The sequence below is a fragment of the Anaeromyxobacter terrae genome (assembly GCF_022690685.1).
Lineage (GTDB): Bacteria > Myxococcota > Myxococcia > Myxococcales > Anaeromyxobacteraceae > Anaeromyxobacter > Anaeromyxobacter terrae.
On the sequence record NZ_JALCYY010000029.1, the window covers coordinates 1 to 56,771 of the forward strand.

47 protein-coding genes and 1 pseudogene (1 of these 48 running past the window's edge) are annotated in these 56,771 nt (G+C 73.4%); 24 read left to right on the forward strand and 24 right to left on the reverse strand.

Going from position 1 to position 56,771, the window contains the following annotated elements:
- The 9 genes and pseudogenes from MNY62_RS14055 to accD all read right to left on the reverse strand — a co-directional run.
- Positions 1–379: pseudogene (locus tag MNY62_RS14055) on the reverse strand (hypothetical protein); the annotation flags it as partial.
- Positions 380–450: 71 nt separating this feature from the next.
- Positions 451–1,746 (reverse strand): adenylosuccinate synthase, encoded by a 1,296-nt coding sequence (locus MNY62_RS14060; protein WP_242344807.1) that lies wholly within the window; start codon positions 1,744–1,746, stop codon positions 451–453.
- 92 nt (positions 1,747–1,838) lie between these two features.
- Entirely contained in the window at positions 1,839–2,867 is a 1,029-nt protein-coding gene (hisZ, locus tag MNY62_RS14065) for an ATP phosphoribosyltransferase regulatory subunit (protein WP_242344808.1), read from the reverse strand.
- Positions 2,868–3,112: 245 nt separating this feature from the next.
- Complete coding sequence (serA, locus tag MNY62_RS14070; RefSeq protein WP_242344809.1) at positions 3,113–4,699, reverse strand: phosphoglycerate dehydrogenase; 1,587 nt, start codon at positions 4,697–4,699, stop codon at positions 3,113–3,115.
- Between the two features lie 215 nt (positions 4,700–4,914).
- Positions 4,915–5,556, reverse strand: a complete 642-nt coding sequence (locus MNY62_RS14075; RefSeq protein ID WP_242344810.1) for a TetR/AcrR family transcriptional regulator — start codon at positions 5,554–5,556, stop codon at positions 4,915–4,917.
- 75 nt (positions 5,557–5,631) lie between these two features.
- Entirely contained in the window at positions 5,632–8,115 is a 2,484-nt protein-coding gene (locus MNY62_RS14080; protein WP_242344811.1) for an LPS-assembly protein LptD, read from the reverse strand.
- Positions 8,116–8,156: 41 nt separating this feature from the next.
- Positions 8,157–9,638, reverse strand: coding sequence for an AMIN domain-containing protein (locus tag MNY62_RS14085; protein ID WP_242344812.1), 1,482 nt, complete (start codon positions 9,636–9,638; stop codon positions 8,157–8,159).
- 91 nt (positions 9,639–9,729) lie between these two features.
- The gene (locus MNY62_RS14090) at positions 9,730–10,941 is read right to left on the reverse strand and encodes a bifunctional folylpolyglutamate synthase/dihydrofolate synthase (RefSeq protein ID WP_242344813.1); all 1,212 of its coding nucleotides are present in this window, start codon (positions 10,939–10,941) and stop codon (positions 9,730–9,732) included.
- 61 nt (positions 10,942–11,002) lie between these two features.
- On the reverse strand, positions 11,003–11,860 hold the full coding sequence (gene accD, locus MNY62_RS14095) for an acetyl-CoA carboxylase, carboxyltransferase subunit beta (RefSeq protein ID WP_242344814.1): 858 nt from the start codon (positions 11,858–11,860) through the stop codon (positions 11,003–11,005).
- Between the two features lie 340 nt (positions 11,861–12,200).
- On the opposite strand from accD, the gene purM reads away from it, so the two are divergent.
- From purM to MNY62_RS14120, 5 genes are all read left to right on the forward strand, one after another.
- Positions 12,201–13,235 (forward strand): phosphoribosylformylglycinamidine cyclo-ligase, encoded by a 1,035-nt coding sequence (purM, locus tag MNY62_RS14100; RefSeq protein ID WP_242344815.1) that lies wholly within the window; start codon positions 12,201–12,203, stop codon positions 13,233–13,235.
- Positions 13,232–13,924: a phosphoribosylglycinamide formyltransferase gene (purN, locus tag MNY62_RS14105; RefSeq protein WP_242344816.1), complete on the forward strand. Its 693-nt coding sequence runs from the start codon at positions 13,232–13,234 to the stop codon at positions 13,922–13,924. The genes purM and purN overlap by 4 nt, the downstream gene beginning before the upstream one ends.
- Positions 13,925–14,013: 89 nt before the next feature.
- A complete protein-coding gene (locus tag MNY62_RS14110; RefSeq protein WP_242344817.1) occupies positions 14,014–15,567 on the forward strand; it encodes a phytoene desaturase family protein in 1,554 nt (517 codons plus the stop codon).
- A 129-nt stretch (positions 15,568–15,696) separates the two neighbouring features.
- Positions 15,697–15,918, forward strand: coding sequence for a 50S ribosomal protein L28 (gene rpmB / locus MNY62_RS14115; RefSeq protein WP_242344818.1), 222 nt, complete (start codon positions 15,697–15,699; stop codon positions 15,916–15,918).
- Positions 15,919–16,092: 174 nt separating this feature from the next.
- Positions 16,093–17,391 carry a DUF6178 family protein gene (locus MNY62_RS14120; RefSeq protein ID WP_242344819.1) on the forward strand — a complete coding sequence of 433 codons (1,299 nt, stop codon included), beginning with the start codon at positions 16,093–16,095 and terminating at the stop codon, positions 17,389–17,391.
- Positions 17,392–17,481: 90 nt separating this feature from the next.
- On the opposite strand, the gene add is transcribed toward MNY62_RS14120, so the two are convergent.
- The 3 genes from add to MNY62_RS14135 all read right to left on the reverse strand — a co-directional run bounded on the left by add (position 17,482) and on the right by MNY62_RS14135 (position 19,274).
- Positions 17,482–18,483, reverse strand: coding sequence for an adenosine deaminase (add, locus tag MNY62_RS14125; protein ID WP_242344820.1), 1,002 nt, complete (start codon positions 18,481–18,483; stop codon positions 17,482–17,484).
- Between the two features lie 12 nt (positions 18,484–18,495).
- Entirely contained in the window at positions 18,496–18,972 is a 477-nt protein-coding gene (locus tag MNY62_RS14130; protein ID WP_242344821.1) for a hypothetical protein, read from the reverse strand.
- Between the two features lie 74 nt (positions 18,973–19,046).
- Complete coding sequence (locus MNY62_RS14135; protein WP_242344822.1) at positions 19,047–19,274, reverse strand: hypothetical protein; 228 nt, start codon at positions 19,272–19,274, stop codon at positions 19,047–19,049.
- 129 nt (positions 19,275–19,403) lie between these two features.
- Here MNY62_RS14135 and folD point away from each other — a divergent pair, with 129 nt between their 5' ends.
- The 6 genes from folD (at position 19,404) to gcvPB (ending at position 26,063) form a co-directional block, all read left to right on the forward strand.
- Positions 19,404–20,249: a bifunctional methylenetetrahydrofolate dehydrogenase/methenyltetrahydrofolate cyclohydrolase FolD gene (folD, locus tag MNY62_RS14140; protein ID WP_242344823.1), complete on the forward strand. Its 846-nt coding sequence runs from the start codon at positions 19,404–19,406 to the stop codon at positions 20,247–20,249.
- The gene (locus MNY62_RS14145) at positions 20,246–21,376 is read left to right on the forward strand and encodes a metallophosphoesterase (protein WP_242344824.1); all 1,131 of its coding nucleotides are present in this window, start codon (positions 20,246–20,248) and stop codon (positions 21,374–21,376) included. Before folD ends, MNY62_RS14145 begins: the two co-directional genes overlap by 4 nt.
- Before the next feature lie 205 nt (positions 21,377–21,581).
- Positions 21,582–22,664: a glycine cleavage system aminomethyltransferase GcvT gene (gene gcvT / locus MNY62_RS14150; protein WP_242344825.1), complete on the forward strand. Its 1,083-nt coding sequence runs from the start codon at positions 21,582–21,584 to the stop codon at positions 22,662–22,664.
- Positions 22,665–22,681: 17 nt separating this feature from the next.
- Positions 22,682–23,068: a glycine cleavage system protein GcvH gene (gcvH, locus tag MNY62_RS14155; RefSeq protein ID WP_242344826.1), complete on the forward strand. Its 387-nt coding sequence runs from the start codon at positions 22,682–22,684 to the stop codon at positions 23,066–23,068.
- Between the two features lie 83 nt (positions 23,069–23,151).
- A complete protein-coding gene (gene gcvPA / locus MNY62_RS14160; protein WP_242344827.1) occupies positions 23,152–24,489 on the forward strand; it encodes an aminomethyl-transferring glycine dehydrogenase subunit GcvPA in 1,338 nt (445 codons plus the stop codon).
- Between the two features lie 2 nt (positions 24,490–24,491).
- Positions 24,492–26,063 (forward strand): aminomethyl-transferring glycine dehydrogenase subunit GcvPB, encoded by a 1,572-nt coding sequence (gcvPB, locus tag MNY62_RS14165; protein WP_242344828.1) that lies wholly within the window; start codon positions 24,492–24,494, stop codon positions 26,061–26,063.
- 55 nt (positions 26,064–26,118) lie between these two features.
- Here the strand turns inward: gcvPB and MNY62_RS14170 are convergent, their stop codons facing one another.
- The 3 genes from MNY62_RS14170 to MNY62_RS14180 form a co-directional block, all read right to left on the reverse strand.
- Positions 26,119–26,601, reverse strand: a complete 483-nt coding sequence (locus MNY62_RS14170) for a methylglyoxal synthase (protein WP_242344829.1) — start codon at positions 26,599–26,601, stop codon at positions 26,119–26,121.
- 83 nt (positions 26,602–26,684) lie between these two features.
- The gene (locus MNY62_RS14175; RefSeq protein WP_242344830.1) at positions 26,685–27,680 is read right to left on the reverse strand and encodes a TonB family protein; all 996 of its coding nucleotides are present in this window, start codon (positions 27,678–27,680) and stop codon (positions 26,685–26,687) included.
- Between the two features lie 270 nt (positions 27,681–27,950).
- Entirely contained in the window at positions 27,951–29,168 is a 1,218-nt protein-coding gene (locus MNY62_RS14180; protein ID WP_242344831.1) for an energy transducer TonB family protein, read from the reverse strand.
- A gap of 183 nt (positions 29,169–29,351) precedes the next feature.
- Between MNY62_RS14180 and MNY62_RS14185 the strand changes: the two genes are divergently transcribed.
- Positions 29,352–31,196, forward strand: coding sequence for a transglycosylase domain-containing protein (locus tag MNY62_RS14185; RefSeq protein WP_242344832.1), 1,845 nt, complete (start codon positions 29,352–29,354; stop codon positions 31,194–31,196).
- A gap of 73 nt (positions 31,197–31,269) precedes the next feature.
- On the opposite strand, the gene MNY62_RS14190 is transcribed toward MNY62_RS14185, so the two are convergent.
- The 5 genes from MNY62_RS14190 to MNY62_RS14210 all read right to left on the reverse strand — a co-directional run bounded on the left by MNY62_RS14190 (position 31,270) and on the right by MNY62_RS14210 (position 34,477).
- A complete protein-coding gene (locus MNY62_RS14190; RefSeq protein ID WP_242344833.1) occupies positions 31,270–32,403 on the reverse strand; it encodes a heparan-alpha-glucosaminide N-acetyltransferase domain-containing protein in 1,134 nt (377 codons plus the stop codon).
- A gap of 30 nt (positions 32,404–32,433) precedes the next feature.
- A complete protein-coding gene (infA, locus tag MNY62_RS14195) occupies positions 32,434–32,655 on the reverse strand; it encodes a translation initiation factor IF-1 (RefSeq protein ID WP_012097326.1) in 222 nt (73 codons plus the stop codon).
- 93 nt (positions 32,656–32,748) lie between these two features.
- Positions 32,749–32,949, reverse strand: coding sequence for a cold-shock protein (locus tag MNY62_RS14200; RefSeq protein WP_242344834.1), 201 nt, complete (start codon positions 32,947–32,949; stop codon positions 32,749–32,751).
- Between the two features lie 176 nt (positions 32,950–33,125).
- The gene (locus MNY62_RS14205; RefSeq protein ID WP_242344835.1) at positions 33,126–33,545 is read right to left on the reverse strand and encodes a hypothetical protein; all 420 of its coding nucleotides are present in this window, start codon (positions 33,543–33,545) and stop codon (positions 33,126–33,128) included.
- A gap of 11 nt (positions 33,546–33,556) precedes the next feature.
- Positions 33,557–34,477, reverse strand: coding sequence for a hypothetical protein (locus MNY62_RS14210; RefSeq protein ID WP_242344836.1), 921 nt, complete (start codon positions 34,475–34,477; stop codon positions 33,557–33,559).
- Between the two features lie 189 nt (positions 34,478–34,666).
- Here MNY62_RS14210 and ruvX point away from each other — a divergent pair, with 189 nt between their 5' ends.
- From ruvX to MNY62_RS14240, 6 genes are all read left to right on the forward strand, one after another.
- Positions 34,667–35,080 (forward strand): Holliday junction resolvase RuvX, encoded by a 414-nt coding sequence (gene ruvX / locus MNY62_RS14215; protein WP_242344837.1) that lies wholly within the window; start codon positions 34,667–34,669, stop codon positions 35,078–35,080.
- Positions 35,077–36,114, forward strand: a complete 1,038-nt coding sequence (gene mltG, locus MNY62_RS14220) for an endolytic transglycosylase MltG (protein ID WP_242344838.1) — start codon at positions 35,077–35,079, stop codon at positions 36,112–36,114. The genes ruvX and mltG overlap by 4 nt, the downstream gene beginning before the upstream one ends.
- A gap of 132 nt (positions 36,115–36,246) precedes the next feature.
- A complete protein-coding gene (locus tag MNY62_RS14225) occupies positions 36,247–38,319 on the forward strand; it encodes a PrkA family serine protein kinase (protein ID WP_242344839.1) in 2,073 nt (690 codons plus the stop codon).
- A gap of 48 nt (positions 38,320–38,367) precedes the next feature.
- Positions 38,368–39,474 carry a DUF444 family protein gene (locus MNY62_RS14230; protein WP_242344840.1) on the forward strand — a complete coding sequence of 369 codons (1,107 nt, stop codon included), beginning with the start codon at positions 38,368–38,370 and terminating at the stop codon, positions 39,472–39,474.
- Between the two features lie 8 nt (positions 39,475–39,482).
- The gene (locus tag MNY62_RS14235) at positions 39,483–40,973 is read left to right on the forward strand and encodes a SpoVR family protein (RefSeq protein ID WP_242344841.1); all 1,491 of its coding nucleotides are present in this window, start codon (positions 39,483–39,485) and stop codon (positions 40,971–40,973) included.
- 134 nt (positions 40,974–41,107) lie between these two features.
- Entirely contained in the window at positions 41,108–42,400 is a 1,293-nt protein-coding gene (locus MNY62_RS14240; protein WP_242344842.1) for a peptidoglycan DD-metalloendopeptidase family protein, read from the forward strand.
- Positions 42,401–42,589: 189 nt separating this feature from the next.
- Here the strand turns inward: MNY62_RS14240 and MNY62_RS14245 are convergent, their stop codons facing one another.
- Positions 42,590–45,058 carry a PAS domain S-box protein gene (locus MNY62_RS14245; RefSeq protein WP_242344843.1) on the reverse strand — a complete coding sequence of 823 codons (2,469 nt, stop codon included), beginning with the start codon at positions 45,056–45,058 and terminating at the stop codon, positions 42,590–42,592.
- Positions 45,059–45,254: 196 nt separating this feature from the next.
- Complete coding sequence (locus MNY62_RS14250) at positions 45,255–47,255, reverse strand: DEAD/DEAH box helicase (protein WP_242344844.1); 2,001 nt, start codon at positions 47,253–47,255, stop codon at positions 45,255–45,257.
- 230 nt (positions 47,256–47,485) lie between these two features.
- On the opposite strand from MNY62_RS14250, the gene MNY62_RS14255 reads away from it, so the two are divergent.
- A complete protein-coding gene (locus MNY62_RS14255; RefSeq protein ID WP_242344845.1) occupies positions 47,486–48,454 on the forward strand; it encodes a sigma-70 family RNA polymerase sigma factor in 969 nt (322 codons plus the stop codon).
- Between the two features lie 7 nt (positions 48,455–48,461).
- Here the strand turns inward: MNY62_RS14255 and MNY62_RS14260 are convergent, their stop codons facing one another.
- On the reverse strand, positions 48,462–49,124 hold the full coding sequence (locus MNY62_RS14260; RefSeq protein ID WP_242344846.1) for a hypothetical protein: 663 nt from the start codon (positions 49,122–49,124) through the stop codon (positions 48,462–48,464).
- A 104-nt stretch (positions 49,125–49,228) separates the two neighbouring features.
- Between MNY62_RS14260 and MNY62_RS14265 the strand changes: the two genes are divergently transcribed.
- The 3 genes from MNY62_RS14265 (at position 49,229) to MNY62_RS14275 (ending at position 53,079) form a co-directional block, all read left to right on the forward strand.
- Entirely contained in the window at positions 49,229–49,996 is a 768-nt protein-coding gene (locus MNY62_RS14265) for a DUF4159 domain-containing protein (protein WP_242344847.1), read from the forward strand.
- Position 49,997: 1 nt separating this feature from the next.
- Positions 49,998–52,277, forward strand: coding sequence for a glutamine amidotransferase (locus MNY62_RS14270; protein WP_242344848.1), 2,280 nt, complete (start codon positions 49,998–50,000; stop codon positions 52,275–52,277).
- A gap of 316 nt (positions 52,278–52,593) precedes the next feature.
- Entirely contained in the window at positions 52,594–53,079 is a 486-nt protein-coding gene (locus tag MNY62_RS14275; RefSeq protein WP_242344849.1) for an FKBP-type peptidyl-prolyl cis-trans isomerase, read from the forward strand.
- 81 nt (positions 53,080–53,160) lie between these two features.
- Here MNY62_RS14275 and MNY62_RS14280 read toward each other — a convergent pair whose 3' ends face one another.
- Positions 53,161–55,065, reverse strand: a complete 1,905-nt coding sequence (locus tag MNY62_RS14280) for a PEGA domain-containing protein (RefSeq protein ID WP_242344850.1) — start codon at positions 55,063–55,065, stop codon at positions 53,161–53,163.
- A gap of 125 nt (positions 55,066–55,190) precedes the next feature.
- Here MNY62_RS14280 and MNY62_RS14285 point away from each other — a divergent pair, with 125 nt between their 5' ends.
- The gene (locus MNY62_RS14285; protein WP_242344870.1) at positions 55,191–56,099 is read left to right on the forward strand and encodes an HAD family hydrolase; all 909 of its coding nucleotides are present in this window, start codon (positions 55,191–55,193) and stop codon (positions 56,097–56,099) included.
- Positions 56,096–56,771 carry the 5' portion of an SDR family NAD(P)-dependent oxidoreductase gene (locus tag MNY62_RS14290; protein ID WP_242344851.1) on the forward strand. Its footprint extends 113 nt past the window's final position, so 676 of the gene's 789 nt are visible here — the first part of the coding sequence; its start codon is at positions 56,096–56,098; the stop codon falls past the right edge of the window. The genes MNY62_RS14285 and MNY62_RS14290 overlap by 4 nt, the downstream gene beginning before the upstream one ends.

Consider the following 56,771-nt stretch of genomic DNA (forward strand, 5'->3'; position numbering starts at 1 on the left):
CGGTCGCGGTCGGGGTCGGGGTCGCGGGCGGGGTCGCGGTCGCGGTCGCGGTCGCGGTCGGGGTCGGGGTCGGGGTCGGGGTCGCGGGCGGGGTCGCGGTCGGGGTCGCGGTCGAGGTCGCGGTCGGGGTCGCGGGCGCGGTCGGGGTCGCGGGCGCGGTCGGGGTCGCGGGCGCGGTCGGGGTCGCGGGCGCGGTCGGGGCCGCAGTCGGAGTCGCGACCGTCACCGCACGCGCCGGTGCCGTCGAAGGCGCGGGCGCGGGGTTCGCCCTTCCGCTCTGTGCGGCTGGCCGCGGAGCGCTCGCGGGCGTCGCCTCGGGCGCCGTCTGCGCGAGCGCGGGGATGGCCTGGAGCAGTGCGGCGAGGGCGAGAGCGCGCATGGCGCGCATGATACGCCCGAGGCCGCGCCGCGGCGAAGGCGGCGCACGACGCGGCTCTCGCACTTTTCCGCCTACGCGCGGAACGGGTTCACGAGCAGGATCGTCTGCCCGCGGTCGGCGCCCACGGAGAGGCCGACCACCGGCACGCCGACCAGCTCTTCCACGCGCTTCACGTACGTGCGCGCGCGGGGCGGCAGATCGTCCCAGCTGCGCAGGTGGTCGAGCTTCTCGCTCCAGCCCGGCAGCTCCTCGTAGATCGCCTCGGCGCGCTCGAGCAGCTCCGGATCCGACGGCATCTCGTCGAGCACCTTGCCGTCGACGCGGTAGCCGACGGCGATCTTCACCGTGTCGAACCCGGTGAGCACGTCGAGCTTCGTCATCGCGATGCCGTGCAGCCCATTCACGCGGGCGGCATAGCGCAGGGCGAGGACGTCGAGCCAGCCGGTGCGGCGGGGACGGCCGGTGGTCGCGCCGAACTCGCCGCCGATCTTGCGCAGCCGCTCGCCGGTCTCGTCCTTCAGCTCGCTCGGGTAAGGGCCGCCGCCGACGCGCGTCGAGTACGCCTTGGAGATCCCGAGGACGTAGTCGACCGCGGTCGGGCCGAGACCGCACCCCACCACCGCGTTCCCCGCGACGGTGTTCGAGCTCGTGACGAACGGGTACGTCCCGTGGTCGACGTCGAGCATCGTCCCCTGGGCGCCCTCGAACAGGAGCTGCTTGCCGTTCTGCAGCGCGCGGTGCAGCCAGAGGGACACGTCCGCGGCGTAGCGCGCGACCCGGCGGCCGAGCTCCGCGTAGCGGGCGACGATCGCCGCCTCGTCGAGATCGGGCGTCGCGCCGAGCCGGCGCAGCTCCTCGCGCGCCGCCGGCAGCCGCTCCTTCACCTTGCGCTCGAGCCGCCCGGCGTCGAGGAGGTCCCGGATCCGCAGGCCGCGGCGCGCGACCTTGTCCTCGTACGTCGGCCCGATGCCGCGGCCCGTCGTGCCGATCTTGCCGGCGCCCATCGCCTGCTCGCGCGCGATGTCGATCGCCTTGTGCCACGGCATGATCACGTGCGCGTCGAGCGACACCACGAGCTGGGCGTCGTCGGCGAGCGCGTTCCGGCTCTTCAGCCGGTCGACCTCCATGACGAACACCTCGGGGTCGAAGACGACGCCGTTCCCGATGACGCACGACTTGCCGGGGTGGAGGATGCCCGCGGGGATGAGGTGGAGGACCGTCTTCTCGCCGTTCACCACCAGCGTGTGTCCGGCGTTGTTCCCCCCCTGGAAGCGGACCACCACGTCCGCGTGCTCGGTGAGGAGATCGACGATCTTTCCCTTGCCCTCGTCGCCCCACTGGGCTCCGACGACGACCACGTTCGGCATTTGAAGGCTCCCTGGGTGGACTTCCGGCGCGCGCAACTCGAGGTCGCAGCGCCACGCAGGTGCGGCACGATACCAGGGCGGACCGGGATCCGCTAGCGCGGACGGCTGCGGCCGGACCGCGCGGTGCGCTTGCCCGTCCGGCCGTTCGCGCGCTCCAGCGCCTGGGTCGCGAACTCGAGGTCGACGGCGAAGCCGATCGCGGGTCCTGGCCGGCCGAATCGCGCGAGGAGCTCGTCGTATCGGCCGCCCGCCGCGACGGCGCTCCCCGCCCCCGGCGCGTAGCCGGCGAAGGTGACGCCGGTGTAGTACCCGAGACCGCGCGTCTCGCCGAGGTCCACCGAGACGTCCTTGACGCCGCGGCGCCGGGCGATCTTGAGCGCCGCCTCGACCTGGCCGAGCGCCGTGCCGGCGCCGGGGACCTCCCGGACGAGCTTGCGGGCGCGGGTGAGCGCGCCGTCGCCGTAGAGCGTCGCGAGCTCCGGGAGCGCAGCGCGGGCGCCAGCCTCGCCGCGCGCCTTCCTCGCGAGCGCCGCGAGCGCGTCCTCGTCCTTGCGCGACAGCGCCTCCCACGCCGCGGCGCGCCCCTTCGGCGCGAGCCCTGCCGCGTCGATGACCGCGTGGGCGAAGCGCGCGTGACCGACCTCCAGCACCGCGGCGCCGAGGCCGACCCGCTCGAGCGCGCGCGCCAGCACCACGAGCGCCTCCGCATCGGCCGACGGCCCGCCCGCCCCGAGCAGCTCGACGCCGGCCTGGTACACCTCGCGCGGCCGCCCCGCCCGCGCCTCGCGGGCGCGCAGCACCGGACCGTCGTAGCAGAGCCGCGCCGGCGACGGCAGCGCGTCCGGGCGCGCCGCGTAGAGCCGCGCGATCTGCGGGGTGATGTCGGGCCGGATCGCGACGACCTCTCCCGAGCCGGGCTCGACGAACTTCATGACGTCCGCGAGCGCCGCGGCCGAGAGCCCGCGCTCCACCACGTCGAGCCGCTCGAGCGTGGGCAGGAACAGGCGCCGGTAGCCGAACCGCGAGAACACCTCCTGGAGCTTCGCGGACAGCTCCGCCAGGTGCGCAGAGTGATCGGGGAGGAGATCGCGCAGGCCGGACGGGAGGGAGAGGTCGAGCATCGCGCGCGACTCTATCTCGCCCCCGCCCGGCTGCGAAAGGGGATCGGACCGCGGCTGCTCGCGCGGACAGCCCCGGCCTCGCGCGCGCTAATCGCTGATGGTGATACGGATCCTCGCCGCGCGGGATCTCCCCGGGCACCGCCGGGCGCGGCTCGTACCCCGGCATCGGCGCGCGCTCCTCCGGGCTGACGGCGCGCGAATGCGCAGCGCCCTCGGTCCGGGACCACTTGGGCGCCGAGCTCTGGCTAGAGCGCGATCGCCTGGACCGAGCGGACGTGCGGTAGGCGGCGCAGCTTCTCGAGGAGCTCGGGCGGCGGCGCGGAGTCCACGTTCAGGAAGGCGAACGCCCGAGAGCGGTCCTCGACGCGGGACAGCGAGATGCGCGCGATGTTCACGCCCGCGGCGCCGAGCGTCGTGCCGAGGCTCCCGAAGACGCCCGGCGCGTCGTCGTTCTCGCAGAGGATCACCTGCCCGTCCGGCACCGCCTCGACCCGGAACGCGTTCACCCGCACGATGCGCGCGTCCCGCTTCCCGTACACCGTCCCGGCGACCTGGGCCTCGCCGCCCGCGCCGCGGACGGTCACGGTCACGAGGCTCGCGTAGTCGTGCGGCTCGGCCGAGCGCGTCTCCCGCACCGCGAGCCCGCGCTCTCGCGCGATCGCCGGCGCGCTCACCTCGTTCACCGGCGTATCGAGGAACGGCCGCAGGATACCCACGAGCGCGCGCGCGACGAGGGGACGGAGCGGCACCGCGGCGAGCTCGCCCGCGACCTCCACCGCGACCTCCGTCGGGCCCTGCGGCGCGATCTGCGCGGCGAGCGCGCCGAGCTTCTCCGCGAGCGGCAGGTAAGGCGCGAGCTGCTCCATCACCTCCGGCGGCAGCCCCGGCGCGTTCACCGCGTTCCGCACGACCCCGCGCACGAGGTAGTCCGCGAGCTGCTCCGCGACCGCGATCGCCACCGCCGACTGCGCCTCCTCGGTGGAGGCGCCGATGTGGGGCGTGAGGAGCACGTTCTCCAGCGCGAGCAGCGGGTGATCGGCGGGCGGCGGCTCCTGCTCGAGCACGTCGAGCCCCGCGCCGGCGAGGTGCCCGGAGCGCACCGCCTCGGCGAGCGCCCGCTCGTCCACGATCCCGCCCCGGGCGCAGTTCACCAGGATCGCGCCCTGCTTCATCTTCGCGAGGGCCGCTGCGTCGACGAGGTTCCGGGTCTTCTCGGTGAGCGGGACGTGGACCGAGACGACGTCCGCCTCGCGCCAGAGCGTGTCGAGGTCCACGAGAGACGCGCCGAGCTTGGCGGCCGCCTCGGGCGAGATGAACGGATCGAAGGCCACGACGCGCATCCGCATCGCCAGGGCGCGCTCGACGAGGACCGAGCCGATGTTCCCGATGCCCACGACGCCGAGGGTCCTGCCGGCGAGCTCGTGGCCCTGGAACCGCTTCTTCTCCCACTTGCCGCCCTTCACGCTCGCCGTGGCGGCCGCGACGTGCCGCGAGAGCGCCAGGATCATGGTCAGCGCGAGCTCGGCCACCGTGATCGACGAGCCCCCGGGGGTGTTCATGACGACCACCCCTCGCCGGGTGGCCGCCTCGAGGTCCACGTTGTCGACGCCCACCCCGGCGCGACCGATCACCTTGAGCCGGGCGGCCTTCTCGAGGAGGCGCGCGGTCACCTTGGTCGCGCTCCGCACCGCGAGCCCGTCGTATTCGCCGATGATCTGCTCGAGCTGGTCGGGCTTGAGCCCGACCTTCACGTCCACCTCGAGCCCCGCGCCCTGGAGGATCCTCACGGCCTCCGGCGAGAGGTCGTCCGACACGAGCACGCGCGCCGCCATCACTCCACCCTTGCTCGGCCCCGCAGGGCCGGGTTCCCGGCAGCGCCACGCGCGCCGGCGAAAGCCACGAGCACGCCGTCCGGGGATCCGGACGGCGTCCCGCCACGCCGCAGCGCGGCATGAGGGGAAGGGATTCTGTTCGGGGGCCCCGCCCGGCAAAAGCTCCCGGCGGGGCGCTCAGCGTCGATCTGGCGCCGAGCGGGCTCGGGCGGAGGCTATCGCCGCCGCAGTCCGCCGCAGACGAGCTCGACGATGTCGCGCTTTGCGCGGTCGATCGCGTCCTCATCCCCCGCAGGAACGACGCCGACCACCATCCCCGACACCGCGAGCTCGAGGGCACCGAGGAGGCCGGTCGCGGCGATCACCGGATCGAGGTCCGTCCGGAACTCGTCCGCCCGCTGCCCCTGACGGACCACGTCGGCGACCAGGTTGACGGCGAGATCGAAGGTCTCTCGGGTCGAGCCGGCGCGGAGCCCCTGGGGCGTCCGCGTCACCTCCAGGATGAGGACCCGCACCGCGGCGGGGGCCGCCTTGTACACGTCGAAGACGAACCCGAAGATCGCCGCGATCTTGTCCGCCGCGGAGCCGGGCCCCTCGTCGATGGCGCGGATGGCGTTGACGAGGATCGCCCACTGCTCCGCGAAGACGCTCTCGAGCAGCTCTTCCTTGTTCCGGAAGTAGTGATACACGAGCCCGTACGCGACGTTCGCCGCCCGCGCCACGTCGGCGATGCGGCAGCCGTGGTAGCCCTTCTCGGCGAAGACGCGCACCGCGGCGTGAAGGATGGCGCGGCGCTTCTCGGGCTCATTCCCCTCGGCGTTCCGCGCGGCATGCGGCGGTGTTCGGGTCCGGCTCACCCGTCGATTCTCCAGTCGAGGTTCACGTATCGCAACCCCCGCAAACGCCGGACGAGGCGCTCGGGGGGCGAGAGTCTACCGACTCGCACCCGCGATCGTCGACCCCACCGGGGACAAATCGATCATCGCCTTGGGAGTGACCGTCCCGCAGTCGTCCAGGGTGACGACGGCGGCCACCCTGAAGCAGCGGCAGGGCGACTGCCAGGCGAACGTGGCGACCTGCTGCTGGACGTGCAGCGCAGAGACCTCGCGCGGCGACTCGCCGGAGCACTGGCGTATCACGCGCCGGCTGGGGAACAGCACGTCGTAGGTCGCCGTCGCGCCGCCCAGCCGGGCCGTGACGCCGGCGTTGCCCAGGGGCACCGCCTCGAGGGGCGCGGGGCGGAGATCGAAGAGCGGATCGAGGCCGGCGACGAGCGTGCCGGAGGCGCCTCGTCCGATGGAGAGGATCCCGAGGCGCAGCGCGTCCCCGCGACGATCGGAGAGGGACGTCCAGGCGCGAAGCTCCGTGAAGCGATCGAGCGGCGAGGACGGCAGCCGCGGCGTGCCGGTGACGGGCACGGGCTCGTGCCGGTCGTCGATGGCGAGGAATCGCGCCGAGGCGTCCGCGCTGAACCGCCCGGTGCGCAGCGCGCCAGTCGCGAAGGTCTCCCCGAAGCGGTCGGCTTCGAGATCGTAGTCCTGGCCGAGCTCGAGCCGAAGCAGATCGGCTCCGCGCAGCGAGAGGCGCGTATCGACCGCGGCGCGGAGCTGCTGGAAGCGGCCGCGCGGCGTGGCGGACAGGATGGGCAGCGGGAGCTGGACCGCCCCCGGGGGCGACACCACGGACGAGCGCTCGACCCGATCGAGCGCGTCGTACGCAGCGGGAAGATCGGCGCTCCCCGCCGCCTCGCTCCCGATCCGCCACTCCACCCACGGCGTCACCCGGTGCTGGATCGCACCGAACGCGCGGCCGATGGTCGTCTCCAGGCGCGTGCCCGCGATGCCCCAGGCCTGCGCCGCGGGGTCCATCCCGTCCTCGAAGGTGTAGCCGAGCGCGGCACCCCGGACGAACGGCTCGAGCACGACCGCGTTCCCCACGAGGAGCGGCGCGGCGATCTCGAGCCTCAGGTCACCGCGAGAGGCGCCGGGTCGCAGCACCCGATCGACGCCGGACGGACGCGGGACCTCGTACGGCGTACCGCCCGGACTGCCGTCCGCCACCAGACCGCGGAGGCTCCCGCCGTCGAGCGACGCGGCCGGGGCGAAGCGCGTCGCCCCCGCCCTTCCCTCCAGCCGCAGCGGCCCGAGGAAAGTCGGCAGGAGGGTCGCCGAGGCCCACGGCCAGCGGTGCAGCTCGTCGACGTCCCGTCCGAAGAGCCCGTACCCCTCCGGCGAGACGAGGAGCGGCTGCAGGTAGGACGCGCCCGCTTCCAGCACGAGCGCGTCTCGGGCGTGCTCGGCGATCACGTCGGATCGCCGGTAGCTCGTGCCGCGCGCGAGGATGTCCGTCGAGAAGTCGCGCGGGAGGAGCGGGTCGCCGTAGAGCGCGATGTCCGCGCGGAGCGAGGTGCGGTCGGAGAAGCGCTCCGCGTGCCCGAGGGACAGCGCGTAACGGTTTCCGGACTCGCCGTTCGTCTCGGCGTCGAGGTCGCGGAGCCAGGTCAGCTCGGCGCGGCCCTGAGTCCCCACCGCGGGTGCCCACCGTCCCTCGAGTCGCGCGGTCGGCCCGCGCACCGAGGCGGCGCCCTTGGCGACGGCGGCGCTGCCCTGCCCGAAGGCATAGCCCGGCGTGAAGGTGAGGTCGGCGCTCCGCCCCAGCGTGACGAACAGGGGGAGATCGACGGCGAAGCGGGTGGCGCCGCTCGACACGAGCTGCGGAAGCAGGAGCCCCGTCTGCCGATCCCCGAGCGGAAGGTAGAGCCAGGGCAGCGGGAGCACCGGCACCGGGTGGTCGACGAAGAGGAACCGGGGCGTGACGTACAGGACGGGCCACGAGAGCGTGGCGCGCTTGCCCGGGATGATGTCGGCGTTCCCCGCGCGGATCTCCCAGGAGGGCGCGCGCCCCGGCCCGCAGTCGCAGAGCGTGAGCCGGGCGCCAGAGAGCTTCAGGCGTCCGGATGGGTCGCCCCGGAGCGATGTGCCCGAGAACGCGAGCCGGTTCGGGCCCATCCCGCGCGCCGCGTCGATGGACTCGGCCCCGCCGAGCTCCACCGGGCCCGTCTTCAGGAACGCGACGACGTTCTGCGCCTCGAACGGGCCGCCCAGCACGGCGGTGACCCCTTCCGCAGCGACCGCGCGCGTGGCGTCCGTGAGGAGCACGCCGCCCGTCGCGACGACCTCGCTCGTCTCGGGGTCGTACCGGGCGGTCCGGGCGCGCAGGACGACCGTGCCCCGGCGCAGCACCGCACCGTCCTCGACGAGGAAGCTCCCGGTGGAAGCGTCGTAGGTGACGGTCCCGGCGTCGACGTGGATGTCGCCCTCGGGGAGAGCGCCCCGACGCGCAGCGGCCGCCGGCGCCTGGGCGGCGGCGAGGCGCGCGACGAGCGCGATGGCGATGAGGAGCGGGACGCGGCGCACGGCGAGGGCGCGATTCTACGCAGCGCGCCGTCGCTGTCGCGTCAATTCGCGGCAGGGGCCGCTGCCGGCGCCTCGCCCTCGAGCGCGGCCGGGACGGGGTCGGCCTCGGCGCCCTCGGCGGGCGCGGCCCCGGCGGGCCCGGCGACCGGCAGCGACGTCGGAGCGGCGGGCCGCTCGAAGTCGATGGCGAGCATGTCGCCCTCGATCCGCTGCTGGTACGGGACGCGCTCGCGCAGCTTGATGTCGAGGACGTAGCTCGAGCCGCGGCGCGCGGGGGTGACCACCGCGACCGCGGACGAGAAGAACGACGTGTCGAGGTGGCGCAGATCGTTCCGGCGCGTCGCGCGCGTGTTCTCGAGCTCGACCCGGATCACGTTCTCGCCGACGTCCTGGACGGAGAACCGGGGCGTCACGCTCGTGCGAACGAAGACGCGGGAGGCGCCGGGGAGCTGGCGGAACCCGACCTCGCGGAGCTGTGCTCGCGGCGCGCCCACGTCGAGCCGCGCCGCGGAGGCGTCCGTGGACGCCTCGGCCATCGCCGGGGCCGGCTCCGGAGTGGCGCGCTCCGCGGCGGCCGGCGACCGCTCCGGCGCGGGCGCCTCGTCGAGCGCGGCCGGCTTGCCGTTCGCAGCGGCGAGCTCGCGCTCCGCGGCCGCCCGAGCCTCGGCGGCTGCGCGCGCGTCCGCCTCCTCCTGCGCCCTGCGCTCCGCCTCCGCGCGAGCGCTGCCCTCGGCCGCGCGCGAGTCCGCCTGTTCACGGGCCCGGGCCTGCGCCTCGGCCTCGGCCTTCGCGACCGCCTCCTGCCGTTCCTTCTCGTACGCCGCGCGGGAGTCGGCGGCGGCCTTCGCCTCCGCGTCCGCGCGCGCCTGCTCGGCCGCGGCTGCGCTCGCCTGGTCCGCCTCGGCGGCGGCCGCCTTCTTCTCCGCGGCGGCGGTCTCGGCCTTCTCGGCCTCGGCCCGCGCCTTCTTCTCGGCCGCGGCACGGGCCTCGGCCTCCGCCTGCGCCTTCTTCTCGGCCGCGGCACGGGCCTCGGCCTCCGCCTGCGCCTTCTTCTCGGCCTCGGCGCGCGCCTTCGCCTCCTCCGCCTCGCGCGCCCGTGCGCCTGGGTCCGCCGCGACGGCCGGCGCCGCACCCGCCGGCTTCGCAACCCTCACGACGAGCGTGCTCCCCTCCGCCCGCACGTCGGGGGGATCCACGTCGAGCTGGAACGCCACCATGATGCGGGCGATCGAGGTCGCCTCGGAGCCGTAGGACAGGTTCTTCACGAGGTTCACGACGCCGTTCCGGACGACGACGTCCTCCGGGACGCCCTGGAAGCGCGCCTCGGAGAGGTCGATCACGAAGCGGGGCGGATCGGCCATCGAGAAGGTCGTGAAGTTCGGCGGCTTCGAGCCCTTCACCTGGAGCACGACCGCGTCCCCCTCGTCCTTCACCTCGACGGCGGTGACGACGTTGAGGCCGCCCGCGGCGCGGGCGCTGCCCGCGAAGGCGAGGACGAGCGCGACGAGGTGGCGAGGACGCATGCGTGGGCTCCCCAGAGAGGTCGGCCGGCAGGATAGCATGCGACCGGGCGGCCCCTCAAAAAAAGCCCAGGCGTTCCAATGCGATATCTGACTACCTGGGCGCGAGGAGGCCGCGCGCCTCGCCCACGAGGTAGAGCGAGCCGGCGACGCACACGACGCCGTCCGGCGCCGCCGCCCTTCGCGCGCAGTCGATCGCCTCGACGACCGAGGCGTGCACGTCCGCCCGCGCACCGAGGCGGCGCGCCGCCTCCGCGACCTCGGGCGCGGGGCGGGCCCGGGGCGACGCAGGCGTCACGACGTGCAGCGCCCGCGCGGCCGGGGCGAGCGCCTCGAGCATGCGCGCGTGGTCCTTGTCGGCGAGCACGCCGAACACGAGCTCGACCGGGCGGCCGGGGTGCATCGTCCGGAGCGCGGCGGCGAGGGCGGCCGCGCCATCCGGGTTGTGCGCCCCGTCGAGCAGCACGCCCGAGATCTCCTCGAGCCGCCCCGGCCAGCGCGCGGTCGCGATGCCGCGGACGATCGCCTCGTCCGAAAGCGCGACCCCGCTGCGCGCGAGCTCGGCCAGCGCCGCCCGGGCGAGCGCGGCGTTCCCGCGCTGGTGTGGCCCGGAGAGCGCGATCGCCCCGGCGTAATCGGGCGGGGCGACGACGAACGGCGCGCCGCGCCGGGCGGCCTCGGCCCGCAGCGCCTCGAGCGCCGCGGGTGGCTGTCGCCCGTGCACCACCGCGGGCACGCCCGGCTTGAAGATTCCGGCCTTCTCGAAGGCGATCTGCTCGACCGTGTCGCCGAGGAGCTGGGTGTGGTCGAGGCCGATCGCCGCGATCGCGGTGACGCGCGGGACGATCGCGTTCGTCGCGTCGAAGCGGCCGCCGAGCCCCACCTCGACGACCGCGGCGCCGACGCCCACGTGTTCGAAGTGGAGGAGGCCCGCGAGCGTCGCGAACTCGAAGTAGGTGAGCCGGTCGCCCTCCCCGCCCGCGTCGTGCCACGGGCAGGCGCGGCGGATCTCGTCGATCACCGAGGCGAGGTCGCCGTCGCCGATGGGCGCGCTCGCCACCTGGATCCGCTCGTTGAAGCGGACGAGGTGAGGCGAGGTGTAGAGCCCGACCCTGTGGCCCGCGTCCTCGAGGGCGGCGGCGGCCATCGCGCAGGTGGATCCCTTCCCGTTCGTGCCGCCGACGTGCAGCACGGGGTAGGCGCGCTCCGGATGGCCGAGCGCGTCGAGCGCGCGGTGCATCCGCTCGAGCCCGAAGCGCATCGCGAGCGGCTGCAGCCCGGCGAGGTAGGCGTGGGGATCGGCCATGGCGGTGTGTAGTGCCCGGCGCGGGGCCGCGCCGGGCCGGGCGCGGCCGCTCGCGCGCGGCTCAGCCGAGGAGCGACAGGAGCTGCCCGAGGCGATCGCGCAGATCGTGGCGGTGCACGATGGCGTCGATCATCCCGTGCTCGAGGAGGAACTCGCTGCGCTGGAAGCCCGGCGGCAGCTTCTCGCGGATGGTCTGCTCGATGACGCGCGGCCCGGCGAAGCCGATGAGGGCCTTCGGCTCGGCGATGACGACGTCCCCGAGCCAGGCGAAGCTCGCCGCGACGCCGCCCGTGGTCGGGTGGAGCATCACGGACACGTAGGGCTTCCTGACGGCACGGAAGCGGTGGAGCGCCGCCGAGGTCTTCGCCATCTGCATGAGGGAGAAGATGCCCTCCTGCATCCGGGCGCCGCCGGTCGAGCTGAAGACGATCGCCGGCAGGCGGCGCTCGTAGGCGCGGTCGAAGACGCGCGTCACCTTCTCGCCGACGACCGAGCCCATCGAGCCGCCCATGAACTCGAAGGCGAACGAGCCGATCGACACCTGCTGCCCGGCGATCGAGCCCACCCCCGAGATGAAGGCGTCCCGCAGCCCGGTGTTCTTGTAGGTGCCCTTCAGCCGGTCGCGGTACTTCTTCGCGTCGACGAAGCCGAGCGGGTCCTGCGGGGTGAGATCGGCGTCGAGCTCCTCGAACGAGCCGGGGTCGAGCACGAGCTCGAACCGGCGGCGGATCGGCAGCGCCTCGTGCTGGCCGCACGAGGGGCAGACGTTCCACTCGCGCTCGAGCTCCGCGCGCGCGACCACGTTCTCGCAGCCCTCGCACTTGTGCCAGATGCCCTCGCCCTTGGCGGGCGGCGGCGGCGGGGCAGCGGGGGTCGATTCCCTCGCCTTCACCTTCTTCTGCTTGGAGAACCAGGGCATTTGCGGTGGGTGACCTCGGAAGGAAGTGGTGCTTAGCCGACCTCACGCGCCAGTGTCAACGAACGCCCCGCGACGCGGCGCGGCAGAAACGCGGCCGGAAACTGGCGATGACGGATCGCTCCGCTACGATGCCCGCCAGCACTCCGAGCGAAAGCCGCTCCCCGATGCGCCTCACCACCGTCCTCCTCGCCGCCCTCCTGCTCCTCGCGGTCGCGCTCTAGGCGACCGGGAGCCCGCGCCCCCGGCGCGGCCACGACGCGCGCCACGCGCGCGCCGGCCGACGTTCGCCCGCAGCGGGAGCGGCTTGCGGACGTCGCTCCGTCGCGGTAAGGGGCCCGCCATGTCCCTGACCTACCGCGACGCGGGCGTCGACATCGACGAGGGCGACCGCCTCGTCGAGCTCATCAAGCCCCACGCCCGCCCCACCCTCCGCCCAGAGGTCCTCGCCGGGATCGGCGGGTTCGGGGGGCTCTTCGCGCTCGACGTGAAGAAGTACCGCGAGCCGGTGCTCGTGTCGGGCACCGACGGCGTCGGAACGAAGCTCAAGGTCGCCTTCGAGGCGAACCGCCACGACACGATCGGCATCGACCTCGTCGCGATGTGCGTGAACGACGTCGCGGTCGTCGGGGCCGAGCCGCTCTTCTTCCTCGACTACTTCGGCACCGGAAAGCTCTCCGCCGAGCAGGGCGCCGAGGTGGTGAAGGGCATCGCGGAGGGGTGCCGCCAGGCCGGCTGCGCGCTCATCGGCGGCGAGACCGCGGAGCTGCCCGGCTTCTACGCGCCCGGCGAGTACGACCTCGCCGGGTTCGCGGTGGGCTGCGTGGAGCGGTCGCGCATCGTCGACGGCAAGACGGTCGCGAAGGGCGATCGGGTCATCGGCGTCGCCTCGACCGGGCTCCACTCGAACGGCTACTCGCTCGCGCGGAAGGCGCTCCTCGAGAAGCACCCGCTCGGCGAGCGCTTCGACGCGCTCGGGGGCCGGACGCTCGCGGAGGCGCTCCTCGAGCCGACCCGCATCTACGCGAAGGACGTGCTCGCGCTCCTCGAGACCGTCCCGGTCAAGGCGTTCTCCCACATCACCGGCGGAGGCCTGCCCGGCAACGTGCCGCGCACCCTCCCCGACGGCACGCGCGCGGTGCTCGAGGAGCGGCGCTGGCCGAGGCCGGCGATCTTCGACCTCGTCGAGCGCGAGGGCGGCGTGCCGCGCGACGAGATGTACCGGACGTTCAACATGGGGCTCGGGCTCGTCGCCGTCGTCGCGCCCGGCGACGAGGCGGCCGCGCACGCGGCGCTGCGCGCGCGCGGGCTCGACGCGTGGACCGTCGGCCAGATCGAGGACGGCGCCGGCGAGGCCACCTGCGAGGTGGTGCGGTGATCCGGCTCGGCGTCCTCGCCTCGGGCGGCGGCACGAACCTGCAGGCGATCCTGGACGCCTGCGGGGCCGGCGGCGCCGCGCGCCGTATCGACGCCGAGGTCGCCGTGGTCGTCTCGAACGTCCCCACCGCCGGCGCGCTCGAGCGGGCGCGCCGCGCGGGTGTGGCGACCGAGGTGCTCCCGTCGAAGGGCGTCGCCGATCGCGAGGCTTACGATCTGCGGCTCGTGGAGGTCCTGCGCGCGCACCGGGTCGGGGTCGTGTGCCTCGCGGGCTACATGCGGCTCGTCACGCCCACCTTCCTGCGCGCCTTCGGCCCGACGCCCGCGTCCCGCGGCTGCCCGCACGTGCTGAACGTCCATCCCGGCCTCTTGCCGAGCTTCCCCGGGCTCCACGCCCAGCGCCAGTGCGTCGAGTACGGCTCGCGCTTCGCCGGCTGCACCGTGCACTTCGTCGACGAAGGGACCGACACCGGCCCCGTGATCGCGCAGGCGATCGTGCCCGTCCTGCCCGAGGACGACGAGGCGGCGCTCGCGGCGCGCATCCTGGAGCAGGAGCACCGCCTGTACCCGCAGGCCATCCAGTGGCTGGCGGCGGGCCGGCTCTCGGTCGAGGGGCGGCGCGTGCGCGTGGAGGGTGCGCGGACGGCGCCTGCCGTGCCCGTCACGAACCCCGTCGTGGAGCTCGGCTGAGCGACCGGCCGGCTGCCCGGCCGCGGAATCGCGCGCCGCGTCAGACAGGGGTTTGGCGCGCGGCCGAACCCGAGTAGACTCCCCCGCCCGTGGCGCAGACCTTCCGTCCCCCCGCAACCCAGCGCATCTACGACGTCTGCGTGGTCGGCTCGCAGCTCGGCGGCGTCGTCGCCGGCGCGCTGCTCGCCCGGCGCGGCCTCCGCGTCCTGCACGTCGCCCACGACGACCCTGGCTTCCATTACGCCGACCAGGGCTACATCCTGCCCTTCGGCCCCGCGGTCGTCCCCTCCCCGCGCCAGCTGCCGAGCGCGGAGGCGGTCCTCTCCGAGCTCGGGCTCGCGACGGACATCTCGCGCGCCCTCGTGCCGTCGGACCCGGACTTCCAGCTCCTCCTGCCGAAGCACCGCGCCGATCTCTCGCGCGATCCGGCGATCCTCCGCACGGAGCTTCGCCGCGAGTGGCCGCAGGAGGCAGAGGCGCTCGAGGCGGCCTTCTCGACGCTGGGGACGCTCTTCGACTTCGCCGGCTTCTTCCTGCGCGCCGCGCCGCCCCTCCCGCCGGACGGGTTCATCGAGCGCCGCGAGGTGAAGAAGGCGATCAAGCTCGCGTCCTCGGCGCCGGGCGCGCCGAAGGAGCCGGTGGGGGTCGCCCGGCCGTTCGCCGGCCTCGAGGACCACGAGCTCGCCCAGAGCGTCGCGGTCGCGCACCGGTTCCTCACCTACCTCGACGGCGAGCCCTCCCCGCTCTCGCTCGTGCGGCTCCTCGGCGGCGCGTTCCGCGGGACGAGCCGGCTCCCTGGCGGTCAGGGCACCCTACGCGAGATGGTGCGGCGGCGGATCGCCGAGTCGCGCGGAGAGCTGCGCGGCGGTCCCGGCGAGCCGGCCGTCGCGACCGGGTTCGACATCGACGGCGGCAAGGTCGAGGCGGTGCGCCTCGCCGACTCGCCGGACGCCCACGTGGCGCGCGCGTTCATCGTGGCCACGGACGCGGATCGCCTCCTCGGCCTGTTGCCCGCGGACGTCCGCGAATCCCACGCGGTCGCGCCGCTCCGCGGGATCCGCCCACGGCGGCAGCTCGTCTCGGTGAACCTCGTCGTGAAGCACTCCGCGCTCCCGCCTGCGCTCGCCGACAACGTGATCGCGCTCCGGAACGCCTCGGGCGGCGACGGGCTCGACAACGCCGTGTTCCTGCAGGTGCTCCCCGCGCGCCGCGAGGGGCGCAAGGGCCCGGGCGACAAGGGCTCGGGCGGCGAACCCGTCACCGACGAGCGAGTCGTCTGCGCGTCGGGTTTCGTCCCCGCAGACGTCCGGACCCGCCCGGCGCTCCAGGAGGCCGCCGCCCGGATCCGCGAGGCGGTGGCGGACGCCATCCCGTTCTTCGAGCGGCACCTCATCGCCGAGTCGGCGCCGCTGCTCGCCTCGCCCGAGGCCGCCGATCTGCCCCCCGTCCACCCGCTGTACGAGGCTTCCCTCGACGAGTTCCTGGGCGTCACCGGCGTGCCGGTGCGCGGTCCCTGGAAGAACCTCTTCTTCGCAGGCCGGGAGGTGCTCCCCGGGCTCGGGATCGAAGGCGAGTTCTACGCCGGCATCCAGGCGGCCGGGCACGTCGCCGCGCTGCTCGGCTCGAAGAACCCGCTCAAGTAGCCGCGATCGCGGGGGTCATTCCGCGCTCGTGCGCGCCGGCGACGAACGCCCGCCGGCGCGAAGCACCCTCTTGCATTTCCGCCGCCGTTGCGTAATATCCCGCGCTCTTTCGGATTTTTGGAGCAAGCCATGGCACGTCGCTGCGACATCTGTGGGAAGGGCCCGCTCGTCGGGAACAACGTCTCCCACGCGAACAACAAGACGAAGACTCGCTCGATGCCGAACCTCCGCTCGGTCCGGGCGACGGTCGACGGCTCGGTGAAGCGCGTGCGCGTCTGCACGCGCTGCCTCAAGGCCGGCAAGGTCGTGAAGGTCGCGCACGGCGCCTCGCGCGCCGCCGCGCAGGCGTAGCGCGAGGCCGGCCTCGCTCGCCGAGGCGCCTCCCCCCGCCCGCGCCCTCGCGCGTGCCAGGACGATGCCCGGCGCGCGCGGTCTCTCCCGACGTCCGTCCGGTGGGCTGCCGCCCCGAAGCGGTCTGCGCGGCGCGTTGCGCCGCCGCGCGGCGGCGCACCATGGGAGTGCGTGATGGCGAAGGAGAACAGGACGCTCGCGCCCGCGGAGCTCCGGGACGCGCGTGCGGCGCTGACCGTGGCGCGCGGCAGGAAGCGGCTCGACGTCATCCTCGACGCGCGCGACCCGCAGGCGCTCGTGCGGGCCCTGCCCGCCGACGAGCTGTACTTCACGATCCGCGACGTGGGACTCGCCGACGCCGCGGAGATCGTGCAGCTCGCGTCGGCCGCGCAGTTCAAGACCTTCATCGACCTCGACGCCTGGTCGCGCGGCGGTTTCGAGCCGCGCAAGGTGCTGCCCTGGCTCCGCGCCGCGCGCGCCGGGGCGCAGCTCGAGCCCAAGGCCGCCGCCCGCTGGGAGCGGAAGCTCGCCGCGCTCGACCGGGAGGTCCTCTACCTCGTCCTGCGGACGACCCTGCGCATCCACGATCTCGAGGAGGATCCGGATCCGGAGCTCACGAGCGACCGCTTCATGCGGACGCCCGAGAACAAGTACGTCGTCGAGTTCCTCGTGGACGGCACGGAGTACATGGCGGTGCGCGGCGTCCTCGACGACCTGTACGCCGAGGACCCGTTCGCCGCGACGCGGCTCCTCTCCTCGCTCCGCTGGGATCTCCCGAGCGAGCTCGAGGAGACGGCCCTCCGCTGGCGCGCCGCCCGGCTCGCCGATCTCGGCTACCCATCCCTCGACGAGGCCCTCTCCTGGTTCGCGCGTCCGCCCCGGACGCCGGCCTCGGCGCCCGGGCTCGCCGCGCGCCCGCCCGGCTTCTTCCTCGCGACCCTCGCGAAGGCGTCGCTGCTCGACCGGGCGTTCGCCGCGCTCTCGCCCGCGGAGCGGGACGGCGTCGAGCGGCAGATCGTGTCGGCGGCGAACGCCGTGCTCGTCGCCGACGCGGTGGATCCGGGAGACCTCGAGGCGGTGCGCGCGGCCTTCGAGGCGGCGCGCGCGTACCTCGAGCTCGGGCTGGAGAAGCTCGCCGGCGGAGACGAGCCCCGCGCTGCCGAGGCGCTCGGCGAGACGCCGGTGAAGCGGATCTTCCAGGAGGGGTTCGGGCGGGTGCTCGAGCTGCGCTGGCGCGCCGAGCGGATCCTCGCCGCGGCGGGGGGCGCCGAGCGGTTCCGCTCGCCGCTCTCGGAGATGCTCGCCGCGCTCGTGCGCCGGCGGCCGCGCTACTTCCCGGGCATCGAGGCGCCGCGCGAGGAGTGGGGCACGCCGATGGCGGCCGCCTTCGAGCCGCGCCACTTCCGCTCGTCCGAGGACCTCTCCCGCACCGCCGCCGCGCTCGACGCGGCCGAGGCGGAGGCGAAGAGCTGACGGGGGCGCGGCGGAGCCGCCCGCGGTGACGCACGGGGCCCGGCGAGCGTGCTCGATGGGGCGGGGACCGCAGGCGCCGCGTGTGATCGCTCAGCCGAGCGGCTCCACGAAGCTCGCCTCGCGGGCCCACGCGAGGGTCTGGTCGATCTGCTCGTCCGAGAGGATGCCGGCGTCGCGCAGGAGCTGCACCTCCGTGCGCATGTCCGTGTCGAGCAGGTAGGGGCCGTCGGTGTTGATGGTGAACTTGACCCCGCGCTCCCAGAACCGGCGCAGGATCACCCCGAGCTCCTCGAGCGAGGCGACCGCGCGCGTCGCGAGGTTGGAGCTCGGGCAGATCTCGAGCACGATGCCGCGCTCGCGCAGGAGATCCATCACCCGCTCGTCCTTCGCGGCGCAGATCCCGTGGCCGATCCGCTGGGGCTCGAGCTCCTCCACGACCGCGCGTACGCCCTCGGCGCCCGTGCCGGCGGTCTCCCCGGTGTGCACCGTCGTCTTGAGCCCGGCCGCGCGGGCGCGCGCGAAGAGCTCCCGGTAGCGCTTCACCTCGCGGCCGTCGAGCTCGAGGGCGTTCCGCTCCGTGCCGGCGAGATCGATCCCGATGACGCCCCTGCGCCGGTACTTGATCGCCTTGTCGACGAGGATCTCGTTCAGGCGCGCGTCGAACTCGCGGGCGAGGCAGAAGATGAGGCCGGTGCGCACGCCGTACTCGAGGACGGCGCGGTCCATGCCCCTCAGCGCGGCGTGGATGATGTGGTCGAGATCGCGCTCGCCGCCGACGTTGCGCTTCATGGGGTTGAAGCGCAGCTCGATGAGCGAGACGCGGGAGGAGCGGTACTCCTTCCCGATGACCTCGTAGACGCTGCGCTCCATCGCCTGGGGCGACGACTGGATCTTCTCCGTCCAGGTGTGCAGGACGGCGAGGTACTCGTCGAGCGACTTCACCTTCCCCGGGCGAGCGGAGACGAGCTCCTTGAACTCCCAGTAGTCGGAGACGGGCAGCTTGAAGCCCTGGTCGTGCGCGATCGACCAGAGGATGTGGGGCGCGACCGCCCCGCCGACGTGGATGTGGAGATCAGCGAGCTCCCTGGGCATGGGGCGGGGACCCTAGGACTGCGACTCGTCGGGCGCAGCGTTCGAGGGCGCCCCGAGCGCGAGGCCGCACTCCGGACACTCGGCCTCCTCCCCGCCCCTGACCGCGAAGACGTGCCCGCAGGCCGGGCAGGTGAGGTCCCCGCCCGCGTCGAGATCCAGGCCCGCCTGGCCGCGGGCCGCGGCGGCCGCCGCCTCCGGGTCCTCGAGCAGCTCCGCCCAGTCCTTCCGCAGGAACTCGACCGCGCGCGGCGCCTCCTCGCGCGGCACGTAGAGGTTCCAGAGCGGATGGCCGCGCTCCTCGGGGCGCGCGGGCGGGACCTTCTCCATCTCTGGCCCGAGCCCCTCGACCTCGAGGAGCGACATCATCTCGCGCACCGACGCGTAGCCGGAGCGCGTGACCAGCGCGAGCCCCTCGGCCTCCGCCTCGCAGGTGACGCAGTGGCCAGCGTCCTCGAGCGGCGTCGTGCACTTCTCGCACAGCTCTGCCATCGGCGGTTCTCCCGGTGCGCGTCCTCGCGCCACGGGATATTACCCGGACCCGGACCCGTTCGCCCCGTGAGCGATCAGCGACGCGCCCGTTTCGCGGAGGCGGTCCGCGGTGCGTGCTTCGCGACGACGGCGCCCGTGAGCTGCGCCTCGGGGCGCGACGTCGTCGCCGTCGCAGCGCCGGGCGCGGGCGCGACCACGCGCGGCGGCTCGGGCTGGAGGGCGGGGCCCGACTCGCGGCCGGGACCGGCCAGCACGGCGAGGGCGAGGAGCGCCGGAGCGAAGAGGAAGCGATACAGGGCCATGGTCGGCCTCCGGGGCGGCATGCGAGCGGACCGAGGGATGACCCTGACGGTGGGGCGGCTCGCGCGCCGCAACAAGCGGCCAGGATGGGGGCGCCGCGCCCGGCGGCGTTCGGTATACTGCCGAGCCCTATGATCATCGACGGTAAGCTCATCGCAGCGAAGGTGCGCAGCGAGGTCGCGGAGGCGGTTCGCGCGCTCGGGGCGGTCGGGATCGCGCCCGGCCTCGCGGTGGTGCGGGTCGGCGAAGACCCCGCCTCGGCCATCTACGTCCGCGGCAAGCGAAAGGATTGCGAGGAGGTCGGGATCCGCTCCGTGGAGCACCACCTCCCCGCGACGACGTCGCAGGCCGATCTGCTCGCGCTCGTCGCGCAGCTCAACGCCGACCCCACCATCCACGGCATCCTCGTCCAGCTCCCGCTCCCGAAGCACCTCGACGAGCGGACCGTCCTCGACGCGATCGACCCCCGCAAGGACGCCGACGGCTTCCACCCGTTCAACGTCGGCGCGCTCTCGATCGGCATCCCCGGCACGCCGCGCCCATGCACCCCCGCGGGCGTGATGCGGCTCCTCGAGGAGGCCAAGGTAGACCCGAAGGGCAAGCGCGCCCTCGTCGTCGGCCGCTCTAACATCGTCGGCAAGCCCATGGCCGCGATGCTCCTCGAGAAGCACGCCACGGTGACGATCGCTCACTCGCGCACGCAGGACCTCGCCGCCGAGGTCGCCCGCGCCGACATCCTCGTCGCGGCGATCGGCAAGGCCGAGCTCGTGCGCGGCGACTGGATCCGCGAGGGCGCGGTCGTGATCGACGTCGGCATGAACCGGCTCGAGGACGGGCGCCTCGTGGGCGACGTGGAGTATGCGCCCGCCGCGCGGCGCGCCTCGGCGATCACGCCCGTACCGGGCGGCGTCGGGCCGATGACCCGCGCCATGCTGCTCGTCAACACGATCGAGCTCGCGAGGGCGCGGGCCCGATGACGCGGGCCGCAGTCGCCGCGGCGCTCCTGGCGCTCACGGTCGCTGCGGCCGGCTGCGGGACCACCCCGACGTTCACGGTCCGCTCCGAGCGCGCCCGCCACCCCCGCCCCGAGCCCGCCCTCGCGGGCCCGCTCCTGCGCGTCCTCCACCTCGCCGACTTCGGCGACACGACCGATCAGCAGCGCGCGGTCTCCCGCGGCGTCGCGGCGGCGCAACGGCGGGAGCCGTTCGCGCTCGCCGTCTTCCCGGGCGACAATCTCTATCAGTGCGGCCCCGATCCGACGGTGCCGGGGGCCGCCGCCTGCGCCTTCGCCGCCGACGGGAACACGGTCGCGCCCGGGTTCGAGGCCCCCGTCGACGGCACCTTCGCGCGCCACGAGGCGCCGCTGGCGGCGCTCGCCGCCGCTCCCGCGGCGGAGGTCTACCTCGCGCTCGGCAACCACGACGTCGCGACCTGGGGTGGCTGCGCGCGCGGCAACGACCTGGTGGCCGAGGCGCGCCTGAAGGCGTGCCTCGAGGTCGCGCACCGCTCGCCGCTCTGGCAGATGCCCGCGCGGCACTACACGCTCGACCGCGGCGCGGCGCGCTTCCTCGTCGTGGACACGAACCTCGTGGTCGGCGACTACGGCGGCTTCACGGTCGACGACGAGGTCGCCTTCGTGCGGAACGCGGCGCCGGGCTGCCGCGCCGACGCGTGCGAGGCGGAGCCCGGCGGCTGCGACAAGCCCTGGTGCTTCCTCCTCGGCCACCACCCGCCCGCCTCGGCTGGCGGACACCGCACCACCCCCGATTACCACGCCCGGATCGACCGGATCGTGGCCGCGGGCGGCGGACGCATCCGCGCGTTCTTCGGCGGACACGATCACGACCTGCAGCACCTCCGCATGCCGTCCGGCCTCGACGTGTTCGTCTCCGGCAACGGGGCGCGCGGCCGCCCGCTGGAGCGGTTCGATACGCCCACGGTCGCGGGCACCGAGGTGGTCTTCGGATCGGTGCGCTGGGGCTACGGCGTGCTCGAGGTCGCGCGGGACGGGTGGCGGTATCGGTTCGAGGAGGATGACGGCGCGCGCCTCTACTGCTGCGCCGCCGCGGGCGCGTCGCGGTGCGAGCCGTCGACCTGCCCCTGACGGGCGGCTTTCGCGCTGAGTACGACCGAGCCACGCGGCGCCCGTTTCGGGACCGGAAGGCCCCCGCGTTCTCGCCTTGCAGACCCGCCGCGGGAGAGGTAGTGCAAGGGCGCGTCCCCGCGAGATCTTCCGCCGGACCGGCGCTGCTTGACCCGAGAGTCGACCCCGATAGAATCCGCCCGCCCTTCCGGCCCCGAGGCGCCCCATGTCCCAGCGAACGCCCCTCTTCGACACTCACGTCCGATCCGGCGCGCGGATGGTGGACTTCGCCGGCTGGGAGATGCCGGTCCAGTACGCCGGCATCCTGGAGGAGCACGACGCCGTCCGCACGCGCGTCGGCCTGTTCGACGTCTCGCACATGGGCGAGGTCGTGTTCCGCGGCCCGCGCGCCCTCGAGTCGCTGAACCGGCTCTTCACGAACGACCTCTCGAAGGTCGCCGACGGCCAGGCCCAGTACGGCTGCCTCTGTCGCGAGAGCGGCGGGATCGTCGACGACGTCGTCGTCTATCGCCGCGCCGCGGACGACCTGCTCGTGTGCGTGAACGCGGGCAACCGGCAGAAGGACTTCGAGTGGCTGTCCAGCCACGCCGGCGCGGCGGACGTGAAGAACGAGTCCGACGAGTGGGCCCAGCTCGCGCTCCAGGGGCCGCTCGCGGCGCAGCTCCTCCAGCGCCTCACGCCGCTCGATCTCTCGCCGATCCGCTCCTACCGCTTCGCGCAGGGGGACGTCGCTGGCGTACCGTGCCTCGTCGCGCGCACCGGGTACACGGGCGAGGACGGCTTCGAGCTCTTCTGCCCGCCCGCCGCCGCGCCGCGCCTGTGGGACGCGCTCATCGACGCCGGCGAGGCCGAGGGCATCCAGCCGTGCGGCCTCGGGGCGCGCGACTCGCTCCGGCTCGAGATGGCCTACCGCCTGTACGGCTCCGACATGGACGACGGCACGACGCCGCTCGAGGCCGGGCTGGGCTGGGTGGTGAAGCTCGACAAGGGCGAGTTCATCGGGCGCGACGCCCTCGTGCGCCAGAAGGAGCAGGGCCTCGCGCGGAAGCTCGTCGGCTTCGTGCTGACCGAGGCCGGCATCGCGCGCCACGGGTATCCGGTGGTTCAGGACGGGCGGAAGGTCGGCGAGGTGACGAGCGGGACGAAGAGCCCGTCGCTCAAGACCTCGATCGGCCTCGCCTACGTCCCCCCCGCGCTCGCCGCGGAGGGCTCGACGTTCGCCGTCGAGATCCGCGGCCGCGCCGCCGCCGCGAAGGTCGTGAAGACGCCGTTCTACACGCGGAAGTGACCGAGGAGAGGGACGCCATGGAAATCCCCGACACCCTGAAGTACACGCGCGAGCACGAGTGGGCCCGGACGAAGGGCACGCAGGTCGTCATCGGGATCACCGACTTCGCCCAGGATCACCTCGGCGACGTCGTGTTCGTCGAGCTGCCCGACGTCGGGGACACGGTGAAGAAGGGTGAGTCGTTCGGCGTGGTCGAGTCGACGAAGGCCGTCTCCGAGCTCTTCGCCCCGGTCTCCGGCAAGGTCGTCGAGGTCAACGACCCGCTGGGCGACACGCCCGAGACGATCAACGACGATCCGTACGAGGAGGGCTGGATGATCGTCGTCGAGCCCTCCGATCCGAAGGAGCTCGACGCGCTCATGGACGCGAAGGCGTACCGCGCGTTCGTCGAGGAGCAGGAGTAGCGTCCGCCGCCGGCGGGCGTCACGAGACATTCTTCGCGGCCTCCGGCCCGGATGGGCTCGGGCGCGCCGCAGGAGTCCGCGCCTTGCGCTATCACCCGCACACGCCCGAGGACGTCCGGGCGATGCTCGACGCCATCGGGGCGGAGAGTCTCGACGCCCTGTTCCGCTCGATCCCGCAGCGGCTCCGCCTCTCCCGGCCCCTCGACCTTCCGCCCGCCGCGGACGAGATCACGCTCTTCTCCGAGCTCCGCGCGCTCTCAGCGCGCAACGACACGGCGCACCCGCCCTTCGTCGGCGCGGGTTGCTACGCGCACCACGTCCCGCCGGTCGTCGACCAGCTCCTGCTCCGCGGCGAGTTCTTCACCGCCTACACGCCCTACCAGCCCGAGATCTCGCAGGGCACGCTGCAGGCGCTCTTCGAGTGGCAGACGTTCGTGTGCCTGCTCACCGGCATGGACGTCTCGAACGCGTCCATGTACGACGGCGCGACCGCGACGGCCGAGGCGGCCCTCATGGCCACGCGGGTGACGGGGCGGAGCAAGATCGTGGTCTCCGCCGCGGTCCACCCCGAGTACCGCAAGGTCCTCGCCACCTACCTGCGCTCGACGGGAGACGAGATCGCGACCGTGCCGTTCGGCGCCGACGGGCGGACCGACCTCGCCGCCCTCGAGAAGGCCGTCGACGGGGAGACCGCCGCCGTCATCGTGGGGTACCCGAGCTTCCTCGGCGTCGTGGACGCGCTGCCCGAGGCGGCGGCGATCGCGAAGCGGGCGGGGGCGCTCACCATCTCGGTGACCGCCGAGGCGGTCGCGCTCGGGCTCCTGCAGGCGCCGGGCGCGCTCGGCGCGGACGTCGCGGTGGGCACGTTCCAGAGCTTCGGCAATCCGGTGAGCTTCGGCGGGCCGGCCCCGGGCTTCTTCGCGCTCCGCGAGCAGTACCTCCGGCAGATGCCGGGCCGTGTCTGCGGCGCGACGGTGGACAAGCACGGGCGCCGCGGCTTCGTCCTCACCCTCTCCACGCGCGAGCAGCACATCCGGCGGGAGAAGGCGACCTCCAACATCTGCACGAACTCCGGCCTCTGCGCCCTCGCCGCGACGATCCACCTGTCGCTCCTCGGCAAGAAGGGGCTCGCGGAGCTCGCGCGGCTCAACTACGCCCGCGGGCGGATGCTGAAGGACGCGCTCGGCCGCGCCGGGATCGCCCCGGTGTTCTCCGCGCCCGCGTTCAACGAGATGGCCTTCGACGTCGGGGACGCGGAGGCGGTCGTGGCGCGCCTCGCGAAGCGCGGCATCGCCGCCGGCGCGCCGCTCGGGCGCTGGTATCCGGAGCTCCCGAAGGCCAAGGGCGCGCTCCTCTGCGTCGCGACCGAGCTGCACACCCCCGAGCTCATCGAGCTCTTCGCGCAGTCGGTGAAGGGATAGCCATGGGAAACCCCACCGGCTGGAAGCCCAGCATGGAGAAGGACGCGAAGACGACGACCGCCGCGCACGCCGAGGTCGGCGCGGGCGGCGCGACGCGCGGGATCGTGCACGAGGAGCCGCTCCTGTTCGAGCGCGGCTCGACCGGGCGGAGCGGCGTGTCGCTCCCCGCGGCGGGCGGCGACTTCGACCCCGCGCGCGAGCTCCCGGCCGCGCTGCTGCGCGGCGGCGTGGAGGGGATGCCGGAGATCTCCGAGCTCGAGGTGGTCCGCCACTTCACCCGCATGTCCTCGTGGAACCACGGGATCGACACCGGCTTCTACCCGCTCGGTTCGTGCACCATGAAGTACAACCCGAAGTCGAGCGAGGCGCTCGCGCGCCTGCCCGGCTTCGCGAACGTGCACCCGCTCGCGCCCGCGGAGCTCGCCCAGGGCGCGCTCGAGCTCATGTACCGGCTCGAGCGGGCGCTCTCGGAGATCGCCGGGTTCGACCAGACGACGCTCGCGCCGGCGGCCGGGGCCCAGGGCGAGCTGTGCGGGCTCATGCTCATCCGCGCCTACCACCAGGCGCACGGCAACCCGCGCAAGAAGGTGCTCATCCCCGACACCGCGCACGGGACGAACCCGGCGTCGTCGGCGCTGAACGGCTACGAGGTCGTGCAGCTTTCGTCGGGCGCGGATGGCCGGCTCCATCCGGAGACGGTGAAGGCGGCGATGGACGAGGACGTCGCCGCGATCATGATCACGAACCCCAACACCCTCGGGATCTTCGAGAGCCACATCGCGGAGATCGCCGAGATCGTCCACGCCAAGGGCGGCCTCGTGTACGGCGACGGCGCGAACATGAACGCGCTGCTCGGCGTCGCGCGCCCGGGCGACATGGGGTTCGACGTCATGCAGTACAACCTGCACAAGACGTTCGCGACGCCGCACGGCGGCGGCGGCCCGGGCTCCGGGCCGGTCGGCGTGAAGGCCGAGCTCGCGCCCTTCCTCCCCCTCCCCGCCGTCGTGAAGGAGGGCGAGCGGTACCGCCTCGTCGTGGACCCGAAGGAGCGCCCGCAGACGATCGGAAAGCTCCGCGAGTTCTGGGGCAACTTCGGGATGTTCGTCCGCGCCTGGGCCCTCATCCGCGAGTACGGCCCGGAGGGCGTGGCGCAGACCGGGAAGCTCGCGGTGCTGAACGCCAACTACCTCCGCAAGCTCCTCCAGGGCGCCTACAACCTGCCCTACGAGACCGACTCGCTGCACGAGGTGGTCTTCGACGACAAGCTGCAGAAGGCGCACGGCGTCACGACGATGGACGTCGCGAAGCGCCTCATCGACCACGGGTTCCACCCGCCGACGGTCTACTTCCCGCTCGTCGTCTCGGGCGCGCTCATGATCGAGCCGACCGAGACCGAGTCGAAGGAGACGCTCGAGCGGTTCGCCGCGGCGATGAAGGCGATCGCCGAGGAGGCACAGGCGGACCCAGACGCGGTGAAGGCCGCGCCGACCCGGCCCTTCCGCGCGCGCCTCGACGAGACGCGCGCGGCCCGCAAGCCGATCCTGCGCTGGTCTCCCGGGATGAAGGTCGAATAGGGAGACTTCCGGCCCGGTGCGAGGGCGTGGCGTCCCGCGGGCGCCTCGTCCTCGATCAGTACCCGCGGGCCGCCCGCGCGCGCAGGAACGCCTCGCGGACCGCGGCGTGATCCTCCACGAGCCGATCGTACTCGCCGTGGAACAGCTCCGAGGCGACGATGAAGTCGGCCGTCGCCCGGTTGCAGGCTGTCGGGATGTTGTAGAGCACGGCGATCCGCAGGAGCGCCTTCACGTCGGGATCGTGGGGCTGCGGCTCGAGCGGATCCCAGAAGAAGATGAGCACGTCGAGCTCGCCGTCTGCGATCTTGGCGCCGACCTGCTGGTCGCCGCCGAGCGGCCCGCTCTTGAAGCGCGTGATCTTCAGATCCGTCGCGGCCTGCACGATGCCGCCCGTCGTCCCGGTCGCGAACAGCCGGTGCTCCTTGAGCACCTCGCGGTTGTACTTCACCCACTCGAGGAGGTCGTCCTTCCGGCTGTCGTGCGCGATGAGCACGACGTTCTTCACACCTTCCATCTTGACGCGCCGCGTCTGGTCCATCCGAGGCGATATACCGCATCTGCCGCAGCGGGACATGGCGCGTTTGGTGACACCTGGAGGAGCGCCCGGGCGAGCGGCCGCCCTCAGGGTCGCGGCGAGGCAGGCAGCGCGAAGCGCGGACGCGCCTCGTCCCACGCGAGCTCGAAGCGCCAGCGCGCGAGCAGGATCCGACCGTCCCGGCCGACGAGGGCGCGGGGCGGGTTCGGGAACGGCGACGCGGCGCGGATCGCGCGCACCACCTCGCGGTCGTAGAAGTCGAGCCCCGAGCTCGCCACGAGGCGCACGTCGCGCACGTCGCCCGCCGGCTCGAGCACGATGTCCACCGTCGTGCCGCGGGTCCGCCGGCCGTAGCGCTGCGAGGCGGGGTCACGCGCGTCCCAGGCGCGGTTCGGTTCCCACTCGCGTGCGATCGCGCGCTTCACGCGCAGGAAGAACTCGGCGAAGCGGAAGCGCCGCGTGTTGAGCCCCGTCGCGTCGCCCTCCTCCACGTCGGGGAGCCGTTCGCCGGGCCCGCCGGCGAGCCGCTCGAACGTCGCCGCCGTGGGCAGGAGGCGCGGATCGTATGGGCCGGCGCCGCGCGCGCCGCCCTCCCCCGCCGCGCGGGATCCGGCCGGGGCGCGCTCGGAGGAGCCGGAGGGACGAGACGGACCGTCGCCCTCCGGCGCCGGCGCGAGCGCGGCCCGCGCGCGCGCGACCGCATCGACCGGGGCCTTCCGCGCGGCCGGCAACCCCTCTCGCCCGGGCACGGAGGCCTCGGACCTGCCGCCGTCGCCGCGCTCCCGCAGCCCCTGCACGCCTTCGCCGGGCGTGGGCCGCGCGAGCGGCGTATCCCACTGGCGCTTTCCGGCCTCACGCGACTGGACGTCTCGCGGGGCGGTGCCGTCGTGATCGGAGAGGAACCGCCACCGCTCGGGCGCGCGCCGATCCGCCGAGGGCGGGGCGGCGACGACCTCGCCGCTCGGGTCAGGGCGTGCGACGACCGGCGTCGACCGCGGCGGGGGGCTCGCGGGCTCGGGCTCGGGCCCCGCGCGCTCACCGGACACGAGGCGGTTCGCGCGCCAGCGCTCTCCGGACACCACGGCGAACCCGACGCGTGCGGCCGACGCCCGGCGGCCGAGCGTGAACGCGCCGGCCGAGTGGAGCGCGGCGAGCGCGGCCGCGTTCAGGGCCAGCGCGAGGAGGACACGACGGCGCGGAGGACCGGCCGCTCGCGCGCTTCCCTGCCGATGGATGAGGTGGGCACGCGGAGTGGAAACACCGCACGCACCTCGATTCCTGCCCGCACTCGCGGGGCGCGCCGCCGCCCTCCGCCTCGCCCCGGCTTCACGCGCGGGCGGGCGAACGTCCGGTCACTGCTCCGGGCGCTCCCACATCACGAACGGGCGCCGATCGGACGGGTAGAGCGTGAAGACGAACGGGACGCGGGTCGTAGGCTCGGAGCCGAACAGGCCGCCGGGCGGGTTCGGGAACGGCTGCGCCTGCCGCACGGACGCCATCGCGACGCGATCGAAGAAGTCGACGTTCGACGACTGAAGCACGGACAGATCGGTCACGTGGCCGGCACGATCGAGCGTGACGCCCACCACCACCGTCCGCTCCTTGTAGAAGAAGTGCTTGAACTCCGGGTCGCGCTCGCGGACGGCGGCGCGCACACGCGGGTACCAGTCCGCGCCGATCTCGCGACGGAGCTGGTTGAAGAACGTGGCGTACTTGAACTCGCGGGTGTTGAGCGCGGTGACGTCGCCCTCCTCCGCCTCGCGGAAGCCGTCCATGTTCGGACCCCCCGCGAGCCGCGCGAGCGTGTCCTGGCCGAGGGACAGGTCCGGGCGCTTCTGCCCCTGCAGCTTGTCGGAGCCGTCCCCTGGCGAACCCGGCAGCTCGGGTGAGGGTGCCCCCTGCTCGGTCCGCTCCTTCCGCTGCTGCTGCTCCAGCGGGATCTCGCCGCCCGCGCTGGGCGCCAGGGCGAGCTTCTCCTGCTCCCGCTTCTGCTCCTGCTGCTGCTGCGGCGGGCGCGGGCGGTCCGCGCCCGTGCCCCGCTGGCCGGGGACGCCTTCCTTCGCCTCGGTCTTCTTCTCCGCACGGCCACCCTCACCCGACGCCTGGCGCCCAGGCGATCCGGGCGACGGCCGAGAGAGGAGGTTCGGCGAGTTGCCGGCGTAGCGCGAGACGGTCTCCTTCTCGACTCGCCGGTCCCGCTCGGACAGGTAGCGGCTGTCCTTCGGCGCAGCGTTCTCCCCCGGCGCGTCCGGCGCGAGCTCGACCACCTTGCCGTCGGGACGACGCTCCGGCTGCGGCGGTGGCACCGGCGGCGCGGGCGTGGCGACGCGCGGAGGCGGCGGAGGCCGGCTACCCACGGCGCGGTTCGCGTCCCACTCCGCCTGCGACAGGTGCGTGAGCGCGACGGGCCGGGCCGGCCCGGGCGCACGGAACGCGAACGCGCCGACCGAGAGGAGCGCCCACACGAGGAGCGTGTTCGCGCCGAGCGAGAGCGCGATCGCGAGGAGCGTACGGACCCCGAGACGGTCGCGGCGGATGCGGCGCCGGAGGCGTGAGCGGGTCGGCGTCATGGTTCCCGGAGAATGTAACAGAGCGCCTCCCCGTTTCCTCCCGTGTGCGCGTCCTGCCCGCCGCCAGCGCGGTTGACCTGCCGGCCGGAGGCCGGTAAACAGCGCGCGGCGATGCGCGCCGAGCAAGACATGCGGCCGTCGCCTGCCCGGCCTCCCGTCAGGGTACGACGTGCCGCCCTGGCGGTGATCGCCACCCTGCTCGCCTCCTATGCAGCCGTCCAGGCGGCCGTCCGCCTGCCCGCCGTCGAGCGCTGGTTGCGCGAGCGCATCGCCGCGGAGCTCCGCGCGCGCGTCGGGGAGGTCACGGTCGCGCCCGGCGTCTCCATCGACCCGCTCTTCCGCGCGACCTTCGGCCCGGTCACCGTTCCCGGCGCGAGCGCGCGAGAGCCGCTCGTCCGGATCGACCGCGTCGCCGTCCGCCCGAGCCTCCTCGGGCTCCTGCGCGGCCGGGTGGAGCCCGCCTCCATCCGGCTCTCGGGCATCCGCGTGTCGCCCGGCCCGCGCGGGCGCGCGCTCCGCGCGTTCCTCGATCGGCGGCCGCGTCCAGGCGCGGTCGCGGACCCGCGCTCGTCGACGCCACCGCGTCCCCGCCCCGCGCCTCAGTCGCCGCTCCCGGTGGTCCACCTGCGCGGGCTCGTCGTGGTGCTTCCCCTCGGACGGGGGCAGGCAGAGCTCGGCCCGCTGGACGCCGATCTCACCGCCGCGCGCGAGGCGGCGGGCGCGTCGTTCGCGCTCTCGCTGCGCGCACCGGGCGGCGGCAGCGGGCAGCTCACTGCGCAGACGATCGGCGACGACCGCTGGCGCGCTCGCCTCCGGCTCGAACGCCTCTCCCCGATCCTCCTCCCGCCGCAGCTGCGCGATGGCCCCGCGACGCTGAGCGACGGCGTCGTCGCGCTCGAGCTCGACGCCGAGTCGGACGGTGACCTCTCGCACGTCGACGCGCGGGTGCGCGCATCCGGCGAGCGGCTGTTCGTCTCAGGCGAGCGCGTCGCGGACGAGCCGCTCGGCCCGTTCAAGCTCGGCGCCGAGGGCTCCGTCACCTGGGACGCGGCGGAGCGGCGCGTCGCGTTCCGGGACGGCGTCCTCTCGCTCGGCGCGGCGCTGCGCGTCGCCCTGGCGGCGGAGGCCCGGCTCGGGTCGGGGGTGCCCTTCACGGCCTCCTTCCGCGCCGACGGCGCCGACTGGACGGCCCTCGTCGCGGCGCTGCCCCCGGCGCTCGCCCCGCCTCCCGAGGCGCCGCGCCCGCGCGGCACCTTCGACGCGCACCTCGACGTCTCCGGGCCGCTGCTCGCGCCCGCAGCCTGGACCCTCGGCGCGGGGCTCGACCTCACGCGGATGCGCGAGGCCTCGAGGGCGGGCGAGCCCGTCGCGCTGCGCCGCCCCTTCCCCTACCAGCCGGTGAACGGCGACGGAGAGCGCGGCCGCGCGTTCGAGATCGGGCCGCGCACCCCGACCTTCGTTCCCATCGCCGAGCTCCCCGAGCACGTCGTCCGCGCGGTGACCACGAGCGAGGACGGCGGCTTCTTCGGCCACCCCGGCTTCGACTTCACCGAGCTGGCGGACGCGTTCGCCCGGGGCGCCGAGGAGGGACGCGTCGTCCGGGGCGGCTCGACCATCACGCAGCAGCTCGCGAAGAACCTGTACCTCTCGCGCGAGAAGACCCTCGCCCGGAAGATCCGCGAGGCGGCGATCACGATCGCGCTCGAGGCGACCGTCCCGAAGGCGCGGCTGCTCGAGATCTACCTGAACCTCGTCGAGTGGGGCCCGGGCGTCTTCGGCATCGGGGCGGCCGCGCAGCACTGGTTCGGGAAGGACGCCCGCGAGCTCACCGCGAAGGAGGCCGCGTTCCTCGCCTCCATCATCCCGAACCCGATCCGCTACCACGGCATGCGCGCGCGGGGCAGCCCGAGCGACGCGTGGGAGCAGCGGGTCGAGCACATCCTGCTCAAGATGACCGAGCAGGGCGCGCTCTCCGACGAGGATCTCCTCCGGGCGCTGTCGGAGCCGATCGTCTTCCGCGAAGGTTAGGCGGCCGATCGGGATTCGCGAACGAGCGAGCGATGCGAGCCCGCCTGGGCGCCCAGCGCGGCGGCGGCGCGGATCACGCGCCCACGCCGCGGAGCGTCCCGGCGCCGCCGGTCCCGCGCTGCCCGCCGGCTCGTCCCCGTCCGCGGTAGCGCTCCCAGCCGAGCGAGATCGCCCAGGTGAGCGCGACCATCGCGGCGATGCCGAGGACCGTCGCGGGGAAGGAGAGCGCTCGCTTCACCGGCGACGCGAGCGCGCCGTAGGTGAGCTCGACCGACGCGATGTACCCCACGAGCGACTGGCGCCCGAGCAGCGTCAGCCAGCCGAGGCCGCGCTCCGCCGCGTCCGGCAGGAGCTGGAGCAGGCCCGTGAGGGCGAGGCACACCGCGAGCCGCATCGCGAACCACGACGGCGAGGTCCGCCAGAACTGCTGGTACGCGTACACGGGCGCCCAGCGGTCCGCCCACCACCCGAGCGCGAAGAGCGCCGCGGCGAGCCCGAGCCACAGCCCCGGCCGCTTCTCGCCGCGCGCGAGCGGCGCGACCGCCGCGCCCGCGAGGAGGAAGCCGGCCCAGTTGAACAGGTGGAAGTTCGCGCGCGGCCAGCTTCCGTAGAGGTACGCGAAGAGGACGTCCACGAGCCGGTTCGGCGCCTGCCGCGCGGCCGTGTCCGCCGCGGCCGCGGCCGCCGGGACGTCGTAGTGGCGCAGCACGTCGGCGAGGAGCGGCGTCGCGAGCGCGATCGCGAGCGCGGCCGCGCCCGCGAGGAGCGCGCCCACCCGGGCGGGCCTGCCGACCGAGAGGAGCGCCGACATCAGGAGCCCGACCGCGATGACGTTCAGGACGTCGACGCGGAGGAGATCGGTCCAGCCTCCCTCGCGTCGCCAGGCGCCGCCGACCACCAGCTCGACCGCGCGGAACCCGTAGGCCACCCCGAGCAGCCAGAGCGCGCGCCGGACCGCCGAGGCGCGTCGGACGGCTGGGGCGATCCCCTTCCGCTCGGCGGCGGCGTCCGCCAGCGCCTGCGAGAGGCCCGCCATGTACAGGAAGCCCGGGGCGGCGAAGCCACCGAGCATGCGAAGCGCGTGGTACGCGGCCCCGCTGCGCGCGTCGGGCGCGAGCCAGGCGTCGAGCACGTGCACCTCGACCATGAACAGCACGGCGAGGCCGCGCTGCCAGTCGAGCCAGAGCTTGCGTCGGGAGGCCGTCATCGGGCACCGCTCGGCGCGGCGCGGCGCGGATCACTTGTCGCGGTAGGTGATGCGCCCGCGCGTGAGGTCGTACGGCGACAGCTCGAGCTTCACCCGGTCGCCCGGGATGATGCGGATGTGGAACTTCTTCATCTTCCCCGAGGCGTAGGCGAGCACCGTCGGGCCCTGGTCCACCTTGACGCGGTACATGCCGCCGGCGAGGGCCTCCTCGACCGTCCCCTGCACCTCGATGCCGGCTTCCTTCTCGCTCATTCAGTCCCTTCTCGTCGTTTGCCGCGCCCGCGCCTGAAGCGCGAGCGGCCCCGGTGACCCGAGGCCGCTCGATCGTCGCAGAAAGCCCGGGTTTTACCGCCGCCGGACGTTCGCCGCCTGAAGCCCCTTGGGGCCCTGGGTGACGTCGAACTCGACGCGCTCACCCTCCTTCAGGGTGCGAAACCCGTCCATCTCGATGGCGCTGTGGTGGACGAAGACGTCCTCCCCGCCCTCCTGAGAGATGAACCCGTAGCCCTTCGCGTCGTTGAACCACTTCACCGTGCCGATCGCCATCGCTTCTCTTCCTTCGTCCTGTCACCGGACCGACCGTCGGTCCGGGCGGCAGGGTGGCTCGGACCCCCAGCCTGGGCGCGAAATATCCCCGAAATCACCGCGAATCGTCAAGCGAACGCGCGTCAAATCGACCGCAAAGAAGTGGACTTTGGAAGTCCCACGGCACCTGCAAACATTCACTGCGAGAGCGCACCGAGCAGCGCCCGGGCCCGCTCCCCCACCTCGCGGTCGGCGACGACCGCCCGCAGCTCCGCGCACGCATCCTCCCGGTCGCCTCCCGGCGTCGCGAGCAGGCTCTCGGCTCGCGTCAGCCGGACGAAAGGATCGGCGGGAGCGAGCTTCGTCGCCACCTCGGCGCAGAAGCGCGCGGCGAGCGGCTGACCGAGGCGCCTGTGCGCCTGGGAGAGGAGCGCCCACGCGCCGGCGTCCTCGTGGTTCGTGACGACGAGCCCCTCGAGGATCGCGCGCGCGGTCTCCACCCGGCCCGCCTCCAGCTCCGCCTCGGCGAGGCACGCGATGGCGTCGCCGATCTCGTGGGGGATCCCCTGCAGCTCCGCGAGCGTCCTGCCCTGCTCCGTGCCCTCGATGACGTTCATTGGCGCGGCTCCTAGCGAAGGTTCCCGATGATCGAGGACCGGGTCTCGTGCTGCATCCGGAAGATGGCGGACACCATGCTGAACATCTCCTTCTGCTTCTCCTGGAGCTGCTGGAGCTTCATGAGCTCGAGCTGCTGCTCGCTCGAGGAGAGCTGGCCCTTCCCGTCCGCCGTGCCCGACGACGCCGGCGATCCCGACGCCCCGCCGCTCGAGGGCTTCGTCTCGGCGTCGAGGGCCTTCGCGAGGTCGACGGCGCCGCTCGCGAGGTCGGGGCCGATCTTCATGAGCACGGGCGCGAGCGCGGGGAACCCGAGGGCGGAGGCACCCGCCGCGAGCACCGGCCCGCCGAGCTTCTTCAGCGCGGCCTGGAAGGTCTTGTCCTTGAGCACGTCGATGAGCGGGCCGGCGTTCGGGATGATCTTCGTCACCACGGACGCCAGGGCACCGAAGAGCCCGCCCTTCTTCTTCGTCCCGGAGGCCCCTCCCGACGATCCGGACTTGCCCGCGGAGGACGCCTTGCCGGCGAGGACGTTCATGTGCTGCTGCATCTCCTCCTCGTAGCGGGCGTTGAGCTGCGCGAGGAGGCGCATCAGCTTCTCCTCGATCGAGAGCTTCGGATCGGCGAGGAAGGCGAACGGGTCGCCCGCGGTCGCCTTCGAGGACGACGACTTCGACGTCGAGCCGGTCTTCGCGTAGCCCGCGCTCGAGCTGTGCGATGCGGTGGAGCGCTTCGCGGTGGAGCTCTTCGAGGTCTTCGCCCTCGCGGCCTTGGCGACCTGGGGGGCGACGGTCTCGATTGCGAGCTCGGCGAGGCCGCGCGCGGCGGCGCCGGCGGCGGCGCGCAACGCGGAGGAGCGGCCCGATGCGTCGGCCGGCGCGGAGGGGAGAGGCGCGGCGGGCGAGCCGGAGCCGGAGGTGGCGGCGGAGATCATGTGCGGGGTCCTTTCCTTGGCCGGCGAGGTCAGGAGCGCGCCGGCGCAGTCCCCTCCGAGCGCGGCCCGTGCCACCCCGCCGCGCCGTGGTTCCGCGCACTTCCGCGCACCTCACCGGTCCGCGCGGCGCGCCCCCCGGCCGCGCTCCGGCCTTTACGGCGCGCCCGGTCGGCGCCTAGATTCCGCGCGATGCGCTACCTCGGCCTGGACCTGGGCCGCGCCCGGATCGGCCTCGCCCTCGCCGACGACGTGCTCCGCACCGCGCGGCCGCTGTCCGTCGTGCAGCACCGATCGCGGGAGGCCGACCTCTCGTCGATCGTCGCGGCCGTACGGGAGTGGGAGGTCGGGACCGCCGTCGTCGGGCTCCCGCTCAACATGGACGGGACCGAGGGGCCCGCGGCCCGGCACGCGCGCGCGTTCGCCGCGGACCTCGGGCGCGCGGCCGGCGTGCCGGTCGAGCTCTTCGACGAGCGGCTCTCCACGTTCGAGGCGGAGTCGAGGCTGCGCGAGCAGGGGTTCTCCGCGCGAGACCTCCGCGCGCGCGTCGACGCCGAGGCGGCGGCCGTCATCCTGCAGGGCTGGCTCGATCGGAGGCACGCTTGAAGCGGTTCGTCATCGCCGTCGTCCTCGTCATGCTCGTCGCCGCCGGCGCGGTGGCGGCCCTCGCCTGGCGCGACGTGGTCGCGTTCCGAGCGACGCCGTACGGCGGCCCGGACGAGAAGGTCGTCGTGGTGCCACCCGGCGCGAGCGCGCGCGCCGTGATCCGGACGCTGGCGCAGGCGGGCGTGCTGTCCGACGATCGGGTGGCGTGGCGCTATTTCCGCTACGTGAAGCGCGACCGGCGCGCCTTCCGCGCCGGCGAGTACGCGTTCGCCGGGCCGCTGCGGCCCGACGAGGTCTTCGAGCGCGTCTTCCGCGGCGAGGTGAAGCTGTACCGGTTCACCGTGCCGGAGGGGCTGCGCGCCGAGGAGGTCGCGGCGATCGTCGCGCGGAGCGGGCTCGCGGGCGAGGCCGAGTTCCTCGCCGTGGCCCGCGACCCGGCGATCGCGCGAGCGCTGGGCGTGCCGTACGCCAGCCTGGAAGGGTTCCTCTTCCCGGACACCTACAGCTTCCCGCGGGGGGCCTCCGCCCGGTCCATCGCCGAGGCGATGGTCGCCCGCTTCGACGACGAGTACGCGAAGGCGAACGCGCTCCGAGCGCCGGAGGTGACGCTCGACGAAGGGCGCGCCGCGACGCTCGCCTCGATCGTCGAGAAGGAGACCGGGCGCGAGGACGAGCGGCCGCGCATCGCGTGCGTGTTCGAGAACCGGCTGCGCATCGGGATGCCGCTCCAGACGGACCCCACCGTCATGTACGCGACGATGCTCCGCACGGGGCGCTGGTCGAAGAACATCACCCGCGCGGACCTGCTCACGCCCCATCCGTACAACACTTACACGACCGCGGGCCTGCCCCCCGGCCCGATCGCCAGCGCGGGGGCCGCAGCGCTCCGCGCCGTCCTCGCCCCTGCGCAGTGCAAGGACCTCTACTTCGTCTCCCGCAACGACGGCTCGCACGTCTTCTGCCCGGACCTCGCCTGCCACAACGCGGCCGTGCAGCGCTGGCAGGTGGAGTTCTTCAAGCGCAGCGGGCGCTGAGCGCACCTCCACCGCTCCCCACCCGGGAGCCCCGATCGCTCGCCGAGGGCGCGCGTCTCTGCACCGCGCCTCGCCGGACCTTATGCTCCCTTGAGCCGCCGCAACTCGGGCGGCGCAAGCTCGAGGGAGCGCATGCGAGACGTCCGGGAAATGACGCAGTCGGGCTGGGTGTCGCGGATCGCGGCGCTCCAGGATCGCGAGGGATACTCGGAGCAGCACTGGGAGGGCTCCTTCGAGGAGTACCTCGCCATCGTTCGGCAGAACCCGAAGATCACCCGGACCGCGTTCCAGCGCGTGTACGACATGATCCTGTCGCACGGGAAGACCGAGTACATCGACAACAAGAAGAAGCTCATCCGCTACGACTTCTTCACCGATCCCATGTTCGGGGGGAAGGACGCGATCTACGGTCTCGACATCCCGCTCATGAAGCTCGTGAACGTCTTCAAGAGCGCGGCGCAGATGTACGGGACGGAGAAGCGCGTCATCCTCCTGCACGGCCCGGTCGGCTCGTCCAAGTCGACCATCGCGCGCCTGCTCAAGAAGGGGCTCGAGGCGTACTCGAAGACCGCCGAGGGCGCGGTCTACACGTTCGCGTGGGACATCGAGCGCACCAACCTCGACGGCGTGAAGCGCCGCGAGCTCATGCCGTGCCCGATGCACGAGGAGCCGCTGCACCTCGTGCCGCACGAGTGGCGCGCCAAGGTCTACACGGAGCTCGCCCCGCCGGAGGCCGGCTTCACCATCCCCGACACGGGCGACCTGTGCCCGGCCTGCCGCTTCGTCTTCAAGGATCTGATGACGGAGTACAAGGGCGACTGGGAGAAGGTGATGACCCACGTGCGCGTGCGGCGCATCATCCTCTCCGAGAAGGACCGCGTCGGCGTCGGCACGTTCCAGCCGAAGGACGAGAAGAACCAGGACTCGACCGAGCTCACCGGCGACATCAACTACCGGAAGATCGCCGAGTACGGCTCCGACTCGGACCCGCGCGCGTTCAACTTCGACGGTGAGTTCAACATCGCGAACCGCGGCATCATCGAGTTCGTCGAGATCCTGAAGCTCGACGTGGCGTTCCTCTACGACCTCCTCGGCGCCACCCAGGAGCACAAGATCAAGCCGAAGAAGTTCCCGCAGACCGACATCGACGAGGTCATCATCGGGCACACGAACGAGCCCGAGTACAAGAAGCTCCAGTCGAACGAGTTCATGGAGGCGCTGCGGGATCGCACCGTCAAGATCGACATCCCGTACATCTCCCGGCTCGACGAGGAGGTGAAGATCTACGAGCGCGACTACAACAGCCACAAGATCCGCGGGAAGCACATCGCCCCGCACACGCTCGAGATGGCGGCGATGTGGGGCGTGCTCACGCGGCTCGAGGAGCCGAAGAAGCACAACCTCACCCTCGTGCAGAAGCTGAAGCTCTACAACGGCAAGTCGCTGCCGAACTTCACCGAGGACAACATCAAGGAGCTCCGCAAGGAGGCGCAGCGCGAGGGCATGGAGGGCATCAGCCCGCGCTACGTGCAGGACAAGATCTCGAACGCGCTCGTCTCGGACAAGGGCGACGGCTGCGTGAACCCGTTCATGGTGCTGAACGAGCTCGAGTCCGGCCTGCGCCAGCACTCGCTCATCTCCTCCGAGGAGCAGCGGAAGCGGTTCCGCGACCTCCTCACCGACGTGAAGCGCGAGTACGAGGACGTCGTGAAGAACGAGGTCCAGCGCGCGATCAGCGCGGACGAGGACGCGATCACGAAGCTGTGCGCGAACTACATCGACAACATCAAGGCGTACACGCAGCGCGAGAAGGTCCGCAACAAGTACACCGGCCAGTACGAGGAGCCCGACGAGCGGCTGATGCGCTCGATCGAGGAGAAGATCGACATCGCCGAGAGCAGGAAGGACGACTTCCGGCGCGAGATCATGAACTACATCGGCGCGCTCGCGATCGAGGGGAAGACCTTCAACTACCGGACGAACGAGCGGCTCCACAAGGCGCTCGAGCTGAAGCTCTTCGAGGACCAGAAGGACTCGATCAAGCTGAAGAACCTCGTCGCCTCGGTGGTGGACCGCGACACGCAGGAGAAGATCGACGTCGTGAAGCAGCGCCTCATCAAGAACTACGGCTACTGCGAGGTGTGCTCCACCGACGTCCTGAACTTCGTGGCCTCGATCTTCGCGCGCGGCGACGCGAAGGACTAGCGAGCGAAACAGGGCCCCGGAGCGCGGGCGAGGGAGCGTGGTCGGCGCATGTCACTCAAGATCAAGCAGGACCACGCCCGCTTCCGCGACATCGTCCGCGGCCGCATCAAGCGGAACCTCAAGAAGTACGTCCAGAAGGGCGAGATGATCGGGAAGAAGGGGAAGGACTTCATCACCATCCCCGTCCCGACCATCGACATCCCGCACTTCGTCTTCGGCGAGCGGTCGCAGGGCGGCGTGGGCCAGGGCGAGGGCGAGCCGGGCGATCCGCTCTCGCCCGGCGACGGGCAGCAGGGCTCGGGGCAGGCCGGCCAGGGCGAGGGGCAGCACATCCTCGAGGTCGACGTCTCGCTCGACGAGCTCGCCGACATCCTCGGCGAGGAGCTCGCCCTCCCCCGCATCCAGCCGAAGGGCAAGGACCGGATCGTCGCGACCAAGCTCAAGTACACGGGCGTCGCGCCGGCCGGGCCCGAGTCGCTGCGCCACTTCAAGCGCACCTACAAGCAGGCGCTGCGGCGGCAGATCGCGAGCGGCTCGTACAACTGGCGGAAGCCCATCATCGTCCCGGTGCGCGAGGACCGGCGCTACCGGAGCTGGAAGCAGGTGCCGCTCCCGGAGACCAACGCCGTCGTCATCTACATGATGGACGTGTCGGGGTCGATGGGCGACGAGCAGAAGGAGATCGTCCGCATCGAGTCCTTCTGGATCGACGCCTGGCTGCGCAAGCACTACAAGGGCCTCGAGGCCCGCTACATCATCCACGACGCCGTCGCGCGCGAGGTCGACCGCGACACCTTCTTCCACACGCGCGAGTCGGGCGGGACGATGATCTCGTCCGCGTACAAGCTCGCGCTGGAGATGATCGAGACCGAGTACTCGCCGGGGAGCTGGAACGTCTACCCCTTCCACTTCTCCGACGGCGACAACTGGAGCGCGGACGACACGCGGCTCTGCGTGGACCTGCTCCAGAACCGCATCCTCCCCGCGGTGAACCTCTTCGCCTACGGCCAGGTCGAGAGCCCGTACGGCTCCGGCCAGTTCATCAAGGACCTGAAGGACGCGATCGGCGCGCGCGACAACGTGGCGCTCTCCGAGATCGCCGACAAGGACGGGATCTACGGATCCATCAAGACGTTCCTCGGGACGGGCAATTAGGGGACGGCATGGATCGCAAGACGCAGCTCCCGGCCCACCTGCACGACATCCGCAAGCGCATCGAGGGCTACGCCCGCGAGTACGGGCTCGACTTCTTCGACACGATCTTCGAGGTCCTGAACTTCGACGAGATCAACATGGTCGCCGCCTACGGCGGCTTCCCGAACCGCTATCCGCACTGGCGGTTCGGCATGGACTACGAGCGGCTCGCGAAGGGCTACGAGTACGGGCTCTCCAAGATCTACGAGATGGTCATCAACAACGACCCCTCGTACGCGTACCTGCTCGAGTCCAACATGGACGTCGACCAGAAGCTCGTGATGGCCCACGTCTACGGGCACGTCGACTTCTTCAAGAACAACTTCATGTTCCGGCACACCAACCGGAAGATGATGGATCAGATGGCGAACCACGCCACCCGCGTCCGCCGCTACCAGGACAAGCTCGGGGTGGAGCTGGTCGAGGACTTCATCGACCGCTGCCTCTCCATCGAGAACCTCATCGACTACCAGTCGCCCTACGTGAAGCGCCGGCCGGACCACCCGGAGGACGAGGGCGAGCGGAAGGTCGCGAAGGGGTTCAAGACCGAGCGCGAGTACATGCGGGAGTTCATCAACCCGCCGGAGTTCCTTCAGGCGCAGCAGAAGCGGCTCGACGAGGAGGCCGCCCGCAAGCGCAAGTTCCCCGAGCGCCCGGAGCGCGACGTGCTGCTCTTCCTGCTCGAGCACGCCCCCCTCGAGCGCTGGGAGCACGACGTGCTCTCGATCGTGCGCGAGGAGGCGTACTACTTCGCGCCCCAGGGGCAGACCAAGATCATGAACGAGGGCTGGGCCACCTACTGGCACTCCAAGATCATGACGGAGAAGGCCCTCGAGGCGTCGGAGATCATCGACTACGCCGACCACCACTCCGGCACGCTCGCGACGCACCCCGGCCAGCTCAACCCGTACAAGCTCGGCGTGGAGCTGTGGCGCGACATCGAGGACCGCTGGAACAAGGGGCGCTTCGGCAAGGAGTACGACGAGTGCGACTCCTTCGTGGAGCGCAAGCACTGGGACAAGCGGCTCGGCCTCGGCCGCGAGAAGATCTTCGAGGTCCGCAAGCACTACAACGACGTCACCTTCATCGACGAGTTCCTCACCCTCGAGTTCGTGCTCGACCAGCGGCTCTTCACCTACGGCTACAACGACAAGCACCAGCGCTGGGAGGTCATGGAGCGCGAGTTCAAGAAGGTGAAGGAGAAGCTCCTCCACATGCTGACCAACTTCGGCCAGCCGATGATCGCGGTGGAGGACGGCAACTTCGACAACCGCGGAGAGCTCCTCCTCGTGCACAAGCACGACGGGGTGGACCTGAAGCTCGACTACGCGCGCGACACCCTGAAGCACCTCCAGTCGCTCTGGCGCCGGCCCGTGAACCTCGTCTCGAAGATCGAGGGACGCGGCACGCTGTTCCGCTTCGACGGCAAGGAGCACGGCGACCGGCGCGTGGAGCTGTGACCCCGGCGGCGGCCGCGCCGGCGCGGCGGGCGGAGGTCCCCGCCCGATAGCGGCACGGCACCCGACGTACCCGCTCCCACACGCCCATCTCCGGGATTTCTGATCCGCCGGACCTGCTGCTACATTGCCGGCCGATGCAGAACCGCGCCGACGATCTTCCCCGCCGCCGCCGTCTCCCCGCCGTCCTCGCCGGGCTCGGCTTCCTCTCCATCCTGGCCGTCGCCCTGGTGGGCGCCGCGGGCCGGATCCGCGCGGTCCCGCCCGAGGCCAACCCCGAGATCGCCCAGGCGGAACCCGCGGTTGCGCCGTCCGCCCGCGCCGCCCCCGCTGCCGAGCCCGTCCGCTTCACGACCGTCGCGGTGCGGCTGCAGAAGAACCAGACCCTGAACCAGGCGCTCTTCTCGCTCCGTCTCGCGGCGGCGGAGGTGAACCAGGTCGTGGACGCGCTCCGCGGCCACTTCCCCTTCCGCAAGGCTCGCCCCGGCGATCAGCTCCGCATCGAGCGCACCGCGGATGGGGACCTGCACCGCTTCAGCTACCGGCAGGGCGCGGCAGACGAGTGGATCGTCGAGCGGGCCCCGGACGGCACGCTCGAGGGCACGAAGCGCCCGGTCGAGCTCACGACCGAGGTGGCCCGCGTCGCGGTCACCATCGAGTCGTCGCTCTACGAGTCGCTGGCGCGCGCCGAGGAGGACCCCGGCCTCGCCGTGCTCGCCGCCGACGTGCTCGCCTGGGACGTCGACTTCTACCAGGACGTCCGGAACGGCGACCGGATGCGGATCCTCGTCGAGAAGGTGTACGCCGACGGGAAGCTCCTCCGATACGGAGAGGTCCTCGCGGCCGAGTACGACGGCTCCGCGACGGGCCGCAAGCGGCTCTTCCGCTACACCGACCCGGCCGGCCAGACGAGCTACTTCGACGACGAAGGCAACAGCGCGCGGCGCGGGTTCCTCAAGTCGCCGCTCAAGTACGCGCACGTCACCTCGACCTTCGGGATGCGGCGCCACCCGGTCCTCGGATACACGCGGGCGCACGAGGGCGTCGACTACGGCGCGCCGGTCGGCACGCCCATCTGGGCGGTGGGTGACGGCTCGGTCCGGCAGGCGGGCTGGAACGGCGGCTGCGGAAAGAGCGTGATCCTGCGCCACCGCAACGGGCTCGAGACGATCTACTGCCACATGTCGCAGATCTCGGTCTCCGCGGGGAAGCAGGTCTCGCAGAAGCAGATCATCGGCTACGTCGGCACGACCGGACTCTCGACCGGCCCGCACCTCCACTACGCGGTCAAGCGCGGCGGGAGGTACATGAACCCGATGCAGATCCAGGTTCCGCGCGAGGCGCCGGTCCAGGCGGCCTGGCTGCCCGACTACCGCGAGAAGATCGCGCCCCTGCGAGCGCAGCTCACGGGGCCGGTGGCGCTGAATTGAGTCGATCTCACGGGGACTGCGTCCCCGCCCCGCCGAGCGAAGCTCGTCGGGGCCCCACCCCTGCTCGGCGGGTCCCGTGAACCTGCGCGCCCGCTGTCGCGGGTGCGCGCAGGTTCCCCGCCGGAAGGGACTGCGTCCCCCGCCCCGCCGAGCCAAGCTCGTCGGGGCCCCTCCCTGCGGAACCGCTCCTCAGGCCCGGGCGGCGAGCACGCGCGTCAGGGCGGCGCGGAGCACGTCGAGGCGGACCGGCTTCTCGAGGCACGCCTCGGGCGCGATCTCCATCGCTCGCCGCGCCTCGTCGGTGAACGCGCCGGCGGTCATGAACAGGACCCGTCCGTCCAGCTCCGGCGCGATCGCGAGGAGCTGGCGGTGCAGCTCGAGGCCCGTCATGTCCGGCATGACGAGGTCCGTGAGGACGGCGTCGAAGCGCTCGCCCCGCTCGAGGAGCCGGAGCGCGGTGCGCGCGGACGACACGACCGTCACGTCGTGATCGCCGGCCAGCACGCGCCGGAGCGACGCCGCCACGAGCCGCTCGTCGTCCACCACCAGCACGCGGCTGCGCGCGACCGGCGGCGCCACACGCGCGCGGCCCGCCGCGGTCGACGTCGGCCGGGGCGCCTCGGCCGCCGGCAGGACCACCCGGAACGTGGCGCCGTTGCCCGGGGTGCTCTTCACCTCGAGCTGCCCGCCCAGCCCCTGCACGATGCTGCGGCAGATGCTGAGCCCGAGGCCGGTCCCCTGCCCCGGCGGCTTCGTCGTGAAGAAGGGCTCGAAGATGCGGGGGAGGATGGCGGGCGGGATCCCTGCGCCGGTGTCGGCGACCTCCACGGCGACGTTCCGACCCGGCAGCTCCCGGGCGGAGATGCGGATGACATGGGACTGCGCGTCTCCCTCGGGGATGGCCTGCGCCGCGTTGGCGAGCAGGTTCACGAACACCTGGGCGAGCCTCGCCGGGCTGCCTTGCACCGCGGGGACACGGCGGACGTCCTTCTCGAGCCGCGCGCGGTGCCTGATCTCGTTCCACGTCATCGCCACGGACGACCGGAGCACCGCCTCGAGATCGGCCGGGCCGTCGTCCGCGCCGCTCGCGCTGCGCACGAACGTGCGGAGGTCCTGCAGGATGAGCCCCAGGCGCTCCACCCCCTCCACCGACTCCTGGAGCGCCTCGCGGATCTCCGCGTTCACGCGCTCCGGGATCAGCGGAGGGACCGCGCCCGCGAGGTACTCGAGGTTCGCCGCGACGTACGCGAGGGGCGTGTTGAGCTCGTGCGCCACGCCCGCAGCGAGCGCGCCCACGGAGATGAGCCGGTCGGCGAGGGCGAGCCGCGTCTGGACCTCTCGTCGCGACGTGACGTCGCGGAGCACCGCGAGCGCCACGCCGGGCTGGATGTCGGGCACCACGTCCCACTCGACGAGCCGGGTCTCGCTCGAGGTCGTCACGGTGGCCTCCCCCTGGCGCGGCGTTCGCGCCGCGAGGTCGAGCTCCGTCCGTGCGACCTCCGCCGGCCGGTGCCCGCGCAGCGCCTCGAACGTCGTGCCGAGGATCCGCTCCACCGCCGCGTTCGCGTCCACGAAGCGGCCCTCGCGGTCGACGATGGCGAGCCCGTCGCGCGCGTGATCGAACACCGCGCGCGCGAGCCGCTCGCGGATGCGGAGGGCCTCCTGCGCCGCCCGCGCGTCGATGGAGGTCGCCACCACGTTCGCGACCGTCTCGAGGAAGTGGATCTCGTCCGCGGCGAAGTGGCGCGGCGTGCGCCCCGCGACGAGGAGGACCCCGTGGGCGCGCTCCTTCCCGCGCACCGGGACGGCGAGGGCCGCCCCCGCGCCGGCGGCGGCGAGGAGCGAGTCCGCGAGACGGCCGTCGCGGACCACGTCGGAGCTGTGGACCGGCGCGCCGCCCGCGCGCGCGAGGCCGGCGAGCGTCATGACGACCGGGACCGCGTGGCCGCGCGGGACGGAGATGCCGGCGGACGCGCGGACGACGAGGCCGCTCCCCTCCGGCTCCAGGTACGCGCCCGCGGAGAGCTGGAGCGCGCTCGGGGCGAGCGACGCCGCCGCGTCCAGGAGATCCGGTGCGGACGGGAGCCCCAGCGCGAGCTGGCTCACGCGGGCGAGCGCCGCGGCGCGGCGGAGCTCGGCGTCCAGGCGCAGGGCGTCCTCGCCGCCCTCGCCGGCTTCGCGCCGCCCCTGCCGGTCGCGCCAGCACGCGACGATGTAGATCGGGTTCTCGCGCGGCCAGGGGCGCGCCGAGAACTCGAGCCAGCGCAGCCGCCCGTCGGCGCAGCGGACCCGGACCTCGATCGGGATGCCGTCGTCGAGCGGGGTCGAGCGGGCGCTCGCGAGGCTCGCGAGGTCCTCCTCGCTGACGAACGACCAGGCGTTCTTCCCGATCACCTCGTCCGGCCGGTAGCCGGCGATCCGCTCGACCGCGTCGTTCACGTAGAGGATGTCGCCCGCGGGCGTGAGCACGCCGAGCAGATCGTCCGAGAACGCGGCCACCGCCGCGTGCAGCCCGGCGTCGAGATCGCCGACCTGCCGCTGCAGGCCCTCGGGAGCGCCCTCGCCGGGCCGGAGCCCGCCGGCGCGCTCCAGCTCTGCGACGCGGTTGTAGAGGACCGCGAGCTCGCGGAGGAGCTCGGGGGTGGTGGACAGGGCCATCGCGCCTCCCTGCGTGGCAGGTGAGGCTGCATCCTACGACACGCAGCGTGCCGATCGCCTGTCCCTCGATCAGTGAACCCGAGACGCGGCGCGTCGTGAGACGGTGTGGCTCCGCCAGCGATCCGGCGACGGCGGCGGGCGCAGGCCGCCGAGCACGGTCTCCCGCGACCTCACCGCCGCCTGCCGAGGCCCCGCTTCAGCGGCGACGCCGCCGGGCGCGCTCGGCGGTGAGCGTCTTCCCGCTCCACTCCTTGCCGTGCAGCGCCTGCACCGCGCCGTCGAGCGCCTCCGGCGCGACCTCGACGTAGCTGTGGGTGCGGCGAACCTCGACGGACCGCGGCTCGACGCTGGGTGCAAACGACGACAGGACCTCGCGCACTCGGCCTTCGTCCGCTCCGTCCTGCTCGCCGAGCGAGAGGAAGATCTTCGCGCGCGGCGGCCTCGCCGCGTCCTCGGCCCCGGCGGCGACTGCGCCGTTCCCCTCGGCGACGGCGCCTTCCGCCGCGCCCTCCCCCGCGCCGCCCTCGACGGACGGGTCGCGCCGGCGCTCGCCCCGGCCGCGCGTCGAGCGGCGGCCGCCCTCGCGCGACTCGGAGCCCGAGCCCGCGTCCACCGTCGCCTCCACGACCACCTCGCGCGCCTTGACGCCCGCCTCGGCAGCGGCAGCGGCGGCGACGGGCTCGCGGCGCTCCCGGCGCGGACGCTCCGAGCGCTCCGAGCGCCCGGACCGCTCCGACCGCTCGCCGCGGCGGCCGCGATCGCGATCACGCCCGTGAGCCTCGCGCGGCTCGACCTTCTCGCGGCGCTCGTGCTCCTCGCGCTTGTGCTCCGCCTTCTCGCGATCCTGGGCCCGCTCCATCCGGTGGTGCGTGAAGAAGTACTTGAGCGCGAACGCCGTGAGGTACTCGCCGTCCGGGCGGTTCTTCAGCTCCTGGGCGAGCGGGATGAACGCCTCGAAGATGGAGGAGCTCATCCCGTCCTTCAGCTCCGCCACGTGGCGGTCCGTCCAGCGGTGCCGCGCCTCCTCGGGGGTGGGCAGCTTCTTCTCCTCGAAGGTGATCCCGAACTTCTTCTGGAGCACCGAGAGCGTGTGGATCTCGGCCCCCGACACGATCGAGAGGCTCGTGCCCTTCTTGCCGATGCGGCCGGTGCGGCCCACGCGGTGGAGGAACACCGCGGGGTCCTCGGGCAGCGAGTAGTTGATGACGTGCGAGAGGTCGGAGATGTCGATGCCGCGGGCGGCGATGTCGGTCGCCACCATGAAGCGGACCTCGCCCCGCTTCACCTTCGCCATCACGCGCTCGCGCTCCTTCTGCGGCAGGTCGCCGTTCAGGAGCTCCGCGTCGTAGCCGTTCCGATTGAGGACCGCCGCCACGAGCGACGTGTCGTTGCGGGTGTTGCAGAACACGATCGCCGTCTCCGGCTCCTCCGTCTCGATCATGTAGAGGAGGTTGCGCGGCTTCGGGTACGCATCCACCGCCGGGTACATCACGTTGTGGATGTTCTCGACCGAGTACTCGTCGCCCGAGAGGAGGATGGTCTCCGGCTCGGTGAGGTAGTCGTGGATGATCTGCTCGATGTCGGCCGGGACCGTCGCCGAGAAGAGGAGCTGCTGGCAGTCCTGCGGGAGGTTGTCGAGGATGCGCGTCACCTCCTCGAAGAACCCCATGTTCAGCATCTCGTCCGCCTCGTCGAGGCAGCAGACCATCGCCTCGTCGAGCTTCAGCGTGCGGCGGCGGATGTGATCGTAGATGCGGCCCGGGGTCCCGACGACGATCTCGGCGCCGGCCTCGAGCTTCTGGAGCTGGTCGCCCATCGACGCGCCGCCGTACACCGCGACGACCGACAGGTCCCGGTGCTTGGCGAGCGCGGTGAACTCCTCCGCGACCTGGATGGCGAGCTCGCGCGTCGGGCACATCACGAGCGCGGAGGGCTTGCGCCTCCCCTCGGGAATCCTCTCGAGGATGGGGATCGCGAACGCGGCGGTCTTGCCGGTGCCGGTCTTCGACCGGACGATCACGTCCTTGCCGTCGCGGACGGGCCGATAGGTCGCGGTCTGCACCGGCGTCGGCCGCTCGTAGCCGCGCTCGGCGATCGCGCGCCGCACCGCCTCGGAGAGCCCGAGCTCGTCGAAGGAAGCCTGTGAGACGTAGTCAGAGGGCGCCAGCTCGGGCGCCCCAGGGGTGGGGTTCTCCATGCGTAGACTCCTGCTCGCGCCTCGACCGTGTCGGGCGCGGCTCGTGAGCGGCGCATGGCGGCATCTCGCTAGGGACCGCGTCGGTCTCGGTCCAAGGACCGGAACCCGCGCCGTTCCGCGAAGACCCGCCACGCGCCGGTGCAGGCACCGCAGTTCTTGCACGCGGCGCCTCACCTCATATAACACAACGGCGGGCGCGCGCCGGCATTCCTGGCGGCGCCCGAGCCCCCATGCCGAAGCCCCCGCGCGACGACGAGGCCACCTCCCGGCCGCTCCCTCGCCTGCCCCCACGCGCCGAGCGCGAGGCCGGGGCCGGCGGGCTCGTCCGCTACGACCCCCTCCGCGCGTACATGGCGGAGCTCTCGCGTCATCCGTTGCTCTCGCGCGAGGAGGAGCACGAGCTCGCCGTGCGGTACCGGGAGACGGGCGACGTCGACGCCGCGTACCGCCTCGTCGCGTCGAACCTCCGGCTCGTGGTGAAGATCGCGCACGAGTACCGGCGCACCGCGTTCCAGCTCCTGGACCTCGTCCAGGAGGGGAACATGGGCCTCATGCAGGCGGTGAAGAAGTACGACCCGTGGAAGGGCGTGAAGCTCTCCTCCTACGCGGCGTGGTGGATCCGCGCGTACATCATCCGGTTCATCATGGAGAACTGGCGGATGGTGAAGCTCGGCACCACCCAGGCCCAGCGCAAGCTGTTCTTCAACCTCGCGAAGGAGCGCGAGAAGCTCCTCGCCCGCGGGATCGACCCCACCCCGCGGCTCCTCGCGAAGAACCTCGACGTCGAGGAGAAGGACGTCGAGGAGATGACCGCGCGGATGTCGAGCGAGGACGTCTCGCTCGACGCGCCCCTCCACGGGGACGAGGACGCCCGGCAGACGCGCCTCGATCGCGTCGCGGACGACGGCGCGAGCGCGCCCGACGAGCAGATCGGCGACGAGCAGCTCCGCCGGCTCTTCCGCGAGAAGCTCCAGGCGTTCTCGGGGACGATCACCGACGAGAAGGAGCGGTACATCTTCGACAAGCGGCTCCTGCCGCAGGACGGCGAGCCGCCCCTCACGCTCCAGGAGATCGGCGATCGGTTCAAGCTCACCCGCGAGCGAGCGCGCCAGATCGAGGCGAAGCTCACCGCGCGGCTGCGCGACCACCTGCGCGCGGAGATCCCGGACTTCGAGCTGCTCGGTCCCCCCGAGGATTAGCGCGTCGTCAGTGCGTCGGCGGAGGGCCCGGGGCGCGCGCCGGCGCGACCCCCAGGGCGAGCTGGTAGGCGGCGCCTGCGATGGCGAGCACGAGCGCGACGACGACGATCGCGAGCGGGTGCGAGACGAGCTCCCGCGCGATCGGGCGGGCTCCGGCCAGCGCGACGGCGGCGGTGGCGGCCAGGACGCCGCCCACGGCGGACGCGAAGCCGACCGCCACCACGCGGGCGAAGAGCAGCGCGACGAGCCCTGCCACGAGGGCGCCGATCGCGGCGCCCAGCTCGGCGCGGCCGGCGACGGGCGCGTGGAGCCCGAGCAGGAGCCCCGGCAGCGCGCCCACTGCGACGGGGAACGCGAGCGGGACGAGCGCACCCGCGGCGCCCGCGACGAGGGCGAGGACCGGCGCGGCCACGGCGAGCGAGATCCCGAGGTGCACCGCGATCGCGCCGCGGAGCGCGTACGCCCCGAGCGCGGCGACGACCGCGCCGCCTACGGCGGCGAGGCCCCGCGGGAACCGGCCGGAGACCGTGAGCGCGACGAGGCCGAGGAGCCCGGCCACGATCGCGACCACCAGCCCCCGCTCGCGGAGGAGCTCGGCGAGCCGGCCGAGATCCGCCGTGGCGGCGAGGGCCCGCGTCGCGAGGTCGAGGACGCTCTTGAACACCGACACGGCGCTCACCCTAGCAGCGGGTGGAGCGCGCGCCAACCCGACGACCGTGCCCGGGATTCCGCGGGCGCCCGCCCCGGTTTCCGCCTAAGATCCGGGCGAGATCGATGCCCGGCCCGACCCGCATCCCCCGCCGCACGTTCCTCGCCGCGGCAGCGGCCGCCGCGGCCCTCGCCGCCCTGCCCCGGCGCGTTCGCGCGTTCTCCGACGACTCGAAGCTCGTCCTCGCGCAGGTGCAGCACGGCGGCAGCTGGAACCCGCGCCCCTCCGCGCTCCGGCGGCTCGGGTGGGAGCTCGCGCGGCGGACCTCCATCGAGACGGCGAGCGCGCCGGTCGCCGTGCGGCTCTCGGATCCCGGGCTCCACCGCTGGCCGTGGCTCTACCTCGCAGGAGCGGGCCCGCTCCCCCCGTTCACCGACCCGGAACGCGCCGCGCTCCGCCGTCACCTGCAGTACGGCGGATTCCTCGTCGTCGACTCGGCCGACGGCACGGAGGCCGGCCCGTTCGACGCGTCCGTCCGCCGTGAGCTCGCGAGGCTGCTCCCCGCCTCCCCGCTCGCGCCCGTGCCCCGCGAGCACGTGCTCAACAAGACGTTCTACCTGCTCGATCGCCAGGGCGGCCGGGTGCTCGTGAAGCCGTGGGTCGAGGCGCAGGCGATCGATGGCCGCCTCGCGGTGGTCTACTCGCAGAACGACCTCGGCGGCGCGTGGGCCCGGACCGAGCTCGGCGACTGGGAGTACCCGTGCACGCCCGGCGGCGAGGCGCAGCGCGAGACGGCCCTGCGCATCGGCGTGAACCTCGCGATGTACGCGCTCTGCACGGACTACAAGGACGACGCCGTCCACCTCCCCTTCATCCTCCGCAGGCGGAGCTAGCGTGGACGGCGGGTACAACGCCTGGCGGCTCACCGCGCTCACGCCGCTGCCGGCCTGGGCGATCGCGCTCGCCGCCCTCGCCGCCGCCGGCGCCGTGCTCCTCGCGCTGCGCGGCCTGCGCTCCGAGCCCCGCCGCGCCCGGCGCGCCGCGCTCCTCGCGCTCCGCGCGCTCGCGGCGGTCCTCGCGCTCTTCCTCCTCCTCGAGCCCGCCGTCGAGCTCCTCCAGACCGCGCGGGTCCGCAACCGCTTCGCGGTGCTCGTCGACGCCTCCCGCTCGATGAACTTCCCGGTGGAGCGGGACGGCGAGCCCCGCGCCGCGGCGGCCGGCGCGTTCCTCGCGGGGCACCGCGCCGACCTCGAGCGGCTCTCCGACCGGGTGGACCTCGAGTGGTACACGTTCGGCGCGGACGTCGCGCCGGTGGATCCGGCGGAGGCCTCGCGCGGGATCCCCGGGCGCGCGGGCCGGACGGACCTCCTCGGCGCGCTCGACGCGATCGCCTCGGGCCAGAGCGGCTCGACGCGCCGGCTCGCCGGAGTCCTCGTGGTGTCGGACGGGGCGGACAACGCGGCCCTCTCGGACGGGGTCGGGCCGGAGGCCCGCGCCAAGGCGCGCGCGCTCGGGATCCCGGTGAACGCCATCGCGGTCGGGCGCGGAGCGCCGAAGGACCTCGCCGTCGAGCGCGTAGCGGTGGACGAGTTCGCGTTCGTCCGGAACACCGTCACGGTCGACGTGACGCTCCGCGCGCGGGGGTTCTCCGACGAGGAGGTCCGCCTCGTCCTGCGCCGCGAGGGGGCGGTGGTCGCCTCCGCCACCGTCCGGCTCGAGCGCGGCCGCGACCGCTACACGGTCCCGCTCTCCTTTGCGCCGGACGAGACCGGGACGTTCGTCTTCACCGTCGCCGCGCCCGTGTTCCCGGGGGAGGCGGTCGTCGAGAACAACGCGCGCTCTTTCGTGCTGCGCGTCATCCGCGACCGCGTCCGCGTGCTCCTCGTCGCCGGACGGCCGAGCTGGGACGTGCGCTTCCTGCGCGGCCTCCTCAAGCAGGACCCGAACGTCGACCTCGTGAGCTTCTTCATTCTCCGCTCGAACGCGGACGACGCGGGGCCGCAGCAGGACCTCTCGCTCATCCCGTTTCCGGTCGCGGAGATCTTCGGGGAGCAGCTCCGCACGTTCGACGCGGTCGTCTTCGTGAACTTCGCCTACGCGCCGTACCGCGGGCTCGAGATCGAGCGGTTCCTGCCCGCGCTCCGCGAGTACGTCCGCGGAGGCGGCGCGCTCGCCATGGTCGGCGGTGAGCAGAGCTTCGGCGACGGCCGCTACGGCGAGACGGCGCTCGCCGACGTCCTCCCGGTCGCGCCGATCGACGGTTCCTCGATGGCCGAGGGCGAGGTCGCGCCGCGGCTCACCGCCGAGGGCAAGCGCCACCCGGTGACGAGCCTCGCCCCCGGCGACGCGGCGAACGAGGGAGCCTGGCGCGGCCTGCCGCCCATCACGGCGGTGAACCTCACGCGCGCGCTCGCGGCCGGCTCGGGCGCGTCGGTCCTGCTCGAGGCCCCCGCGGTGCTCGTCGAGGGCCGCCCCGCGCCGCTCGTCGCGGTGCGCGAGGTCGGCGAGGGACGCACGCTCGCGGTCGCGACCGACGCCACCTGGCGCTGGGGGTTCCTCGCCGCCGAGTCGGGCCAGGGGAACCGGGCGTACCTGCGCTTCTGGAACCAGGCGCTGCGCTGGCTCGTGCGCGATCCGGGGCTCGCGCCGCTGCAGGTGGAGCCCGACGCGCCCGCCGTCGAGCCGGGGGCGCCGGTCGGGATAGCCGTCACCTCCCGGCGGCCGGACTTCGGGCCCGCCGCGGGGGACCGCGTGGCGGCCGAGCTCGTCGACGACGACGGCCGGAGCGTCGCCCGCGGGGAAGCGGCCGCCGGGGAGGACGGCGTCGCGCGCGTGGCGCTCGTCGCGCCGGGCCCCGGCGCATACAAGATCGTGGCGCACGGCCCCGACGGCGCGACCGCGACGGGCGCGGTGGCGGTGCGCGGCTCGGGCCCCGAGGACGCCGACGCGGCGCCGCGGCCAGAGCTCCTCTCGGCCCTCTCGGAGGCGACCGGCGGAGCGTTCTCCGCGCTCCCCGGCGGAAAGCTCCCCGAGCTGAAGCTCGCGAATCCCGAGGTCGTCGAGATCGGCCGGCGCAAATCCATGCCCGTGTGGGATCGCTGGTGGTACCTCGCCGCCCTGGCGAGCGTGCTCGCCGGCGAGTGGGTCCTCCGGCGGCGATGGGGCTACTGGTAGCCGCGCTGGCGGTCGCAAAGCTTTCCTCCTGGAAGCTGCCTCGCGCAGGCGTTTCGTTCCCCTCGCAGGCCGCCACGCCGGGAGCCCGGGCCGGGGACTGCCAGCCGTGCCCCTGATTTCCGGCTCTTGCACGCATGTCCGGCCCGCCAGCGGCTCGGGCACGTCGGCTGCATTGCCAGCGACTCGGGCACGTCGACTGCAACGGTCGGCGTGCGGCACCAGTCGCCTCCCGGGTGAGCAGGCACGGCTGCAAAATCCCGGACAGCGCCGGCCGTCCCCGTTCGCGGGCGACGGCCGGCGCGTTATCTTTCGAGCCATGAAGATCTCGAACGGCACCGTCGTCGGCATCGACTACTCGCTCCACCTCGGCGACGGGAAGGTCATCGACGCCTCCGAGCCCGCCGAGCCCCTCACCTACCTCCACGGCGAAGGGCAGATCGTGCCCGGCCTCGAGTCCGCGCTCGAGGGCCTGTCCGCGGGCGATCGCAAGCAGGTGACGGTGGCGCCCAAGGACGGCTACGGCGAGCACGACGCGCGCGGCATCCAGGAGGTGGACCGGACCGCGTTCCCGCCCAACTTCGAGCCGCAGCCCGGGATGGAGCTCACGGCCGAGGGTGAGGACGGCGAGCCCGTGCCGTTCGCGATCCGCGAGCTCCGGGGCGACAAGATCGTCATCGACCTGAACCACCCGCTCGCGGGCAAGACCCTCTACTTCGACATCACCGTCCGTGACGTCCGCGAGGCGACCGCCGAGGAGCGGGAGCACGGTCACGCGCACGGACCGGACGGGCACGACCACTGATCGGCGACGGTCGCCGACGCCCGCGCGACGGCCCAGGCGCCGTCGCCGGGAGGAGCCTCGCCCGGGCGGCGCCTCGCGGCGCTACTGGGCCGTGGGCGTCACGTCGTAGGTCCAGGTCTCGCCGCGCGAGATCGTGAACCGCTCGGCCACCTGAGCGCCGCCGAGCCGCACCTCGACGCGGTGGGCGCCGACGTCGATCTCGCGCCGCACGTCTCCCTTCCCGAGTCGCCTTCCATCGAGCACGACCTCCGCCTCCGCCGGCGCGGTCACGACGAGGAACCCCTTCCCTGACGAGGGTGCCGCCGCGGCGACCCGGCGCGCGGGCGTCTTCTTCGCCGGCCTCGCGGGTGCCGGCGCAGGCGGCTCGGTGGCGCCCGCCTTTCCCTGAAGTCCCGCGGCCTCCTCCCCGAGCGCCTTCGGAGCAGGCGTCGTCGGCACGGCGCGGGGAGCCGGGGTCTCCGTCGGACGGACCTCGACGGCCGCCTGGGCGGGCTGCCGCCCGACGGCGCCCTCGCCGAAGAGATCCGGGAGGACCCTGCCGCGCGTCGCGGCGAAGCCCGCGCCGAGGCCGACGAGCAAGCAGACCACGGGGATGGCGAGGGGCGTTCGCGAGCGGCGCGGCGCGGCAGCGGCGGGCGCGGGGAACATCGACACGGAGTCAGGTGAAGGGACGCCGGCCGGTGCGGGTGCGGACGGGTGCGCGGGGAACGGATCCGCGGGGCGCGGCGCCGTCACCTGGGGCGCGATACGCGCGGGGATGACGACCGGCTCCGGGAGCGGCGTGAGCGGGCTTGATGGGAACGCGATCGGCGCGCCCGGATTCGGGGCCGGGGCCGGGGCCGGGGCCGGGGCCGGGGCCGAGGCCGAGGTCGGGGTCGGGGTCGGGGTCGGGGTCGAGGCCGAGGTCGAGGTCGAGGTCGAGGTCGAGGTCGAGGTCGAGGTCGAGGTCGAGGCCGAGGCCGGGGCCGGGGCCGGGGCCGGGGCCGGGGCCGGGGCCGGGGCCGGGGCCGGGGCCGGGGCCGGGGCCGAGGTCGAGGTCGAGGTCGAGGTCGAGGTCGAGGTCGGGGCCGAGGTCGGGGTCGGGGCCGGGGTCGGGGTCGGGACCGAGGTCGAGGTCGAGGGCGGGATTGCCAGGGCCGGCTCGAGCTCTTCCAGCAGTTCGACGCCGAGACCTGCCTCTGCGTCCTCGCCGGAAACCGCGCGCGCGACGAGCCGCGCGAGCGCGGCGCGCTCGCCCTCGTCCGCGGGGAGGATGGCCTCGGCGTAGGCTGCCACCGCCTCGCGGGGGGCGAGCGGAAGCGCAGCCGCGATCGCCTCGCCCAGCACGCCGGCCGAGCGAAGTGGCTGGCCGCCCGTGGCGCCGAGTGCGAGATCGACGACCGCCGCGAGCGCGGGCGGAATGCCGGGAGCGTCGAGCGGCCGCGGAGGCGACTGGGGGGGCTCGCCCGTGAGGCACTCGTGGAGGACCGCGGCGAGCGCGCGCACGTCCGCCCCCGGCTCCTCGCCCAGTCCCGCACCGAGGCCGGTGATCGCCGTCGCTCCGTCCCCGTCGACGACGAGGCGCTCGGCGAACAGCGCGCCGTGCGCGAGCGGGCGGCCGTCGCCGGGGTCGAGGGCGTGCACGCGCGCGAGGCCGGCGCAGGCGTCGGCGACGACGCGCGCGGCGATGTCCGGCGGGAGCCGTCCGGCGGCGTCGAGCAGATCGCGGAGCGAGGGGCCGGGCCGGTGTGGCTCGACCACCGCGACCGCGCCGCCGACGGTCTCGAGGCCGTCGACGGGGACGACGTTCGGGTGGCGTACACGCGCGGCCGCCTCGGCGTCGCGCGCGAGCGCGGCGAGCCGGGTCGGGTCATCGGCCACGCGCGCGGGGGCGAACGCGAGCACCACCGCGCGGGGCGGCCCGCCGCGGTCTACGGCGAGGGCGCGGCGGAACCCGGAGGAGGACGACAGCGGCGCGATGATCTCGAAGCGATCGGTCGTGGCCATCGCCGGCGAATCTACACCCTGCCCGCCCGCGCCGCCCGCTCGCGGCGCGGCGCACCCGCGCCCACGTCGGCACACGGGCGTGGCGGGTGGCGGACCCACCGGCTACGATGCGCCGCGTGCCGCGCATGAAGGCCATCGTCACCGACCTCGACAACACGCTCTACCCTTGGGTCGACTACATCGTCCCGAGCCTCGAGGCGATGGTCGCCTCGCTCGAGCAGACCACGGGCCGGCCGCGCATCGAGATCGTCCAGTCCCTGAAGGCGGTCTATACCCGCCACGAGTCGAACGAGTACCCGTTCGCGATCCAGGAGTCGTCGCTCTTCCGGCCGTACGAGGCGGACTTCGACTCGTTCGACGCCCTCGTCATCCGCCCCGCGCGGCGCGCGTTCGCCGAGGCGCGCCGCCGCTACCTGCACCCCTACCCGCACGTCCGCGAGACGCTCGAGAAGATCCGCGCCCGCGGCCTCAAGGTCATCGCCCTCTCCGACGCGCCGCGGAACGCGCTCGAGCTGCGCATCCAGATGCTCGAGCTCGACGGCCTCTTCGACGCGGTCTACGCGCTGAAGGGCTACGAGCTCCCGGAGAACGTCGACCCCGAGATCCGCCGCAAGGACGCGGCCGGGGACTACCGGTCCAAGAAGACGGTGGTGGTCGAGCTGCCGCGGACGGCGGAGAAGCCCAGCCCCGCCGGGCTGCGCCGCGTCCTCGGCGACTTCGGGCTCGAGGGGCCCGAGGTGCTCTACGTCGGCGACAACCCGAAGAAGGACATGCCGGTCGCCCAGGCCTGCGGGGCGGTGGGCGTCTGGGCCGAGTACGGCACGTACATCTCGAAGGAGTACCGCGAGCGGCTCGCGGTGATCTCGGCGAAGGCGGTGACGCGGCGCCACGTGGCGGACGTCGACACGCCGCGCTGGCCGCTCGCGATCGCGTCGTTCGTGCAGATCCTGGACGTGCTGGACGGAGCCCGCTGGACGGCGCCCGAGGCGGCCGCGCCGGCGGCCCGGCGGGGCGACACGAGGAGGCGGCGATGAGCGTGAAGGTGAGCTACTCCGATCTCGCGGGGCGCTGTGCCCTCGTCACCGGAGCCTCGTCCGGCATCGGCCTCGGCGTCGCCGAGGCGTTCCTCGATCAGGGCATGAAGGTCGCGGTCCACTACCGCTCGAACCGCGTCGCTGCGGAGGCGCTCGCGGCTCGCCACCCCGGGCGTGCGGTGGCGATCGGGGCCGAGCTCGGGAGCGAGGCAGGCTGCGTCGGCCTGGTCGCCGGGACGGTGAAGGCGCTCGGCGGCCTCGACCAGATCGTCCACTCCGCGGCGATATGGAACGAGGGCCCCATCGACCGGATCGCCGGACCGCAGCTCGAGGAGATCTTCCGCGTCAACGTGTTCAGCGCGTTCTACCTCGTGCGCGAGGCGGCGCCGTACCTCGGGCGGAACGGCCGCGGCAACGTCGTGTTCATCGGCTCCACCGCCGGGCAGCGCGGCGAGGCGCGCCACGGCCACTACGCGGCGACGAAGGGCGCGCTCCAGTCGCTCGCGATGAGCCTCGCGGTCGAGCTCGCGCCGCGCACGCGGGTGAACATGGTGTCCCCGGGCTGGGTTCGGACGCCGATGGCGGAGGCGGAGCTGAAGGACGTCGGCGCGGCCATCGCCGGTGCCCTCCCGAACCGGCGCGTCGGCGAGGTCGCGGACGTCGTGCACGCGT

Coding starts and splice junctions, on each gene's coding strand:
- MNY62_RS14060 (WP_242344807.1), bottom strand. CDS start 1,746: ATGCCGAACGTGGTCGTCGTCGGAGCCCAGTGGGGCGACGAGGGCAAG.
- hisZ (WP_242344808.1), bottom strand. CDS start 2,867: ATGCTCGACCTCTCCCTCCCGTCCGGCCTGCGCGATCTCCTCCCCGAT.
- serA (WP_242344809.1), bottom strand. CDS start 4,699: ATGGCGGCGCGCGTGCTCGTGTCGGACGACCTCTCGCCGGAGGCCGTG.
- MNY62_RS14085 (WP_242344812.1), bottom strand. CDS start 9,638: ATGCGTCCTCGCCACCTCGTCGCGCTCGTCCTCGCCTTCGCGGGCAGC.
- MNY62_RS14090 (WP_242344813.1), bottom strand. CDS start 10,941: ATGGCCGATCCCCACGCCTACCTCGCCGGGCTGCAGCCGCTCGCGATG.
- accD (WP_242344814.1), bottom strand. CDS start 11,860: ATGCCCTGGTTCTCCAAGCAGAAGAAGGTGAAGGCGAGGGAATCGACC.
- purM (WP_242344815.1), top strand. CDS start 12,201: ATGTCCCTGACCTACCGCGACGCGGGCGTCGACATCGACGAGGGCGAC.
- rpmB (WP_242344818.1), top strand. CDS start 15,697: ATGGCACGTCGCTGCGACATCTGTGGGAAGGGCCCGCTCGTCGGGAAC.
- MNY62_RS14120 (WP_242344819.1), top strand. CDS start 16,093: ATGGCGAAGGAGAACAGGACGCTCGCGCCCGCGGAGCTCCGGGACGCG.
- add (WP_242344820.1), bottom strand. CDS start 18,483: ATGCCCAGGGAGCTCGCTGATCTCCACATCCACGTCGGCGGGGCGGTC.
- MNY62_RS14130 (WP_242344821.1), bottom strand. CDS start 18,972: ATGGCAGAGCTGTGCGAGAAGTGCACGACGCCGCTCGAGGACGCTGGC.
- MNY62_RS14135 (WP_242344822.1), bottom strand. CDS start 19,274: ATGGCCCTGTATCGCTTCCTCTTCGCTCCGGCGCTCCTCGCCCTCGCC.
- folD (WP_242344823.1), top strand. CDS start 19,404: ATGATCATCGACGGTAAGCTCATCGCAGCGAAGGTGCGCAGCGAGGTC.
- MNY62_RS14145 (WP_242344824.1), top strand. CDS start 20,246: ATGACGCGGGCCGCAGTCGCCGCGGCGCTCCTGGCGCTCACGGTCGCT.
- gcvT (WP_242344825.1), top strand. CDS start 21,582: ATGTCCCAGCGAACGCCCCTCTTCGACACTCACGTCCGATCCGGCGCG.
- gcvH (WP_242344826.1), top strand. CDS start 22,682: ATGGAAATCCCCGACACCCTGAAGTACACGCGCGAGCACGAGTGGGCC.
- gcvPB (WP_242344828.1), top strand. CDS start 24,492: ATGGGAAACCCCACCGGCTGGAAGCCCAGCATGGAGAAGGACGCGAAG.
- MNY62_RS14170 (WP_242344829.1), bottom strand. CDS start 26,601: ATGGACCAGACGCGGCGCGTCAAGATGGAAGGTGTGAAGAACGTCGTG.
- MNY62_RS14180 (WP_242344831.1), bottom strand. CDS start 29,168: ATGACGCCGACCCGCTCACGCCTCCGGCGCCGCATCCGCCGCGACCGT.
- MNY62_RS14190 (WP_242344833.1), bottom strand. CDS start 32,403: ATGACGGCCTCCCGACGCAAGCTCTGGCTCGACTGGCAGCGCGGCCTC.
- infA (WP_012097326.1), bottom strand. CDS start 32,655: ATGAGCGAGAAGGAAGCCGGCATCGAGGTGCAGGGGACGGTCGAGGAG.
- MNY62_RS14200 (WP_242344834.1), bottom strand. CDS start 32,949: ATGGCGATCGGCACGGTGAAGTGGTTCAACGACGCGAAGGGCTACGGG.
- MNY62_RS14205 (WP_242344835.1), bottom strand. CDS start 33,545: ATGAACGTCATCGAGGGCACGGAGCAGGGCAGGACGCTCGCGGAGCTG.
- MNY62_RS14210 (WP_242344836.1), bottom strand. CDS start 34,477: ATGATCTCCGCCGCCACCTCCGGCTCCGGCTCGCCCGCCGCGCCTCTC.
- ruvX (WP_242344837.1), top strand. CDS start 34,667: ATGCGCTACCTCGGCCTGGACCTGGGCCGCGCCCGGATCGGCCTCGCC.
- MNY62_RS14225 (WP_242344839.1), top strand. CDS start 36,247: ATGCGAGACGTCCGGGAAATGACGCAGTCGGGCTGGGTGTCGCGGATC.
- MNY62_RS14230 (WP_242344840.1), top strand. CDS start 38,368: ATGTCACTCAAGATCAAGCAGGACCACGCCCGCTTCCGCGACATCGTC.
- MNY62_RS14235 (WP_242344841.1), top strand. CDS start 39,483: ATGGATCGCAAGACGCAGCTCCCGGCCCACCTGCACGACATCCGCAAG.
- MNY62_RS14240 (WP_242344842.1), top strand. CDS start 41,108: ATGCAGAACCGCGCCGACGATCTTCCCCGCCGCCGCCGTCTCCCCGCC.
- MNY62_RS14245 (WP_242344843.1), bottom strand. CDS start 45,058: ATGGCCCTGTCCACCACCCCCGAGCTCCTCCGCGAGCTCGCGGTCCTC.
- MNY62_RS14250 (WP_242344844.1), bottom strand. CDS start 47,255: ATGGAGAACCCCACCCCTGGGGCGCCCGAGCTGGCGCCCTCTGACTAC.
- MNY62_RS14255 (WP_242344845.1), top strand. CDS start 47,486: ATGCCGAAGCCCCCGCGCGACGACGAGGCCACCTCCCGGCCGCTCCCT.
- MNY62_RS14265 (WP_242344847.1), top strand. CDS start 49,229: ATGCCCGGCCCGACCCGCATCCCCCGCCGCACGTTCCTCGCCGCGGCA.
- MNY62_RS14275 (WP_242344849.1), top strand. CDS start 52,594: ATGAAGATCTCGAACGGCACCGTCGTCGGCATCGACTACTCGCTCCAC.
- MNY62_RS14280 (WP_242344850.1), bottom strand. CDS start 55,065: ATGGCCACGACCGATCGCTTCGAGATCATCGCGCCGCTGTCGTCCTCC.
- MNY62_RS14285 (WP_242344870.1), top strand. CDS start 55,191: ATGAAGGCCATCGTCACCGACCTCGACAACACGCTCTACCCTTGGGTC.